This window comes from Bradyrhizobium sp. NBAIM01, assembly GCF_020194115.1.
Classification (GTDB): Bacteria; Pseudomonadota; Alphaproteobacteria; order Rhizobiales; family Xanthobacteraceae; genus Bradyrhizobium; species Bradyrhizobium yuanmingense.
The window spans coordinates 1-56,995 of record NZ_JADYVU010000015.1; the positions used below are offsets into that span (position 1 = coordinate 1).

Here is a 56,995-nt window from a genome sequence, read left to right on the forward strand (position 1 = left end):
GGAACCCGCTTGCCCCCGGCCCCGCCGCTCTGTATACGCGCGGTCGGTGTCCCCGAGGCACCCGTCCAGTGCGGGCCACCATACTGATCCTTATGAAGGAATGCACGCGTCGTCATGAGCCGCCTCGTGATGAAATTCGGCGGCACGTCCGTCGCCAACATCGAACGTATCCGCAACGTCGCACGCCATGTGAAGCGTGAGGTCGATGCCGGCCACGAAGTGGCCGTGGTCGTCTCGGCGATGGCCGGCAAGACCAACGAGTTGGTCGCCTGGTGCACCGAGGCCTCGCCGATGCACGACGCGCGCGAATATGACGCCGTGGTCGCCTCGGGCGAACAGGTGACGTCCGGCCTTCTTGCCATCGTGCTCCAGGGCATGGGCATCCAAGCCCGCTCGTGGCAGGGCTGGCAGATCCCGATCAAGACCAGCGACGCCCATGCCTCGGCCCGGATCGAGGACATCGACGGCAGCGAGATCATCAAGCGCTTCAAGGACCGAAAGGAGGTCGCGGTCATCGCCGGCTTCCAGGGCATCAACCCCGAGACGGGTCGCATCACCACGCTCGGCCGTGGCGGCTCCGACACCTCGGCCGTGGCGATCGCCGCCGCCGTCAAGGCCGACCGCTGCGACATCTACACCGACGTCGACGGCGTCTACACCACCGACCCGCGAATCGTGCCGAAGGCCAAGAGGCTCGACAAGATCGCATTCGAAGACATGCTGGAACTGGCCTCGCAGGGCGCCAAGGTGCTCCAGGTCCGCTCGGTGGAACTCGGCATGGTCCACAACATGCCGATCTTCGTCCGCTCGAGCTTCGATAAGCCCGAGGATATCGACCCGCATGCCAACCAGCCGCCCGGCACGCTGATCTGCAGCGAGGAGGAGATCATGGAAAGCCACGTCGTCACCGGTATCGCCTTCTCCAAGGACGAGGCTCAGATCTCGGTGCGCCAGATCGAGGACAAGCCCGGCGTTGCGGCCTCGATCTTCGGCCCGCTGGCTGATGCCAATATCAACGTCGACATGATCGTGCAGAATGTGTCCGAGGACGGCAAGACCACCGACCTCACCTTCACCGTGCCGGCCGCCGACTTCACCCGCGCCAAGGATACGATTACCGCAGCCAAGGCCAAGATCGGCTATGCGCGGCTCGATACCGCCACCGATGTCGCCAAGATCTCGGTGATCGGCAGCGGCATGCGCAGCCATGCCGGCGTCGCCGCCCAGGCGTTCTCGGCGCTCGCCGGGCGGAACATCAACATTCGGGCCATTACAACCTCCGAGATCAAATTTTCGGTCTTGATCGATACCGCCTATACCGAGCTTGCGGTGCGCACCTTGCATACGCTCTACGGTCTCGATCAGACCTGACGGTCTTTCCGGAAAACCGCTTCGCACTTTTCCGGACAGTGCCAAAAGGCTAATTTTCTCTTAGCAGTCGCAGCAAACGCGAAGGTGTACACACCTTCGCGTTTGGCAGGCGTTTTGCTTGGCAAAACAAGCCTCAATTCGCTATACGGCGGACAGGGTGGGCTGCCGCAGACTGTGTCCCAGTTCAGGCGGCGCTGATTCGGTACGAGCACTCAATCTCCCGTGGATTTGGGCTTGTGCCTGCGCCGGACAAACAATTTGATTGTTTTTCTGGAATTTTGGTCCAGCCGCCGGCCGATATCGCCGGGCCCGGCCGATGGAGGAGATTGACGGTTCATGCGGAGCGCGTCGGGAGGTCCCCGCGTCTTGTTGAGACGGCTCCGCGAGACCATGGCGGAGCAGGTCTCGGCCCAGGAGCGGCTGGACAAGATCGTGGTGCTGATCGCCGCCAACATGGTGGCCGAGGTGTGCTCGGTCTATGTGCTGCGCATCGACAATACGCTCGAGCTCTACGCCACCGAAGGTCTCAACCGCGAGGCGGTGCACCACACCGTGCTCAGCGCCCATGAGGGCCTGGTCGGCCTCGTCGCCAGCGAGGCGACGCCGCTCAATTTGAGCGACGCGCAGAGCCACCCGGCGTTCTCGTTCCGGCCCGAGACCGGCGAAGAAATCTACCATTCCTTCCTCGGCGTGCCGATCCTGCGCGCCGGCAACACGCTCGGCGTGCTGGTGGTGCAGAATCGCGCCAAGCGCAATTATGTCGAGGAGGAGCTCGAGGCGCTCCAGACCACCGCGATGGTGCTGGCCGAGCTGATCGCCTCCGGCGAACTCTCCGCCCTGGCGCAGCCGGGCCAGGAGCCGGCGGCGCGCCATTCGGCGCAGAAAGTCGGTGCCATCCTGTCGGAGGGCATCGCGCTCGGCCATGTCGTGCTGCACGAGCCGCGCGTCGTCATCAAGGACTACATCGCCGAAGACCTGCCGAAGGAGATCAAGCGGCTCGATACTGCGCTCGCCAAGCTGCGTGCCGATCTCGACCGCATGCTGGAGCGCGGCGACGTCGCCGAAGGCGGCGAGCACCGTGAGGTGCTTGAAGCCTATCGCATGTTCGCCAACGACCAGGGCTGGTCGCACAAGCTGCACGAGGCGGTCGCGACCGGCCTCACCGCGGAAGCCGCGGTCGAGCGCGTCCAGTCGGACACCCGCGCGCGCATGCTGCGCTCGACCGACCCCTATTTGCGCGACCGGCTGCACGATCTGGAAGACCTCGGCTACCGCCTGATGCGGCAGCTGGTCGGCCAGGATCATGCGCCCTCGCGCGAGCAGCTGCCCGACAACGCCATCGTCATCGCCCGCGCGATGGGCCCGGCGGCGCTGCTCGACTACGACCGCAAGCGCCTGCGCGGCATCGTGCTGGAGGAAGGCACCGCGAACTCGCACGTCTCGATCGTGGCGCGGGCGCTGGGCATCCCTGCGGTCGGCGAGGTGCCGAACGCGCCTGGAATCGCCGATCCCGGCGACGCCATCATCGTCGACGGCACCTCGGGCTCGATCTATGTGCGCCCGTCGCAGGAGATCGAGGCGGCCTTCGCCGAGCGCGTGCGCTTCCGCGCCCGCCGCCAGGCGCAGTACCTGGCGCTGCGCGACCGGCCCTGCGTCACCAGGGACGGCCAGAAGGTCGAGCTGATGATCAACGCAGGTCTTGCGATCGACCTGCCGCATATCGAGGACACCGGCAGTGCCGGCATCGGCCTGTTCCGCACCGAGCTGCAATTCATGGTCGGTCAGAGCCTGCCGCGCACCAGCGACCAGCTCGCGCTCTATCGCACCGTGCTCGATGCCGCCGGACCTAAGCCCGTCACCTTCCGCACGCTCGATATCGGCGGCGACAAGGCGCTGCCCTATATGGAAGCGGTGATCGAGGAAAACCCCGCGCTCGGCTGGCGCGCGATCCGGCTCGGGCTCGATCGTCCCGGCCTGTTGCGCGGCCAAATCCGCGCGCTGCTGCGCGCCGGCGGCGGCCGCGCGCTGCGCATCATGTTCCCGATGATCTCGGAGGTCGCCGAATTCGACTCGGCCAAGGCGCTGGTCGAGCGCGAGCTCACATACCTCCGCCAGCACGGCCACACGCTGCCTGAACGAATCGACATCGGCACCATGGTCGAGGTGCCCGCCCTGCTCTACCAGCTCGACGAGCTATTGAAGAAGGTCGATTTCATCTCGGTCGGCTCCAACGATCTGTTCCAGTTCCTGTTCGCGGTCGACCGCGGCAACGCCAAGGTCTCCGAGCGCTTCGACACCATGTCGGCGCCGATCATGCGCGCCTTGCGTGACATCGCGCGCAAGGCGCACGCGGCGCAGAAGTCGCTCTCGCTGTGCGGCGAGATGGCCTCCAAGCCGATCGGCGCACTGGCGCTGATTGCGCTGGGCTACCGCTCGCTCTCGCTCTCGGCGACCGCGCTCGGCCCGGTCAAGGCGATGGTGCTCGACCTCGACGCCAAGAAGGCCGAAGCGATGCTGGGCCCTCTGCTGGATGCGCCTGCGGGCAGCGTCTCGATCCGGCAGAAGCTGACGGAATTTGCCGAGGCCGAGGGCCTTGCGTTGTAGCGGGCCTGTCGCCAGCTTCCCGCCGCCCTCGCCTCCTTCCGCACTTTGAGACAGAACCGATGTCGTCACTTCCCGAAGCCAAACTGGACGTCCTGCTCGCGCATCACGCTTCGCTCGAGGCCGAATCGCTCGGACAGCTCGCCTCCGAGCGTTACGTGCAGATCACGCGCGAGCTCGCCGAGCTCACGCCCCTGATCGAGGCGGTGAAGTCCTATCGCGCCGCCGTCAAGGAGCTCGCCGACACCGACGCGTTGATCGCCGATGCCGCCACCGATGCCGAGATGCGCGGCATGGCGGAAGCCGAACGCGACGAGCTCGCGCCGAAAATCGAGGAACTGGTCCAGAAGATCCGCGTCGCGCTCCTGCCCAAGGACGCCATGGACGACCGCAACGTCATGCTGGAAATCCGCGCCGGCACCGGCGGCGACGAGGCTTCGCTGTTCGCCGGCGACCTGTTCCGGATGTACGAGCGCTTCGCCAGCTTGCAGGGCTGGAAGGTCGAGGTGATCTCCGCCAGTGAAGGCACCGTCGGCGGCTACAAGGAAATCATCGCCGAGATCCAGGGCCGCGGCGCATTCTCCAAGCTGAAATTCGAATCCGGCGTGCACCGCGTGCAGCGCGTGCCCGACACCGAGACGCAGGGGCGCATCCACACCTCCGCCGCGACGGTCGCCGTGCTGCCCGAGGTCGAGGACGTCGACGTGGACATCAAGAACGACGACCTGCGCATCGAAACCATGCGCGCAGGGGGCGCCGGTGGCCAGCACGTCAACAAGACGGAATCGGCGATCCGCATCACCCACATCCCGACCGGCATCGTGGTGATGATGCAGGACAGCCGCTCGCAGCACAAGAATCGCGCCTCCGCCATGAACATCCTGCGCTCGCGCATCTATGACGCCGAGCGGCAACGCGTCGAGGCGGCGCGCTCGGCCGAGCGCAAGGAGAAGGTCGGCTCCGGCGACCGCTCCGAGCGCATCCGCACCTACAATTTTCCGCAAGGACGCGTCACCGATCATCGCATCAACCTCACGCTCTACAAGCTGCCGCAGGTGATCGCGGGTGAAGCGCTCGGCGAACTGATCGACGCACTGACGACGGAGCACCAGGCCGCACAGCTCGCTGCGCAAGGCGCGGCGGCCTGAGGCGTGAGCAACCCCTTCACCGGACAATCCATCGAGAGCGCGCGGCGGGCGCTGGCTGCGCAACTGAGATCGGCACGGCTCGACGAAGCCGAGCTCGACGCGCGCATCCTGATCAGTGCGGCACTCGGCCTCGACCTCACCGGCCTGGTCACGCAGGCGGCCCGTCTCCTGACCGCGGCCGAAGCATCGCGGCTCACGCAACATGCACAGCGCCGCATCGCCGGCGAGCCGGTGTCGCGCATTCTCGGGACGCGCGAATTCTGGGGCTTGCCGTTCCGCCTGTCGGAAGCAACCCTGGTGCCGCGCCCCGATACCGAGACCGTGGTCGAGCTTGCGCTCGAGATTCTCCGGGAGCGGCAGGCATCTGACCCGCCGCGGATCGCCGACATCGGCACCGGATCGGGCGCGATCCTGCTCGCGCTGCTGCACGAAGTTCCGGATGCGTTCGGCGTCGGCACCGATCTCAGCCAGAACGCGCTCATGACCGCCAGGGACAATGCCGCGGCGCTGGGACTCGCCGACCGCGCCGCCTTCGTCGCCTGCTCCTACGCCGCGGCGCTCGGTGGCCCGTTCGACCTCATCGTGTCGAATCCGCCCTATATTCCCTCGGCTGAAATTCCGAAATTGAGCATCGAGGTGCGCGAGCACGACCCTCATCTGGCGCTCGACGGCGGCAATGACGGATACGACGCCTATCGCGCCCTGATCCCGCAAGCGAGCGAGCGGCTCGCCCCCGGCGGCGCCCTGGTCGTCGAGGCCGGACAGGGCCAGGCCCAAAATATTGAAACCTTGATGAGGGCCGCCGCGTTATCGCTGGACAGGTCACCCAAGGCCGACTTGGCGGGCATTCCGCGGGCCGTTTCGGCCCGAAAAATGCCCCCATAAAAGCCGGATTGGCCTGCAAAAACCACTTGGAATATCCCGTGGGAACGACTACGTTCCGGTCAACACATCGGTGCCGGCCCCGTAGACCTACGGGCGAAAGCCGGGCTCTCGGGCGAGAGCTTTACTGATTGAAGGTTCCAAGCCGCAGGTCCTGTTGAGCGCGATGGCCCGTGGAGCTGCGCTGCTCTCTCCGACCGCAAGTGAACGAAAGCCTGATATTGCGCTTGAACACTTACGCAAGAAAGCTGGGCTTGTTTCGGCAGGCGAAATGAATGGGTTCGCTGGCAATAGATGCTGGCGGGTGGGGAACGCGTCTTTGTTGAACGCGACGGTCGACGAACATCGGCAGGGTTGGATCCGCTTTTGCGCGGTGCGCGCAAGACATGTGAGCCACTGTCACCAGGTCACTCCTAGCAATCAGTAATGCGTGCAACCTTTAGGGCTGGAATTAAAGGCAGGACATGAGAAACGGTCAGAACAAGCAGCGGATGCGCAACCGCAACAACAATAACAACAACAACCGGCGCGGCCAGAACCCGATGACCCGGGTCTACGAATCCAACGGACCCGACATCAAGATTCGCGGCACTGCTTCGCACATCGCCGAAAAGTATCTCCAGCTTGCACGTGACGCGCGCTCCTCCGGCGATCCCGTTGCAGCCGAGAACTACTACCAGCACGCCGAGCATTATTTCCGCCTGATCGCGGCGGCTCAGGAGCAGTTCCGTCAGAACCAGCAGCCGCGCGGCGATGAGCCCATCGCCAGCAGCGACGAGGGCGAGGACGACGGTGAGAATTTCTCGGCCTTCGGCCAGGAGCCCGGCTTCGTCCCGCAGCCCCAGCCGCAGCCCTTCATGCGCGACCGCGACGGCCAACGCGATCATCACCAGCGTGATCACCAGCCGCGCGACAACCAGCCGCCCTATCAGCGCGACAATCAGCAGCCGCGCGAGCACCGCGAACGCGATCACCGTCCGCAGCCGCAATATCAGCCGCAACCCGCCAACCAGCCGCAGCCTGTCATCGCCGATGGCGGCGTCGACCGCCTACCCTCCTTCATCACCGGCGCGCAGCCGCAGGTGAACGGCAATCAGGGCGGCTTCGAGGGCGGCGGTGGCGGCGAGCGCTATCCGCGTCGGCGGCGCCGGCCGCATGGCCCGCGCCCGGAGCGTGAAGCCGCTCCGGTTGCTTCCAGCGACGAAGTCGCCCCCGGCGAGTAAGCTCTTCTGACTTTCCGACTCGAATCGTCCCGGCCTCGCCGGGACGATTTGCTTTTGACGCTGTGCGTTGGCCGGACACAGACCCACCTCTCCGGAAGGGAGAGGTGAAGCTAACTGCGCGTCACCGTCGTCGAGGATGGCACCAGCACGGGCTTGGCGAGCGAGGGAATCAGCCGCGCCCGCTCGCGCTTGGCGGGGATCGCGCGGTAGACCTGCTTGGTCGCCTCCACGATGTGGACGCCGGCAAAGGGCAGTGACAGCGCGGCACCGGCACGTTCCCACATCTGGGCCGATTTCAACACCCAGCCGCCGGCGTAAGGCGGCATGAACAGCGCCTCGCCCCAGGCGGTCGGCGTGAACCAGGTCTGGCGCAACAGCTCGGTGATCTGCGAGCGCGAATAGGGCCGGCCATGGCCGAACGGCGTGCTGTCGGTGCGGGTCCACACCCCACGCCGGTTCGGGATCACGGCGATGACGCGCCCGGAGGGCGACAGCACGCGCCACACCTCGCGCAGCAACGCGGCCGGATCGTCCGACATCTCCAGCGCGTGCACCAGGAGAATGCGGTCGACCGCGGCGTCGGGAAGCGGCAGCGAGAACTCATCCACCAGCGACGCCAGCGCGGGCCGTCCCGTCGGCCATTTCAGGACACCCTGCGCCGCCGGCATGAAGGCGAGGCAGCGCTCGGCGTCCTCGCGGAACAATCCCAGATAGGGTGTGGGATAGCCGACGCCGAGCACGCGCTGGCCCTCGGCGCTGGGCCAGCGCTCCCTGATGCCGCGATTGATCATTTGCCGCGCCACGATGCCGAGGCGGCGGGAGTAGAACTCGCGAAGGTCGACGACGTCGATGGTCATGACCGCAATGTAACATGCGCGAGGGCGCCGCTGCGCGCGGAATATTGCATTGCCTGCGCAACGTTAACGCCATATTTCTCTGGCGGGGCTGAGCGCGATGGAGATGACATGGCCGCCGAAATTCGTACTTTCAACTGTTTAAACGACAATTTCGGTTATCTGATCCACGATGTGGAAACCAAAGCGACGGCCTCGATCGACGCGCCGGAGGCCGGCCCGATCCTCAAGGCCCTGGAGCGCGAGGGCTGGCAGCTCACCGACATCCTGATCACCCATCATCATGGCGATCATGTCGGCGGGGTCGCCGAGCTCAAGCAGAAATACAATTGCCGCGTCGTCGCGCCGCACGACAAGACCACGAAAATCGCCAACGTCGACCAACGCGTCGCCAATGCCGACGTGGTCAAGATCGGCAATCTGCTGGCGCGTGTCGTGGAGACGCCCGGCCACACGCTCGACCACATCTCCTACGTGTTCGACAATGAGAAGACGGTGTTCGCCGCCGACACGCTGTTCTCGATCGGCTGCGGCCGCGTGTTCGAGGGCACCTATCCGATGATGTGGGATTCCCTGCTGAAGCTGCGCGCCCTGCCCGACGACTTCAAGCTCTATTGCGGCCACGAATACACCGCGTCCAACGTCAAGTTCGCGCTCACCATCGAGCCGGACAACGCGGCGCTGCAGGCGCGCGCCGCGGAGGTGACAAAGCTGCGCGCCGAGAACAAGCCGACCATTCCCTCGCTGCTCGGCGAGGAGAAGCGCGCCAACGTGTTCCTGCGCGCCGATGAGCCGGCGGTCGCGGCCAAGCTGCATATGAAGGGCGCGGATCCCGCTGCGGTGTTCGGCGAACTGCGCGAGCGCAAGAATAAATCCTGACGCAAAAGTCCTGAAGCACACATCCCGACGAGGATCGATGCCGACCGCAGCCGAGATCATCGCACGCCTCGAGCTCCGCCCGCATCCGGAAGGCGGACATTATCGCGAGACGTTTCGCGACCAGAGCACGGACGCCAACGGGCGTTCGCGCTCGACGCTGATCTACTTCCTGCTCGCGCGCGGCGAGCGTTCGCACTGGCATCGCGTCGATGCGGTGGAGACGTGGCACTATTACGCCGGCAGCCCCTTGACGCTGCGCATCGCCCATGACGGCTGCTCGCAGCACGAGGTGCGGCTCGGCGCCGACCTCGGCGGCGGTGAGCGGCCGCAGGCGATCGTGCCTGCGCTGGCCTGGCAGATGGCGGAAACCACCGGCGAGTGGACGCTGGTCGGCTGCACCGTGGCGCCCGCATTCGAGTTCGCAGGCTTCGAGCTCGCGCCGTCCGGCTGGGAGCCGTAGCTCCGCTCCAATCATCGCTTCCGCAGCACCATGTCCTTGGCCGCGATCAGGCCGCCCCCGGCAATGAGGATCGCAGCAAGGGCGATGTTGGCGCTGGCCTTGGCGAAACCGGCAGCGATGAGGAATCCCGTCGAGAGCAATGGCGTCGCGTAGGAGGCGGCGCCGAGCACACGGATGTCGCCGCGCTTCATGCCGATGTCCCAGGCGTAGAACGCGGCACCGACCGGGCCGATGCCGAGTGCGATGACCGAGAGCCATTGCACCGTGGTCTCCGGCCAGACCGTGGCTTCAAGCAGGCCATGCATCAGCGCGGCCAATATTGCCGTGGCAAGACAGAAGCCCGCGACCGCATCGGTCGGCACCGCTTTCAACCGGCGCGACAGCACCGAATAGGTCGCCCAGACGAACGCCGCGATGAAGGCCGCGATGAGACCCGGCACAGCTCCAGGCGCAAAACCGCTGGTGTTGCCGGCGAACAGCAGCACCGTGCCGACGAGGCCGAGCACGGCGCCGATGATGTGGTGCGCCGCCAGCCGCTCGCCTGGCAGGAAGGACGAGAACAGCACGATCAAGAGCGGCCACAGGTAATTCAGAAGGCCGGCTTCGGCCGGCGGGGCGAAGCGCAGCGCGAGGAAATACAGCGCGTGATAGCCAAACAGGCCGCCGACGCCGACGATCCAGACGGCGAGCGGTTGCCGCAAGCTTCTCGCCGCCTCGCTCCGCCCGATCCAGGTGAGCAGGCCGACGACACCGCCGATCGCGAAGGTCATCGCAGCGAGCTGAAACGCCGGGATCTTTCCGGTCGCCACCGTCATCACCGACAGCAGCGACCACATCAGGATCGCGGTCAGACCGATCAGCGTGGCAGTGCGGGGAGTCATTGGCCCAATGTTTCCGTCATGGCGGGGCTTGTCCCGGCCATCCACGTTCTTCCGTGGCGACGGCTGTTGTAAGGCCGTGGATGCCCGGGACAAGCCCGGGCATGACGATGTGGACAATATCAGCCTGCGTGATGCGATCGCATCACACCATGTACTGGCCGCCGTTGACCGACAGCGTCGAGCCGGTGATGGCGCCGGCCTCATCCGCGGCGAGGAACACGACGGCACGCGCGATCTCTTCGGGCTCGCCGAGACGGCCGATCGGAATCAGCGGCAGGATCGCCTTCTCCAGCACGTCCTTCGGCACTGCCTGCACCATCTCGGTATTGATGTAGCCGGGACAGATCGCATTCACGGTGATGCCGCCCTTGGCGTTCTCCAGCGCCAGGGCCTTGGTGAAACCGATCTCGCCGGCTTTCGCTGCGGAGTAGTTGACCTGTCCGAACTGCCCCTTCTGGCCGTTGATCGAGGAAATGTTGATGATGCGACCGAACTTGCGCCCGCGCATGCCTTCGATCACCTGGCGCGTCATGTTGAACAGCGAGCCCAGATTGGTGTTGATGACGGCGTTCCACTGCTCAAGCGTCATCTTGTGGAAGGCACCGTCCCTGGTGATGCCGGCATTGTTGACCAGCACGTCGACCGGACCGACCTCGGCCTCGACCTTCTTCACGCCCTCGGCGCAGGCCTCGAAACTGCTGACGTCCCACTTGTAGACGGCGATGCCGGTCTCGGCCTTGAATTTCTCCGCGGCAGCGTCGTTGCCGGCATAGCTCGCCGCAACCTTGTAGCCGGCGGCCTTCAGCGCCTTGCTGATCGCAGCACCGATGCCCCGCGTACCACCCGTCACCAATGCAACACGTGCCATGTCGTATTCCTTCCCTCTTCCTTGGACGCTTCGGACTTTTCTGACGTGATCGCTTTTTAGCTACGGATTATGCGGTTGGTTTGACGGACATCAAGAACAAAACGCCCGGCATCGAGCCGGGCGTTTTTCTTTAGTCGAGGCTTGTCGGGTTGCGAAGAATATTTGATTTGCAACCGCTGCCTTTTTAGTCGCGTGCAACGCACGCGCTGACGTGTGCGGCGCACCCGTCAGCTGCGCGTAAGATCAGTCGCGCGCCACACACATGGCGATGCCCATGCCGCCGCCGATGCACAGCGTGGCCAAGCCCTTCTTCGAATCGCGCTTCTGCATTTCGTGCAGCAGCGTCACCAGCACGCGTGCGCCGGACGCGCCGACCGGATGGCCGATCGCGATCGCACCGCCGTTGACGTTGACCTTGGAGGTATCCCAGCCGAGGTCCTTGTTGACCGCGCAGGCCTGTGCCGCGAAGGCTTCGTTGGCCTCGATCAAATCGAGATCGCCGACGCTCCAGCCGGCCTTCTTCAGCGCGGCGCGCGAGGCCGGGATCGGGCCCGAGCCCATGATCTTCGGATCGACGCCGGCCTGCGCCCAGGACACGATCCGCGCCAGCGGCTTCTTGCCTTCCTTGGCGGCCTGCTTGGCGGTCATCAGCACCACGGCGGCAGCGCCGTCGTTGATGCCCGAGGCCGAGCCCGCGGTCACCGTGCCATCCTTCTCGAAGGCGGGCTTGAGCTTGGCCATCGCGTCGAGCGTGGCGCCATGGCGCGGATATTCGTCGGCGCTGACGACGACGTCGCCCTTGCGGGTCTTGATGGTGACGGGGACGATCTCGTCGTTGAACTTGCCGGCCTTCTGCGCCGCCTCGGCCTTCTGCTGCGAGGCCACGGCGAACTCGTCCTGCTGGGCACGGGTGATCTGCCATTGCCGCGCGACGTTCTCGGCGGTGTTGCCCATGTGGTAGCCGTTGAAGGCATCCCACAGGCCGTCCTTGATCATGGTGTCGACCAGCTCCAGGCCGCCCATCTTCACGCCGCCGCGCAGATGCTGGGCGTGCGGGGCCATGCTCATCGATTCCTGCCCGCCGGCGACCACGATCTCGGAATCGCCGTTGAGCAGCGCCTGGTAGCCGAGCGCAACCGTGCGCAGGCCCGAGCCGCACAGCTGATTGACGCCCCAAGCCGGGCTCTCCACCGGAATGCCGGCGCCGATCGACGCCTGGCGGGCCGGGTTCTGGCCTTGGGCGGCGGTCAGGATCTGACCCATGATCACTTCGGAGACCCGGCCGGGCTCGATGCCGGCGCGCTCCAGCGCGGCCTTGATGGCGACGGCGCCAAGGTCATGGGCGGGTAGGGTCGCGAACGCTCCGTTGAAGCTTCCGACCGGGGTGCGGGCGGCGCTGACGATGACGACATCGTCTGACATGGGCATCTCCTGGGGCTTGAGTTCTTGTGAAGGGGGCAGGCGGGCTGGAAAGCGAACGCCAGTCTCGTCAGCCATCCTGTTAACGTCGTTGAGGCATGTCAATCGGCGGGGCACCGAATTCATACCGCAGCGCATTCAAAATAGCGTTCTTGGCGTTTTCGCAAGCAGGATTTTGCTCTGCAATTAACCGTGCCGCACAAAACGGTAGCGTGAGCCCTTTGAAAATGCTTATTTTGTTGCGTTGCGTACTCTTCCCGCCCTGCGGCATTGCCCGACAGGTTCCCGTTCTCCGCGTTTGCAAGTGAGAGCCCATGGCGAAATCAGACCAACCCACCACAATCAAGAAATACGCGAACCGCCGGCTCTATAACACCGGAACGAGCACCTATGTGACGCTCGAAGACCTCGCCGCGATGGTCAAGGACGGCGAAGACTTCCTGGTCTATGACGCCAAGACCGGCGACGACATCACCCGCTCCGTGCTCGCCCAGATCATCTTCGAGCAGGAGAACAAGGCCGGCCAGAACCTGTTGCCGACCACCTTCCTTCGCCAGCTGATCCGCTTCTATGGCGACAGCATGCAGATGGTGGTGCCGAAATATCTGGAGCAGTCGATCGCAACCCTGACCCAGGAGCAGGAGAAGTTCCGCAAGCAGATCGCCAATACGCTGTCCGGCACTCCTTTTGCTCCGTTGGAAGAGCAAGTCCGCCGCAACATGGAGCTCTTCCAGCAGACCTTCTCGATGTTCAAGCCGTTCGCTGCGCCCCGTCCGGCGGCAAGCCCTGAGCCGGAGCCCGATGCGAATGCCGAGGCGCCGAAGGACAGCAACATCGACGAGCTGCGCCAGCAGATGAAGGAAATGCAGGAGCGCCTCGAGCGGATGTCGAAGAAGGACGAATAGTCTTTCGTTCGCGCCGGCCCCTGTACGCGGGAGGGCGAGCCACGTCTGACCGAAGCAACCATTGGGACCATGTCTACGCCACCAAGGGCGAGGCCGAGGTCAGCTGGTATCAGGATAGCCCCGCGATCTCGCTCGCGATGATTCGCGCAGCCGGCTCCGATCGCGACACGACCATCATCGATGTCGGCGGCGGCGCATCGCGCCTGGTCGATGCGCTGTTGCAGGACGGCTATCGCGACATCGCCGTGCTGGATCTTTCTGCCAATGCGCTCGCGGCGGCGAAGAAGCGCATCGGTCCGGCCGCTTCGACGGTCGACTGGATCGTTGCCGATGCCACGATGTGGCGTCCGACCAGGACCTACGATGTCTGGCACGATCGCGCAGCGTTTCACTTCCTGACTGACCCGCGCGACAGGGTCGCTTACGTGGAGCGCCTGCGGTCGGCGGTCAGACCTGGCGGCCACGTCATCATTGCGACGTTTGCACCCGATGGTCCCGAGAAATGCAGCGGCCTGCCGGTGCAGCGCCACGACAGCGCGAGCCTTGCGGCGGAGCTCGGGCCGGAATTTAAACTGGTCGAGACGCGCAGCGAGACGCACCACACGCCGTGGCATTCGACGCAGGCGTTTCAGTTCAGCCGGTTTCGGCGGCAGAAATAGTTCTCGTTATGGCCGGGCTTGACCCGGCCATCCACGTCTTGACGCGCGACGCGAAGAACGTGGATCCCCGGGACAAGCCCGGGCATGACGACAGAGACTCCGGATCAAGCCGCCATCTTCACGGCATGCGCAAAGTCCCAGTAGAGCTTGCGCGCCTTGGCGTAGAACGGGCCCGGCTTCAGCTCGCGCTCGTCGATGCGGATCACGGGCGCGACCTTGGCGAAATTGCCGGTCGAAAAGATCTCGTCGGCGGTCAGGAAATCGGCGTAGCGCAGCGTCTTCTCGACCACGGTGACGCCGTCGGCGCGAAGCAGGCTGATGACGCGCTGGCGCGTGATGCCGTTGAGGAAGGTGCCGTTCGGCACCGGCGTGAACACCACGCCATCCCTGGCCATGAACACGTTGGAATTGCCGAACTCGGCGACGTTGCCGAGCATGTCGAGCATCAGCGCGTTCTGGAAGCCGCGCGACGCAGCTTCGGCGAGTGCGCGCGAATTGTTCGGGTAGAGGCAGGCGGCCTTGGCTTCGACCGGCGCGCATTCGGCCGTCGGCCTACGAAACGGCGACAAGGTGATCGCGTTGCCGACGGGCTTTGGCATCGGCGCTTCGTAGATGCACAGGCACCAATTGGTGGTCTCGGGGTCGAACAGCACGCCGCCGCCGCTTCCGTTCTGCGCCCAGTACATCGGACGGATATAGAGCTCGGCATTTCCGGCAAAGCGCGCGATGCCTTCGTTCGCGAGCGTCAGCCAGGTGTCGGTATCGACCACCGGCTTCAGGCCGAAACTGAGCGCGGATTGATTGGCGCGGGCCACGTGACGATCGAGATCCGGTGCGACGCCCTCGAAAGCGCGAGCGCCGTCGAACACGATCGAGCCGAGCCAGGCCGCATGCGTGCGCGGCCCCATGATCGGCACGTTGCCCTCGTGCCATTTGCCCTCGAAGAAGGTCCAGCTCGGCGAGTAGTCGATGGGCTTCTTGATCTCGGCCATGACCGGCCTCCTTTTCGAACGATCCGGCACTATTGTCCCAATTTCTAAACGATTTGCTGCGAGGAAATGGTGAGTTACCCTCTCCCCTTGTGGGAGAGGGTGGCTCGCCGCGTAGCGGCGAGACGGGTGAGGGGTATCCATCCGCGAACTCACCTGCGGAGAAAACCCCTCATCCGGCGCTGCGCGCCACCTTCTCCCACAAGGGGAGAAGGAAGAATCCATGCCGCTCGATCCGCTCGCAAAGCGTTTGTTGACCATGATGGCTGCGGCTGCGCCGCGGGCGCGGAGCCGCCCGAGTGTGGAGGTGCGGCGGCAATCGCTGGCAAAGCTGATGCAGTTCGCCCGGGCCGAGGCGCCGGATGTGACGACCTCCGACGGCAGGCTGCCCGGTCCCGGCGGCGAGCTGCCCTATCGCCTCTACACGCCGGCAGGCACTGAAGCGCCCGCACCGGGCTTCGTGTTCTTTCATGGCGGCGGGCTCGTCGCCGGCAGCATTGCCACGCACGAGCGCATCGCCGCGGCGCTGGCGCATGCCACCGGCTGCCGCCTCGTGTCGGTCGATTACCGGCTCGCGCCGGAGCACAGATTCCCTGCCGCGGTCGACGACGCGATCGCGGCCACCGAATGGGTGGCGCGCGAGGCGGCATCGCTCGGCATCGACGCTGACCGCCTGGTGATCGGCGGCGATTCCGCCGGCGCCACACTCGCGGCGATCGTGTGCCAGAATGCGGCGCAGACCGCCGGCCTCTCCATCGCCGCGCAGTGCCTGATCTGCCCGGTGCTGGATTTCGAGGAAACCTCGCCTTCGCGCGAGGCCTTTGCCGAGGGCCATCTGATCGATCGCGCCACGATCGAAGCCGATCTTTCCGATTATCTGCCCGATGGCATCGATCCTGCCGATCCCCGCGTCTCTCCGTTGCGCGCGACGCGCCTCACGGGCCTGCCGACCGCGATCATCCACACCGCCGAGTACGACCCGATGCGTGACGAGGGCAATGCCTATGCCCGCAAGCTGCTCGCCGCGGGGGTCGCGGTCGAGCATGTCTGCCACGATGGCATGGTTCACAATTTCCACGCCATGGGCGCAATCCTGCCGCAGGCACAGCTCGTGCTGTCGCAAATCGGCGAACAGGTGCGGCGCGCGGTGAAGACCTGACAGCGTCAATCATACGCGCGCGCCGATCACCGCGCGCGCCGCCGCGACATATTCCGGCCAGTGCGCTTCCGCATAATGCTCCGCCTGCCATGCGCAGGTGCTGTCGGGCGCATGCGCCGCCGCAATCGTGCGCGCGAAACGTTCCTCCGCAACCGTCGCCTTGCCGGGCTCGGCTGTGGGTGCAGCAGCCACCGCAGCACCGGGAGTAACGGCAAGCCCCGCCAGACCGGTGAGCAGGATGCGGCGTGACGTGTTCATGGCTGTCTCCTCCATTCTTCGGCCTGCACTGTGGCGGGCGAGTGTGTCAGTGCGATCACGCCAGGGTAACCGCGCACATCCGCGCCGTCCATCGCTTGCGGATAGCGCTTGACCAAGCGCGCGATCACGTTCCATCTAACAACGGTTCCACCCTCAAATCGACACGCGTCGGATCGTCACGTGCCTCTTCGCAGCCAATCCCGTCGTGCGTTGCGCGCTGCCGCGGCGGGACTGCTGTGTCTGGCGGTCCCGGCAGGCGGTGCCCTCGCCGCCGACGATGAGGAGGACGAGCCCGCAAAGCCGATCGTCCCGAACATCTATCTCGATCTCCGCACCATCTATGCGACGATCCCCGCAGGCACGCTCGCGCTCGGCTTCGGCAACACCTCGCTGTCAGCCGCATTCCAAGCCCTGGCGGCGCAACGAGGCACGTCGCTGCGGAATGGACTGCCGGCCGCGAAATCGATTGCGATCGACCTGCCGCTGACCGTCGACGTCAGCGACCGCGTTTCGCTCTACGGCGGCGTATCCGGCACGACGACGGATATCGGCGGCGGCTGGTCGTCCTTCGACATCACGAGCTGGAACATCGGCGTGCAGGCCGATCTCTACCAGCAGAATGGCGGGAAGATCCCGACCATCACGGTGCAATCGACCCTGACGCAGTCGGTGCCCAACGAGCAGGGCATGACGAATTCCTTCAACAACATCGTGGAATTCGACTACGCGGTCGACGAGGACGAGACACGGGGCTGGCTCGCCGGCCTGCAATACACCACCGTCACCATCGCCAGCCCGTTCGCCACGATCCGGCCGAACACGATCCTCTATGCCGGCGGCTACTATCAATGGCCGAGCAACTGGAAGTTCACCGGGCGCCTCGGCATGCAGTCGTTCGGCGGCGCGCAGCTCGCGGGCCGGACGCTCGCGGAATCCTTCACCCAGCCGGTCATGCGGCTCGACCTCGATCGCATGGACGACAACGACAACCGCCTGTTCGGCATCACCGCGCAGATCGCCTGGATGCCGAAGCCGTCCTATCAGGTCACGTTGCGCACACCGCTATACGCCGTGCGCAACTAGTCAGGCACCGGCACGTCGAAGGTGTTGAGCGTGACCGAGACCATGCAGTAGACGCCGACGAGATAGGACAGCTCGGCCGCGCCGTGCTCGCCGAATTCCTTCACCGCCGCACGCCAAGTCAGCTCCGGCAGCACGCCGCCGCTGACCAGTGCCGAAGCCATGTCGTAGGCGACGGCTTCCTGCTTGGTGAGGTCCACCGGCCGCTGGCCGGCAACGATGGTCGCGAGCTTCTCGTCGGAGAGGCCACGCTGCTCGGCCACCAGCACATGAGCGTAGAGCTCGTAACCGGAGCGGAAATGCGAGCCGGTGACGAGGATCGCGACCTCGCGTACGGCCGCGGGCAGCAGCGGGTTCGACGCAATCGCCTTGACCAGCTCCCACACCGGCTTGCCGAAGCGCGGCTCGCGGATCCAGGGATTCCAGGGCCCGAGCAGCGCGCCGTCCTCGCGCATGTTCACAAAACCCTTGAAGTGGTCCTTCATGCCGGCCCGCATGTCGTCATAGAGCGGCTTCTGTTCGTCGGTTAGCTCTTTCGGATCGAGAATGGGAAGGCGCACGGTAGGGTCTCCTCGTTGAGAAGACGCAACCGTCACCTGCATGCCTGCGCAAGGCAAGTGAAGTTGCCGTGACGACCGTGCGATTTCGCAAATGCCAGGCAGATCTCGCTATGACGCCGTGGGGTTTTGCAGGCTTTGAGGATTGACCACGTCGTCGACGTCCAGCGCCAGTGGCTCACCTGTGGCGAGGAACGACGACAGCGCCGCCTCGAACGGCGCCGGATCGAGGCCGCGCGCGGCGAGCCAAGCGGGCTCGTAATAGGTCTGCCGGTAGCGCTCGCCGGAATCGCAGATCAGCGTCACCAACGATCCCGTGACGCTCGCCTGGCGCATCTCCGAGGCGAGCCGGCACAGCGCCAGGAAGTTGGTGCCGGTGGAGCCGCCGACCGCACGGCGCAGCCGTCGCGACAGCACGTTCATCGCCGCGACCGTTGCCGCATCCGGGATCTTCATCATGCGATCGACCACGCCGGGCACGAAGGACGGCTCGCAGCGGGGGCGACCGACGCCCTCGATCAGCGACGGGCGGTCGCAAACACCGGAGCGGTCCAGCGTGCGGAAGCAATCGAAGAACGCGGAATGCTCGACATCGGCGACGCACAGCCGGGTCGGATATTGCCGATACCGCAGATAACGTCCGATGGTGGCCGACGTGCCGCCGGTGCCGGCGCCCATCACGATCCAGTCCGGAATCGGCCGCGGCTCGCCCTGCAACTGCGTGAAGATGGACTCGGCGATGTTGTTGTTGCCGCGCCAGTCGGTGGCCCGCTCGGCGAAGGTGAACTGATCCATGTAGTGGCCGTCCAGCCGGGCGGCGAGTGCCGCGGCTTCCGCATAGAGCGCGCGGCCGTCGTCGATCAAATGGCAATTGCCGCCATAATGCTCGATCGCGGCGATCTTCTCCGCCGAGGTCGTGCGCGGCATCACGGCGTAGAAGGGCACGCCGATCATCTCAGCGAAATAGGCCTCCGACACCGCGGTTGATCCCGACGAGGCCTCGACCACGGGCGTGCCTTCGCGGATGTGGCCGTTGCAGAGCGCATAGAGGAACAGCGAGCGCGCGAGGCGATGCTTCAGGCTGCCGGTCGGATGCGTGGACTCATCCTTCAGATAGATGTCGATGCCCGATAGCGCCGGCACGATCAGCCGGATCAGATGCGTGTCGGCGGTGCGGCACTGGTCGGCCTCGATGGCGGCCACGGCCTCGTCGACCCAGCCGCGCCGATAGGCCGGCCCGGCCGGATTGTGCTGGCGGAAGGGGAATGTCTGCATCGGGCGAATCTCTCATGATGCGGATAGCGCATCAATAGCTGCGCCTAAAATTCCAGCGGCGCGTTGTCGACGACTTCCTTCATCACGAAGAAGGTCCGGGTCTGGCGCACGCCGGGGAGCGCGATCAGCTGCTCGCCGTGGATGCGGTTGAAATCCTCCATGTCGCCGACGCGGATCTTGAGGAAGTAATCGAAATCGCCGGCGACGAGATGGCAGTCGAGCACGAATTTCAGCTTTGCAACGGCCTGCTCGAAGGTGGCAAAGCTTTCCGGCGTCGAGCGGTCGAGCACGACCCCGACCATCACCAGCGTGCCCTTTGCCACCTTCTTCGGCGCAACCATGGCGCGGAAATTGGCGATGAAGCCGTCCTCGAACAGGCGCTGGGTGCGACGATGGCAGGTGGCGGGGCTGATCGCGACCGTTTCGGCCAGCTCGGCGTTGCTGAGCCGACCGTTATTCTGAAGCAATCTCAAGATCTTGAGGTCGGTGCGGTCGAGCCGGGCAGCCATGAAAGAAACTTCCGAAAATAGGTGCTGTTCTGGAAGGAATGTTAGCAATTATCACGACTTTCGCAAGAAGCCGTGCAACATGGCCGCAATATTCGAGAGCACATTTTCCCGACGTGATGCTAGGGAGCCGCCAACACCAACGCCAATCGAGATGACCCATGAAGCTGGACAAATTTCCGCGCTATCCTTTGACCTTCGGCCCGACGCCCATCGAGAAGCTGGAGCGGCTCTCAAAACATCTCGGCGGCCATGTCGAGGTCTATGCCAAGCGCGAGGACTGCAATTCCGGCCTTGCCTATGGCGGCAACAAGCTGCGCAAGCTCGAATACATCATCCCCGATGCGATCGCCTCCAACGCTGATACGCTGGTCTCGATCGGCGGCGTGCAATCGAACCACACACGCATGATCGCGGCGGTCGCGGCCAAGCTCGGCATGAAATGCCGCCTGGTGCAGGAAGCCTGGGTGCCGCACGAGGACGCGGTGTATGACCGTGTCGGCAACATCATGCTCTCGCGCATCATGGGCGCCGACGTGCGCCTGGTCGACGACGGCTTCGATATCGGCATCCGCAAGAGCTGGGAGCAGGCGATCGAGGAAGTGAAGGCGGCGGGCGGCAAGCCTTACGCCATTCCCGCCGGTGCCTCCGTGCATAAGTTTGGCGGCCTCGGCTATGTCGGCTTTGCCGAGGAGGTGCGCAAGCAGGAAGCCGAGCTCGGCTTCAAGTTCGACTACATCGTCGTCTGCACCGTCACCGGCTCCACCCATGCCGGCATGCTGGTCGGGTTTGCGGCGGACGGCCGTGCGCGAAAAGTCATCGGTATTGATGCGTCGTTCACGCCGGCACAGACCAAGGCCCAGGTGCTCGAGATCGCGCAGAACACGGCAAAGCTCGTCGAGCTCGGCAAGGACCTCGTCACTGACGACGTCGTGCTGATCGAGGACTACGCCTATCCCGCCTATGGTGTGCCATCGGAGGAGACCAAGGAGGCGATCCGCCTCACCGCGCGCCTCGAAGGCATGATCACCGACCCCGTCTATGAGGGCAAGTCGATGCAGGGCCTGATCGATCTCGCCCAGAAGGGCTATTTCGAGAAGGGCGCGAAGATCCTCTACGCCCATCTCGGCGGCGCGCCGGCGCTGAACGGGTATGCGTATGCGTTCAGGAATGGGTGAGTGAGAGCGTAGCGCACTCGCACGTCATACACTGCTGTCGTCCCGGGGCGCGACGAAGTCGCGAGCCCGGGACCCATACGCCACAGCAATCGTTTTGCGAGGACTGGCAGTTGCCAGCCTGCCGTCATCACACCGGCCTGTGGTTATGGATCCCGGATCTGCGCTTCGCTTGTCCGGGATGACAGGGGAGTTTTTGGCTCGCCCTACCTCGTCCTCACGATCTGCAGCAGCTCGTCGCCGTAGTGCTCGAGCTTCTTGTCGCCGATCCCCGGCACGTTGCGCAGCTCGTCCAGCGTGGTCGGCCAGGCCCGGACGATGCCGTCGATGGTGGCATCGTGCAACACCACATAGGCCGGCACGCCGCGTTCGCGCGCGACCTCTGACCGCCAGGCGCGCAGGCGCGCGCGCAATTCGGGATCGACGTCGCCTTGCGGCGCGCTCGCCGCGGGCGCGAGGTCACCGCGGCGTGACGTGGCCCGGCTGGCGCGAACCCGCGTGCCGGGCGCCTCCTCGCGCAGCCAGACCTCGGTCTCGCCGCGCAGCACGCCGCGCGAAGACTCCGTCAGCTTGAGCGCGCCGTAGGCTTCGCTGTCGCTGCGCAAATGGCCCGTCGCCACCAATTGCCGCAGCACCGTGCGCCACTGCTTCTCGTTGAGCTCGCGGCCAATGCCGAACACCGACAGCTTGTCGTGACCGAACTGTGTGACCTTCTCGGTCAGGCGTCCGACCAGCACGTCGATCAAATGCATGGCGCCGAAACGCTGCCCGGTGCGATAGACGCAGGACAGCAGCTTCTGCGCCAGCACCTTGCCGTCGCGCATCTTCGGCGGCGTCAGGCAATTGTCGCAATTGCCGCAGCTCTCGCCCATCACGATCTCGCCGAAATAGGCGAGCAGGCGCCGGCGTCGGCAATGCGGCGTCTCGGCGAGGCCGACCAGCGCGTCGAGCTTGCCGATCGAGACCCGCTTGAAATCCTCCGATCCGGCCGATTCGTCGATCATGCGGCGCTGCTGCACGATGTCGGAGAGGCCGTAGGTCATCCACGCCGCCGACGGCTTGCCGTCACGACCGGCGCGTCCGGTCTCCTGGTAATAGGCCTCGATGCTCTTGGGCAGGTCGAGATGGGCGACGAAGCGCACGTCGGGCTTGTCGATGCCCATGCCGAAGGCGATGGTCGCGACGATGACGATGCCGTCCTCGTTGAGGAAGCGATCCTGGTTGCGCGAGCGCACCGCCCCGTCGAGCCCGGCGTGGTAGGGCAGCGCCGCAATGCCGGCCTCGGCAAGCGCTGCGGCGACCTCCTCGACGCGGTTGCGCGACAGGCAATAGACCACGCCGGCATCGCCCATGTGGCGCTCGCGGATGAATTCCTTCAGCTGCGACACCGCATTGCGCTTGTCGACGATCTCATAGCGGATGTTGGGCCGGTCGAAGCTGGAGACGAACTGCGGCGCGCCCGTCAGCTGCAGCCGCTCGACGATCTCCTTGCGCGTCAGCTCGTCGGCGGTCGCGGTCAGCGCGATGCGCGGCACGTCGGGAAAGCGCTCGGCGATGACGGAAAGGCCGACATATTCGGGCCGGAAATCGTGGCCCCATTGCGAGACGCAATGCGCCTCGTCGATCGCGAACAGCGCCACTTTCGCCTGCGCCAGCAGCGATAGGCAGCGCGGCGTGACCAGCCGTTCCGGCGCGACATAGAGCAGATCGAGATCGCCGGCGAGCAGGCGGCGTTCGATGTCGGAGGCCTCCTGCGGCGTCAGCGACGAGTTCAGCGCGGCGGCATTGACACCGGCCTCGATCAGGCCGGCGACCTGGTCGCGCATCAAGGCGATCAACGGCGAGACCACGATGCCGCAGCCTTCGCGCAGCAAGGATGGAAGCTGATAGCACAGCGACTTGCCGCCGCCGGTCGGCATCAAGACCAGGCAATTGCCGCCGTCCGTGACGTGGCGGACGATCTCGCCCTGCGCGCCGCGAAATCCCGGCAGGCCGAACACCGAATGCAGCACCGACAGCGCATCGCCGCCGTTGGCCGGCGCAGGCAGTGGGGCGTTGGAGGGAGCGGACATGGGCGGAGCAGATCAGGCCGTGGGATTCGTCACAAGGCCAGTCGCATGCTGGTGTGGCTGTGGCAAGACTGTTTGGAGGCGAGGCACGACTCTTCCCTCTCCCCTTGTGGGAGAGGGTGCCTCGCGAAGCGAGGTGGGTGAGGGGTTCTATCCGCGAACGCAGATATGAGCTTGTGGAGACATACCCCTCATCCGGCGCTTCGCGCCACCTTCTCCCACAAGGGGAGAAGGGAAGAAGAGGCTACGCCCCGATCCGTCGGAGCGCTTCTGCGACCGTCACGATCGGCATGTTGCGCTTGGCGGCGGCTTCAAGCGCATGACGCATCAGATGCGGCGTGCAGCCATAGGGGCTCGGCCTGTCGCTGACGTCGTGGCCGTAGAAGATCAGCCAGCCGCCGCTCGCGACCGCCTCGTCGAAATAGCGATCGACGCCCGCCTCGTCGATCTCGCAATCGACCAAGGGGGAGGCGCGCAGGAATTGGAGGTCGATGACGCCGCTGTTGACGCCGGGAAGAATGCCGCGCGCGGAACGGAAGGCCTTTGTCAGCTGCGGCTTGCGCCACACCGAGGCGATGCCATAGGGATAGGCGAAATTCTCCAGCGTGATCGAGCCATCGATGCCGCGGAGATGGCTGCGGTTTCGTTCGATCTCGCGCTCCATGGCGGCTTCGTCGAGCGTCGCCGAGCTCTGATGCGAGAAGGTGTGGCAGGCGATCTCGTGCCCGGCGCGGTGAAGCCGGACGATCGCATCATCCGAGAGGCCGTGCCAATGCTCCGACGGCCGACCGATCAGGCTGCCGGCGAGGTAATAGGTGCCGCGGCCGCCATGCCGCTCCAGTAGCTCGGCGCCCTCGCCCGCGGCGCTATCGGGGGCATCGTCGAACGTGAAGCTCACCATCGCCGCATGCGCGGCCAGCCGGTGCGGCGCGGCGCGGAAATGCCGGGCCAACCGATTGCTCACGCGTCCCTGGAGTGCCGACCACACGACTGCGTTTCCTGTGATGCCTTCTTGCTCTACTGAAACATTCGTGCGCAGGTCGAGGCAAGCCTAACGCCCGGGTAATCCTAACGCCGAACCAAGAGCGCTTCGGCTAGCGCACCGACATCGACGCGTCGGCGTCCGCGCCGAGATAACGCAGCCAATTGCGGAAGAGCACCGCCGCCGCGTCGCCAGCGCCGATATCGGCGCGCAGGTTCAGCGCGGGCAGCTCGTTGCTGAGCGCCGGATGGCGCTGGTGCGCCGCCTTCTTCTCGAACCGAGCCAGCTTCTCTTCAGTCGCTGCGTCAAAATAACTCACCGGCAGGCGCGGATAGGTCTCCCGCTCCCGCGCGAGATAGCGGCCGATGTCACGCAGATATTCGCGCTGCAGCGACAGCGCGTCATATTCGGGGTGACCCTGGAAGAACACGAAGCGGCTGGCATATTGGCGAACGAAGACGTCGACGCCAGCCTCCTGTGAGCGTGTCAGCACCTGATAACCGGCGTGCACGAGGTCGCTCTCGGCGATCTCGTTCAAACGTGAATGCGACACCTTGAGCGGTGCGGGCGCAGAGCGGGTCAGCAAATCGTCCGTCACGACGCCGCAATCGAAAATGCCGTGACATTTGGCCGGCAGCCGCCGCCGTTCAATATTGTCGAGATGCAGCACCGCGGCATGCGCGGCAAGGCACGACCAGATCGTCGAACGCGTGTTGGTCTTGGCCCAGTCGATCAGGTTCGTGAGGTCGCGCCAGTACGGCTCCCCGTCGAGCTCGGGCGCGATCGGCTCTGCGCCCGTCACGATCAGCCCATCGAACTTGCCGCGCTCGAGATCGGAAAGGTTGGAATACTCGCTCTCGACATGCCATTTCGCTTCCGGCGACCGCTTCACGCTGGGAAGCGAGAAGCAGTGGAAGCGGATACGGCGCGAGCTCGCCGCGGCCAGAAGCAGCTTCATGAACTGCCGCTCGGTCGCCTTCAACGCGGCATCCGGCATGTTGTTGACGAGGCCGATGGTGAGTTCGGCGCCGGCATCGCGCGCGAGATCGTGCGCGGCCGGCACCAGCGTCGGGCCCGCGATGACCTGATCCTTGTCGATCAAGATCGTCATGGCCGGCGCCGCCTACTCCGCAGCCTCGCGGCGCGCCGACGGGCAGGCCTTTTCCAGCGCCTGGTCGATGTCCTCGATGATATCAGAGACATGCTCGATGCCGATCGACAGACGGATCGTCTCCGGCAGCACGCCGGCGGCGCGCTGCTGCTCCGCCGACATCTGGCGATGGGTGGTCGATGCCGGATGGCAGGCGAGCGACTTGGCATCGCCGATATTGACGAGGCGCGTGATCAGCTTCAGCGCATCGTAAAACGCCTTGCCGGCCTCCATGCCGCCCTTGATGCCGAAGGTGAATAGCGAGGAGGCGTTGCCGTTCAGGTACTTCTGCACGAGGGGATAATAGGGGCTGGCCGGGAAGCCGGTGTAATTGACCCAGGCCACGCGCGGATCGCCGCGCAGGAATTCGGCGACCTTGCGGGCGTTCTCGACATGGCGCTCCATGCGCAGCGCCACGGTCTCGATGCCCTGAAGCAGCAGGAAGGCGTTGAACGGCGACAGCACCGAGCCCATGGTGCGCTGATAGACGCAGCGCGCGCGCTCGATATAGGCGGTCTTGCCGAAGCGCTCGGCATAGACCAGGCCGTGATAGGAGACGTCGGGCTTGTTGTAGGCCGGGAAGCGATCGGCGTGCTCGGCCCAGGGAAAGTTTCCGGAATCGACGATGGCGCCGCCGAGCGTGGTGCCGTGACCGCCCAAGAACTTGGTCAGCGAATGCACTGCGATATCGGCCCCATAGTCGAACGGCTTGAACAGGATCGGGGTGGCGACGGTGTTGTCGACGATCAGCGGCACGCCATGCGCGTGCGCGACCTTCGCCAGCGCCTCGATGTCGCAGACATTGCCGGCGGGATTGCCGATGGTCTCGGCGAACACGGCGCGGGTGTTCTCGTCGATCAGCTTCTCGACGGCCTCTGGCTTGTCGCTCTCGGCGAAACGGCCGATGATGCCCTGGCGCGGCAGGATGTGGGAGAGCAACGTATGCGTGGTGCCGTAGAGCTGCGGCACGGAGACGATGTTGCCGCCGTGATCGGCGACGTTGACGAAGGCGAAATGCAGCGCTGCCTGCCCGGTCGCGACCGCGAGCGCGCCGACGCCGCCTTCGAGCTGGGCGATGCGTTTCTCCAGCACTGCGCTGGTCGGATTGGCGATGCGGCTGTAACGAAAACCTTCGGTCTCCAGATTGAACAAGGCGGCGCCATGATCTGCGCTGTCGAAGGCGTAGGCCGCGGTCTGGTAGATCGGCACGGCCACTGCGTGCGTGGTGGCTTCAGGCTCGTAGCCGGCGTGAATAGCGATCGTCTCGTTGCGCATCGTGCCACCTCCGCGTGGAGCGGGCCGCACTTATTGGCCTAGAATGAGGCATGTGCGTTGTCCGCCGCTTCTCTGTTAGAGGCGGGTGGTAAAGCGGACAATAATTCGCTTAGAGATCGAGGAAGTAACCCTAATGCTTGCTCGCGGATTGGCTGAAATCCGGGTTAAGGCGGATTAACGAACGCGCTCTCGCCGTGGCGCTCCTTCTCCCCTTGTGGGAGAAGGTGGCGCGAAGCGCCGGATGTGGGGTGTCTATCCACACGCGAACTCGTGGAGGGATACCCCTCACCCGTCTCGCCGCTCTGCGGCGAGCCACCCTCTCCCACAAGGGGAGAGGGTGAAATTACCCGCCGCTACGCCATTCTTTCCCACAGCCGGTGCGCGAGCACGCCGACGCGTTTCTCGATGGCGGCTGCGGCATCGAGGGCGAGATCCTCGCGATAGCGGCCGGCAATCAGTTGCACGCCGATCGGCTTGCCGTCATGCAGCGCCACCGGCACCACCGCGCCGGGCAGGCCCAGCACGTTGATGGCGGAGATGAAGCGGATCTCGCCCCAGAAGATCTCGCGCACGCGCTCGGAGCTGATGGTGTCCTCGCGCGGGCCCGGCGTCGGCTTCACCGTGGTCGGCGCCAGCACCACCGGATACTCCTCGAAGAACAATTGCCAGGCGCGGATGTGGCCGTTGCGCGCGGCGGTCGCCTGCATCCAGCCCTTGAGATCGAGCACGTTGGCCTTGGCCTTCATGCCGCCCCAGGACTTGTGAAAATCCTCGGATGTGACCTTCAGCATGGCGGCCTCCTGCATCATCACAGTCTCGTTGGTGATGATGTCGCACCAGGTCTGCCAGACCCCGTTGATGTCGGGCACCTCGACCTCGCTGACACGGTAGCCGGACCGCTCGAGATGATCGGCAGCCTGCCGCAGCGCCGCGGCGACAGAGGGATCGACGTCCATGTCCTCGGGGATCTTTGCCCGTGCAACCTTGATCGGCCGCTTCGGCCGCTCGCCGATCAGCGGCGCGGGCACCCACCAGGGATCGCGCGGATCGCGCTGGCTCATCACCTCCAAAGCGAGGCGCACGTCGGCGACATGGCGCGCGAGCGGCCCCTGCGCCGACATCAGATGCGCCAGCATCGGCCGCTCCGACGTCGCACTTCCATTGAAGGCGGGGATGCGGCCCTGCGTCGGCTTGATAGTGGCAACACCGTTGCAATGCGCCGGCCAGCGCAGCGAGCCGCCGATGTCGTTGCCGTGGGCGATGGTGCCGATGCCCGCAGCGACCGCCGAGCCCGCGCCCCCGGAGGAGCCGCCGCAGGTGATTTCGGGATCCCAGGGGTTGAGCGTCAGCCCGTGCAGGGGATTGTCGGTGAAGCCGCGAAAGGAGAATTCGGGCGTGTTGGTGAGACCGATGACGATCGCGCCTGATTTCTTCAGGTTGCGCACCACGGGCGAGTCGGAGGGTGCAATGAGGTCCTTGTTGGCGGGCACGCCGTTGAAATTCGGCCGGCCCTCGTAGTCGACATTTTCCTTGATCGTAATCGGCACGCCGTGCAGGAGACCGAGCTCGCCGCCTTTGGCGCGCTGCTTGTCGGCCGCGTGCGCCGCTTTGAGTGCTTCCTCCGAGAGATCGACGACGACCGCATTCAGCTTCGGATTGACGGTGCGCATTCGTTCGAGATGCGCTTCCACCGCCTCCACCGCGGAGATGGCGCCGGAGCGGATCGCAGCCGCGGTCTCAACCGCCGACCATTGCCAGGCCGGGCCCTTCGGGCGCCGCGGCTTCGCCGATTTGCCGGCAGCGGCCTTTCCGGCCGGCTTGGCGACGGCGCTCTTGCGGCCGGAGCCCTTCTTCGAAGCCTTCGCCGTCGTCTTCAACACACTTTTCTTCTTGGTCGCCGTCTTCTTCGCCACGCCGCATCTCCTAAATTTGCGCGGCGGAGGTTAGGGACGACATGGGACCCTGTACAGGCGCGATTCTGCATGGCGCATTGTCGCGACGCTCTGTCGCAATCGCAGCCTTCCATGAGCAAGCTCCTACACCAACGGTGGATTGAGCCGCGCAAAGCCGTCCTGGACGCGATAGGGATAGTACGGATAAGGCGGCATCACCCCGCTGACCTCATCGAGCCGCTTGATCTGGTCCGCGCTCAGCGACCAGCCGACGGCACCGAGATTGTCGCGCAGCTGCGCTTCGTCGCGCGCCCCGATGATCACGGAAGAGACCGTGGGACGCGACAGCAGCCAGGCAATCGCGACCTGCGGCACGGTCCGAGCGGCCTCCACAGCAATCGCATCGAGCACGTCAACGACGGCGTAGAGGCGCGCATCGTCCACGGGCGGACCGAACTGTGCGGTGGCATGCAGGCGGCTTCCTTGCGGCAGCGGCTGGCCGCGCCGGATCTTTCCGGTGAGCCTGCCCCAGCCCAGTGGGCTCCAGACCAGAGCGCCGACGCCCTGATCGCGCGCGAGCGGCATCAGTTCCCATTCATAGTCGCGCCCCAGCAGGGAGTAATAGACCTGGTGCGCGACATAGCGCGGCCAGCCATGCCGGTCCGCGATCGCGAGCGACTTCATCAGCTGCCAGCCGGCGAAATTCGAGACGCCGACATAGCGCAGCTTACCGGCGCGCACGAGCATATCGAGCGTGGACAGCACCTCCCCGATCGGCGTGAACGCGTCGAAGGCGTGGAGCTGAAGCAGATCGATATGGTCAGTGCCGAGCCGTCCTAGCGCCGCATCGACCGAGGCAAGCAGCCGCTGCCGCGACGAGCCGGCATCGAGCGGACCGTCGCCCATCGGCAGGCTCATCTTGGTCGAGATCAGCACCTTGTCGCGGCGCCCCTTGATCGCGGCACCGAGGATCTCCTCGGAGGCGCCGTTCGAATAAACATCGGCGCTGTCGAACAGATTGACGCCGGCATCGAGGCAGATATCGACGAGCCTGCGGGCTTCATCGATGCCGCTGCGGCCCCAGGCGGAAAACAACGGACCCTGGCCGCCGAACGTGCCGGTGCCGAAGCTGAGGACGGGGACTTTGAGCCCGGAAGCGCCGAGATTGCGGTATTCCATGATCGCTCTCCTATTCCGCCGGGCACGCCGCGACGGTTGCCGGCGCGGGATCGAGCCGGAGACTCCACAGCGCCAGAACGAGGCCAATGGCGGTGATGCCGGCCGCGACCAGCGGCAGCGCCGAAAGGCCGAGCCCGCGGTCGATGGTGACGCCGCCTACCCAGGCGCCGAGCGCGTTGCCGAGATTGAACGCGGCGATGTTGAGGCTGGAGGCGAGCGTCCGGCCGCTGGGACCTGCAGCTTCCAGCACGCGAAGCTGAAGCGGCGCGACGGTCGCGAAGGCGGCGGTGCCGAGTAGCAGGATCAGCGCGACGGACAGGATCTTGATCGACAGCACGGCCGCCAGGCCGAGCAGCACGATCGCAAGCGCGGCAAGCGTGCCGGTCAAGGCCCGTGCGAGGCCGCGGTCCGCAAGCCTGCCGCCGGCGATATTGCCGATCCCAAGGCCGACGCCGAACACCAGCAGGATCGGCGAGACGGCAGCCTCCGAAAAGCCGGTGAAGCGCGTCAGGATCGGCTGGATATAGGTGAAGACGACGAACAGTCCGGCGAAGCCGAACACGGTCATGGCAAGACCGAGCAGCACCTGCGGACGGCCGAGCACGGCCACTTCCTCGGCAAGCGAGATCGGCTTGTCGCCATCGCCGACATGGCCGGGGACGAGCGCGGCGACGACCGCAAACGCGATCACGCCGATGACAGTCACCGCCCAGAACGCCGCGCGCCAGCCGAGCATCAGGCCGAGCCAGGCACCGAAGGGCACGCCCAGGAGCGTCGCGACCGTCAGGCCGATGAACATGGTGGCGATCGCAGACGCACGCTTGTCCTCGGCGACGAGGCTGGTGGCCACCACCGAGCCGACGCCGAAGAACGTGCCGTGGGCGAGGGAGGTCAGCACCCGCGCGGCCATCAGCAATTCGTAGGTGGGTGCGAGCGCGCAAGCCGCATTGCCGAGCGTGAAGATCGCCATCAACGCCAGCAGCACGGTTTTCCGCGGCATCCGCCGCGTCGCCAGCGTCAGCACCGGCGCGCCGACGAACACGCCGAGCGCATAGCCTGATATCAGCAGGCCCGCGACCGGCACCGAGACGTGCATGTCGGCGGCGACCTGCAGCAGCAAGCCCATGATGATGAATTCGGTGGTGCCGATGCCGAAGGCACCGGCGGTGAGAGCTAGAACGGCAGGAGGCATGCGTTGCTCCAAGGGATGAGACGAGCCACGCAGATAGCGGCGCTGCCGCCAAACCATTAGAATGTCCGCAATCCAATCATTTGTGACGTGAATTCAACATGGCCCGTTTCGATACCAACCGCTCGGCCGAGATGGAGGTCTTCGTCCGCGTCGTGGACCTCGGCGGCTTCACCCAGGCCGCGCGAAAGCTGCGTCTGACGCCATCGGGCGTCAGTAAGCTGATCTCGCGTCTGGAGGCGCGCCTCGGCGCGCGGCTCGTCAACCGCACCACGCGCAAGCTGACGCTGACAGCGGAAGGCCAGGCCTTCTACGAGCGATCGTTGCGCATCCTCGCCGAGATGGAGGAGGCCGAGCGCGAGGCGGCCTCGGGCGCGGCGCCGCGCGGCCGCCTCACGGTCAACTGCAACATCCCCTTCGGCATGCTGCATGTGATGCCTTTGATCCCGCGGTTTCTGGCGCAGCATCCCGACGTCACGCTCGATCTCGTGCTGACCGATACGGTGATCGACCTGATGCAGGAGCGCGCGGACGTCGCCATCCGCGTCGGTCCGCTGCGCGCCTCGCGGCTGGTCGCGCGAAAGCTCGGCACCAGCCGCATGGTCGTGGTCGGCGCGCCGGATTATCTCGCCCGTTGCGGCATGCCGAAGATTCCGGCCGATCTCGCCGACCACCGCGGCATCGGCTGGACCTTTCCACGCAGCATCCGCGGCTGGCCGTTCAGGCGTGGCGACCACGCCGAGGAGGCCCTGCCCCCGCCGGTCGCGCGCGCCAGCGACGGCGAAGCCGCCCGCCGCCTCTGCCTCGGCAGTGTCGGTCTCGCGCGCCTCGCGCTCTTCCACATCGGCCCCGACATCGAATCCGGCCGCCTCGTCCCGGTGCTGCAAGGATACAATCCCGGCGACCGCGAAGACATCCACGCCGTCTATGTCGGCCACACCGCCCCACTCCCGGCACGCGTGCGCGCGTTCATCGATTTCCTCGCCGAGCACGTGCGGGTGAGCGACCCCGCGTTGAAGCGGACCGGGGATGGGAAGTGGAAGCTGGTGGGGTGAAGCGGCGGCGAGCGCAGGAGAAGCTTGCCCCCCGGCAGGCTTGCCGAGTCCACCTTCGCCCTGCGGGCTCGGCGCGCCAGCCTTGCGCAAACGTCGTTTGCGAAGGCTGGCGAGGAGAGTGTCAGTCCAGGGATGCCGGGCGAGCCAACGCCGGCGAAATAAATTGCTTCTGCATTGCGGCCGCGCTTCCTAGGGTCGGCCTGTGCTTGGCCAATTCCAGCGACCGCACGAGCACGGTCAAGTGTGCGATTCCGAAAAAGAGGCGACCACGATCATGAGCAATGCCATCACTGCCACCGGAGAGAAGCCGCTGACTCCGGCCATGCTGCGCGAGTTGTCGGTGCGGTCCGACTGGCAGGGTCTGATCCGCGCGGCCAGCCACTACGGCGTCATCGTCGTTGTCGGCCTGCTGATCTGGCTGGTCTCATCGCAATACGGAATCGTCTGGGCGTTGCCGCTGGTGGTCGTCCAAGGCTACTTTGTCGCATTCCTGTTCATGGTGGTCCACGAGACCGCCCACAAGACAGCGTTTCGCAGCCGGGCGCTTAATCTCGCCTTCGGTCATCTCTCCTCGTTCGCGGTCGGCTTGCCTTACGAATATTACTGCTTATTCCACTGGGATCATCATCGGTACACGCAGGATCCAAAGAGGGATCCGGAACTGCTGTCGGTTCCGATCCCGACCTCGGACGCGCAATTGGTGATCGTCTACAGCGGCTTGCGGCAGGTTGCCTTCCGGGTGGGGCTGATGCTTCGCCATGCGTTGACCGGCAACGCCACGTCACCATGGATTCCTGAAAATAAACGCCACATCGTCGTGACAGAGGCGCGTCTCCATCTGGCAGGCTACGTCGCGCTGTTGCTGGCATCGATCGCGTTGCCCACCTTGATCCTGTTGTGGGTCTGGGTCGTCCCCGTGATCGTCGGTCAATTGTTTCTGCGTCCGTATCTGCTTGCCGAACACACCGGCTGCGATCGCACGCGCAGCGCCTTCCAGAACACCCGCACCACCTATACCGCCAGGTTCGTGCGCTGGTTCGCATGGAACATGCCCTATCATGTCGAACACCATGCCTATCCTTCGATTCCTTTCCATGCGCTGCCGAAACTGAACCGGATCGTCGCCGATCGGATCGTCTATCGGGGCCCGGGCTACATCGCAGTGACGCGTCAGACGTGGGCCTGGTTTCGCCGCGCACGCAACGGCATCGAAAGCCCGATCGGTTCTGATTGAACCGGGATCAGGGCTTGGCGAAAGCCAGCAGAGTGCTATTGCCGCAGGCTATGATGCGCCCAAGTCGTGAGCAGCTTGCTGTTTGCTTGCGCAAAAAGTGGATAGCGGACCTTGTCGATTAATTGCTTCATGGTTTCCCATCTTCAGACGATCCTGTCGTCAAGGTCGATCACCTCCGATCGCCGGCATCACAGGGGTTTGGCATGCGATCAACAACTGCTCTTCGCTTCGCCGTGTTCGTGCTATCTGCGTCCTTCCTGTTTGCGCCGTCCGAGCCCGCGACGGCCGAGGAATTGCTGAAGGCGCGGCTCGCCCAGAATCTTGGGCCGATCTCGGGACTGGCGATCGTTGCCAATGCGAAGGGCCTTTTCGCCAAGCACGGGCTCGACATCTCGGTCTCCAATTTCACCAGCGGGAAGCAGTGCCTCGATACGGTGCTTGGGGGAGGGGCGGATTTCGCGACAACAGCCGAGGCGCCGGTCACGGCGGCCGCGATGGCGCAGCAACCCATCGCCTTCGTGGCGGGGATGGAATATTCGGATCTGAAGACCATGACCGCAGCTTCTGCCGGGATCAAGACGAAGGCCGATCTGCGTGGAAAGCGAATCGCCTTCACGGCCGGAACCGGCAGCGAGGTCTACACCTCGGTTCTGTTGAAAGCGGCGGGCCTGACGTCGAAGGACGTGACGCTCGTCAACCTGCGACCGCAGGAGATGCTCCCTGCGATGGCGGCCGGCAGCATCGACGCATTCGACACCTGGGAGCCGCACGTCGCGAATGCGAAGAAGGCTCTCGGCGAAGGCGCGATCCCGCTTGATACCAAAGGTCTCTACTCGGAGACCTTCAATATCGTCGTGACGCAGTCTTACCTCGCCGCCAACCCGGCGATCGTCAGCAAGTTCCTGGCGTCCCTCATCGAAGCCGAGGGCTGGCTCAAGGCGAATCCGGGTGAAGCAATCGACGTCATCGCAGCGGCGACTGGGATGAAACGCGATGAATTGGCGTCGATCTGGACGGACTACGTCTACCATGTGCGCCTCGACGACAGGATTCTCACGACTCTGAAAACCCATGCCGCCTGGCGGCTCGAGACCGGCAATCATCCCCCTGGAGCGAGCATGCCCGATTTCACGAAAGTCCTGGTGACGGCGCCGCTGAAGGCGCTCGATTCAGCTCGCGTCACGCTGGGGGCACGCCCGTGAGCGTCGGCAGACGCAGCAGCGCGACCGAACGGCTGAGCGTACTGGTCGCCGTCCTCTCCGTGCCCGCCTTCACAGGCATGTGGGAACTGGTTGCGCGCTCCGGCATCGTGAACACCGTGCTGTTTCCGCCGCCATCGACCGTCGCCGTTGCCGTTCTCGAATGGATTCGCAGCGGACAATTCTTCGCCGACCTGATGGCGAGCCTCGCGCGCGTGGCCGCGGGATTTGCCATCGGGGCCGCGGGCGGAATCGTGCTCGGCATCCTGACCGGCCGGTTTCGGCTGGTGTCCAGCCTGCTTTCGCCCTTGTTTCACATCCTTCGCCCAATTCCTCCCATAGCCTTCGTGCCGATCGTCATCCTTTGGTTTGGCCTCTCGGAGACAGGCAAGCTTTTCCTGGTCGTTTGGGGCGTGTTCTTCACGGTATGGCTGGCGACCCACATCGGGGTGCAGAAAGTCGACCACGGACTTATCCGAGCCGCCCAGATGCTCGGCACGCCGCAACCGCAGATGCTGTGGGAGATCGTCCTTCTTGGCGCGCTGCCCTATATCACGGTCGGTCTTCGAACCGCGGTGAGCATCTCCTTCTACACGCTGGTCGCCGCCGAGTTGGCGGGAGCGTTCGCCGGTATCGTTTATCGTATCGAAATTGCGCAACAGAACATGCAAACGGGTCAGGTCATGGGCGGGCTGGCGGCTCTCGGGCTGCTTTCCTTCATCGCCGACCGTTCCTTCGCAATTCTTGCCGAACGTGCTGTGTGGTGGCGATGATCCCGAGCCTGCTTCGTCCAGACCAGCCGCTCAGGCTCGTGGATACGTACCCGCCGTCCGCCGCGGCGCGTCAGGCGATCATCCGGGTCGAGGATTTGAGCATCGTCTTCGATGCGCCGAGCGGGCAGGTCATCGCAGTCGACCGCGTATCCCTGGCAGTAGCCCAGGGGGAATTCGTCTCGATCGTCGGTCCATCCGGCTGCGGCAAGTCCACGCTGCTGAATGCAATGGCCGGCCTCGAGCGGCCGTTCGGAGGCCAGGTGCTCATGGCCGGCGAAGCAATGCGCAAGCCACGACCCGAGATCGGAATGGTCTTCCAGCAGCCACATCTGTTTCCGTGGAAATCGGTGCGCCGGAATATCGCGCACGGGCCCCGCGCTCTCGGCAAGCCGAAAGCGGAGGCGCTGCGGATTGCCGACGGCCTCATCGAGATGATCGGCCTGACCAGATTTGCGCCGGCATATCCGCACACGCTATCCGGGGGCATGCAGCAGCGGGTTGCGATTGCCCGTGCCCTCGCCAATCAGCCGCGTGTCCTGTTGATGGACGAGCCGTTCGGAGCGCTGGATGCGCAGACCCGGGCGGTCATGCAGGACAATCTGCTGGAGCTCCGCGAGCGGATCAATGCAACAATCGTCTTCGTCACACACGACATCGATGAAGCGATCCTTCTCTCTGACCGTGTGCTGATCATGAGCGCCGGACCTGGCCGCATCCTCAGGGATCTTCAGGTGGGCCTGCCGCGGCCGCGCTCCAGCGCCATCGTCGCGGAGGCCGCCTATCTCGCCCTCAAGCGGGATTGCCTTGACCTGATCCGCTCGGAAGGCCGCAGGGCCTTCGAGCAGATGGAAATCAAGACGTAGGCGCCTGACGATATGTTCTGGCATGGCTCTTGAATAGCTTTCCCCTGCGGCGGCAGGGGAGCGAGCAGATGTCAGCGGCAAGTCTCAGGAATGCGACCGGCATCATGCTGGCGGGATCGGATGCTCTGGTCGGATCGCTGCCGAGCTTGTTGGATCCGTTGTGTGAGGCTGACCGGCGTCGTGTCCTCGCCATCGGCCGCGAGGAGGTTCTACAGGCAGGCAAGCATGTCTGGCGTCAGGGCGATCTGCAGAACGGCATTTATCTGATCGAAGAGGGGCGTATTCGCAGCTACTACGCTGCGCCTTCCGGACGCGAGGTGACGCTGGCCTACTGGTTCGCCGGCAATTTCGTCGGCGGCCCCGATCTGTTCGGTACTGGTGCCCACGTATGGTCTTCGGTTGCAGTAGAACGCAGCCGAGTGACGTTCTTGCCCGGCCCAGCCCTGCGCGCGCTGGCGCTTCAATCGGCAAGTATCGCAGTCGCGCTGCTGGATGCGCTCGCCTTCAAGGCACGGTGCTACTCGGCCATGGCGCAAATGCTGGGGACCCGCTCGGTGACCGAGCGGCTGCATCGTCTGTTGGTCTTCCTCTCGAAGATCTACGGTTCGCAGCAGGGCCGCGAGATCGTGATCGGGATCCCGTTCACGCATGGTGATCTCGCCAATCTGATCGGCTCAACCCGCCAATGGGTGACAGTGCAGCTTTCCCGCATGCAGGCAAGAGGCGTCATCCGTTATCACCGGGGCCTGATTGTGATCCTCAATCTGCGCGCTCTCGATCTCGAAGTGGTCTAGGAGGCGGCCTTCGGATATTCCTTTAGATCGAACAGTCTGGCCTTCGCATCGGGCAGCCATCGTTCGGCAAGGTCGAGAACAACATGGTCGCGCCATGCAGGTGCCAGCAAAGTGATACCCATCGGCATGCCGTTGCCGAGCGTTGCATTGGGAACCGACACCGCGCACAAGTCCACGAGATTGGCAAAATAGGAGTAGTAACCGAGGCGGTTGTTGAGCGTGATGGGATCTTCCATCATCTCCGCAATCGTGAAGGGGCGTGGCGCGGTCGGTACCACCAGAACATCGATCTCCTCGAAAAGCGTTTGGATCTGGCGTCGCAGCTTCCAAAGTCGATGTTGCGCGGCGAATGCATCTGTTGCGGAAAACCGGGCAGCTCCGCTCAGCACGTTGCGGATGACGTCAAGCAGGTCTCCATGATCGATGTTCATGAGCTTGCTGATCGCCGCATGACGTTCGGCAATCCAAGGCCCTGAAAAGAGCATTTCACCGGCTTCGGCGAAAGGCGCGAAGTCAATGTTCCTGGCTTGACCTCCCAATCCCGAAAGCCTCGTGCAGGCCTGCCTGTAGAGGTCATCGCATTCCGGCATGCCGAATGAATTGAGATGACCGACAGGGACCTGGCCGAACCGGAATTTGCGAGGAGATGGGAAGGACGAGGCAATCCGTTGGCGGCTAAAGGGATCACTGTCGTCGAATCCTTCGATCAACCCGAGCAGAATTCGACCTTCGGCAATGGAATTGCAGAAGATCGAGGGACAATCGAGCGTCGGACAGTTCGGCACAAGTCCCCGGGACGAGACGAGGCCGACGGTTGGCTTGATCCCGATGATTCCGTTGAAACCCGCGGGAATCCGGCCTGAGCCGCCGGTATCTGTGCCGAGAGCGAAGGCAACATGGCCGGATGCTACGGCAGCAGCCGAGCCGGAGCTCGAACCACCGGAGACATACAGATCGTCCGCCGCACTGGAACAGGCGCCGTAAGGGGAGCGGGCGCCGGACAGTCCGGTTGCGAACTGATCCAGGTTGGTTTTGCCAAGACAGATCGCACCCGCGGCCGCCAATTTCTCGACGCATCTAGCCGATTGCGCAGCCCTATATTCGAATGACGGGCAGGCTGCTGTCGTTGGCATGGCCTCAACGTCAATATTGTCCTTGACGCCGAATGGCACGCCAAGGAGCGGCAGGACTTCACCCTCTTCCGCTCGTTGCACAAGTGCATCAACCTCAGCCAGCGCTTCTTCCATGGGCCGCACATAGATCCAGCAATTGCGGTGCCGGTCCCGCTCGATGCGCTCATAGGCGCTTATGATGATGGAGGCTAACTCGGCACGAGAACGGAGGGGTCGGCTCTGCGCGGATAGGATCGCTTGCGGCACGGAATAAGCTCCTGAGGGCATGACCCCACGAATATGAAGCCGCTGCCCAGCAATGAAAGCAACTAAGCGCCTCAACCGCACCGGCGGGACTCGAGCCTGCAACCAAACCGTTATGAGCGGCAGCAAATGGCGGAGAGAGTGTCAGTCAATCCTGATTGACGTATAAGCTGTTTTCATTCCGAAGGGCGGCAATCAACGGTCCTGGCTACTGGGCGCTTAGACACGCCTCGTAACATGACGAGGTAATGAAGATGGCGACGAAACGGCTCTTTGACGACTTCGACTTCGAAGGCTTCTGGAATGACTGTCCGTATTCCCTGGAGAACTATGTCGAGCCTCCGCCGACCGACGAGCTGATCGCCTCCATTGAGCATGAAATCGGAGGGTATCGGCTGCCGGCGGCCTATGTCGACCTCGCACGGCGCCACAATGGCGGAATGGTCAAGCGCAACTGCCATCCAATGAAGGAGCGTACAGGCTGGGCGGAGGACCACGTGGCTATCGAGGGGCTCTTCGCTCTTGGCCGTACGTCCACCTATTCACTCGCCGGGAAGTTTGGCGCCAAGTTCATGATCGAGGAATGGGGCTACCCGCCGATTGGCGTCGGAATCGCCGACACGCCGGCCGGCGGCCACGAACTGATCATGCTGGACTACCGGAGCTGCGGAAAGCGGGGCGAGCCGCAGGTCGTGTACGTCGACCAGGAGGATGACTGCCGTATCGTCGTCGTCGCGCCGGACTTCGAGACCTTCATTCGCGGCTTGGTCGAGGAGTCCGAGTACGACACTGCTGAGGAGGATCGGGCCGCTGCGATCGCGACCGTCGAGCGGGGAACGTTATCGCCAATCGTGGTGCGAGCCTCGGCCGCCGTCGGCGACCGTCTGCCGCACGGCGAGCGAATGTTGCGCACCTTGGCCCGGCAGATCGTGGACGAGAAAGGCTTCTTTGCCCTGCACGACGACGAGCGCTCACATCTGATGTATGGACTGATGTTCTGGCTTTATTCGAGCCTCCGTACGGCCAGATCCTTCGAAGCTTTCGTAGGCCGTCCCGAGACCGGCGCCTCCTACGACTCGCCTTGTTACGAGCTGATGATCGCTTTCGACCTTGTCACCGAACCTTACGGCTTCAACACGCGCGGGTACGCCGAGGGCTTTGTGAGGGACTGGTGGGACGCGTGCGTCGCCCGCGGCGACATGGCCGAGATGGCGGAAGGCTACCGTCTGACTTCCAGGGCCGAGGCGGCCCTGCTCGGACGCTTGGCGACGATTGCTGGCCCCGAAGGCAAATAAGCCGGCGCCATTGATTTGAGCGGGTGGCGGAGAGAGTGGGATTCGAACCCACGGTACGGTTTCCCGCACACACGCTTTCCAAGCGTGCGCCTTAAGCCACTCGGCCATCTCTCCGGAGCGCCCTCTCTTGAAGGGGCGCCGACGATTTTGCAAGGGATCGCGGAGATATCGGGCGATTTTTCCGCAACTTATTGTATTTGCAGCATAATATCCGGCTCCACAGGTACCTGGAGCGGCCGCGGGGCTGAACCGCGGGCGGCCCTGGCGCGACGATTCACGGCAAGCCGCCACACACGACCGGGGACGCCATGACCATCCGCAAGACCATCGCCGCCTTGAGCCTGATTTCGACCCTCGGCTCCGCCCTTGCCGCGCCGGCGCTGGCCCAGGTCTGCACCCGGCAGGGGGGCGACGTCAGCTGCGACGACGGACGGCGCGGGGTGCTTTCAGGCGATGCCATCCTCTGGCCGGACGGCACGCGCTCCAGCTCGGCGCCGCATCAGAGCGTGATCATCGGCAACAAGAGCTCGGTGCATGTCGGGCCCGGCGTGTTCGTCGGCCAGGGCAAGGGCGTGGTGCCGCTGGATAATCCGAACGCGCCGAACAAGCGGCAATGCGCGATCCTGGACGGCGTGTCGTATTGCTATTGAGGGGCGCTCTTGCCTTCTCCCCTTGCGGGAGAAGGTGGCGCGAAGCGCCGGATGAGGGGTTGCACCCACGAATCTTGCTGCGAGACGTTCACGCGTGGAGAGACACCCCTCACCCGTCTCGCCGCTGTCGCCATAGCCGATGCAAAGCATCGGCGTTCTTAAGAACGGCGGCCAGAGGCCCCCTATGCCACCCTCTCCCACAACAAGGGGAGAGGGTGAGATCGAGCCAAGCTGAGATTAGATCAACCGCACGCCTGAGATCGCCGACTTCAACCAGCGCAGCGCCTGCGGCGGCTGGGCCGCGAGCGGCGCCACGGCGGCCTTCTCGGTGCGGCACTTCTCGAGCTCGGCGACGAAATCGGCGGACCATTGCTGGATGGTGTGGCCGCGCAGCTTCTTCATCATCGCATCCCAGCGCATCTTGCGCTCGGTGAGCGGCATGGATGCCGCGACCGCGACCGCGCGGGCCATGCCGTCGATATCGTGCGGATTGACCAGCAGCGCAGCGTCGAGCTCGTTGGCGGCGCCGGCGAACTTCGACAGCACCAGCACGCCGGGATCGGCGGGATTTTGCGCGGCGACGTATTCCTTGGCGACGAGGTTCATGCCGTCGTGCAGCGGCGTCACCACGCCGACCTGCGCGGTGCGGTAGAGACCGGCGAGCACGGCCTGGCTGAAGCCTTTGTTCAAATAGCGGATCGGCGTCCAGTCGACCTCGCCGTGGCGGCCGTTGACGTCGGTGACGAGGCGCGCGACCTCGTTCTGGAGATTGCCATAGGCCTCGATGCCGCCGCGCGAGGGATTGGCGATCTGGAGCAGCGAGATGCTGCGCGCAAACTGCGGCTGCTCGGTCCAGAGCCGGTCGAATGCGCTGATTCGGTTGACGAGACCCTTGGAATAGTCGAGCCGGTCGACGCCGATCGCGAGGCGCTCGCCGTTGAGGCTGCGGCGCAGGCGCGACACATCCGGATGCGCGGCCGACTTCGCGGCATAGGCGGCGAACTTCTCCGCATCGATGCCGATCGGGAAAACTTCACAGCGCGTGCGCCCATGCTGCGAGACCACGACCCCGTCCTCGATGGTGAGGCCGAGCTCGGCGCCGACATAGCCGAGGAAGTTCTGCCGATCTTCCTCGGTCTGGAAGCCGAGCAGATCATAGGCCAGCATCGCGGTGATCAGCTCGCGATGGTTGGGTACGCCCTGCATCACAGCAGTGACGGGCCACGGCGTATGCAGGAAGAAGCCGATGGGATCATCGACGCCGAGCTCGCGCAGCTCGGCACCAAGCGCGAGGAAGTGATAGTCCTGAACCCAGAACGCAGTCCGGGCTTTGCGGAAACGCATCAAGGCGCGCGCCATGAAGGCGTTGACCTCGCGATAGCTGACATAGTCCTCGCGCGAGACGCGGATCAGGTCGCTGCGCGAATGCAGCGCCGGCCACAGCGCCGAATTGGCAAAGCCTTCGTAGTATCCGCCGTAATGGGCCGCCGGCAGATCCAACGTCGCAATCGCGCCTGTCCCGAGCGCCTCGATCTCGGCGAACGGCTCCTTCTGGTGGCCATCACGCACCCGGCCGGAGGAACCGACCCAGATCGCACCAGAATGTTCCACAACGGGAAGCAATGCCGCCGCAAGGCCGCCCGTCATGGGCTCGTTGGGTTTGCCGCGGGCGACGCGATTTGAAACGACGATCAAGTTCACAGGTCGTCCCCTCCTGTTCATTCCGCCCCATTTAACTGCCGTTCATCAATATGGTTCCTGATCATCGTTTCAACCAATTGAAACCAAAATCGGGCGTGCGCGTTGGAACTGGTTTCGCTCGTGGAACCCAGTCATTTCGCTGCAAAGACAGCGTTTCCGGTCCTGTTGCGCAGCATGCATCGCACCGCGCAATGGCGCTGCGATGCAAGCCTTTGTGTCTGCGAGATGACGCTGCCTTGGTTTCACCTGGGATCGAGCAGGTGCGCAAGGAACGCACGCACATCCGCCGGCGCATCGAAGTGGCCATTCACGCCCATGGCGCGGCGGCCGACCGAGAACGCCAGCCCGTCCATGTCGGGCATGATCGCGAACACGGTCTCATCGGTGACGTCGTCACCGATGAACAGCGGACGACGTCCTTTGAACGGCGCGCGCTTCATCAACTCGCGCACGCCGCTCGCCTTGGTGAATCCGGAATGCTTGATCTCGCAGACGAACTTGCCCGGCAGCACCTCGATCGGCGCATTGGGCAGATCGGCGCGGATCAGTGAGACGGATTCGTAGATCGCCTTCTCCGCATGCGGCGCCAGGCGGTAATGCAGCGCGAGCGAATAGCCCTTGTCCTCGAGCAGGATTCCAGGGCTGAGCTTGGCGATGGCGGCGAGGCGCCGCTTCAGCTCCTTGTCGAGCGGCGGCGCGTGCAGGGCATCCGCTTCACTGTCCACCGCCAGCCGCATCTCCGCGCCATGACCGGCGACGGCGCGGAACACGTCGGGCGCGAAGATCAGGTCGATGTCGTTGAGCGAGCGGCCGCTGACTAGCGCCAGCGCCCCCGAGGTGCGCTCGGTCAAAGCTTTCAGCGTTTCCGACAGGCCCGGCGGCACCCACACCTCGCGCGGCGTCGGCATCAGCTCAAGCAGCGTGCCATCGATGTCGAGCAGAATGGCGATTTCATCGAGATGCGGCACCAACGCATGCGGCACCGGCACCGTTTCCGGCGTCTCGTCGTCATCAGGTATGGTGAGCTTCTGGTCCAACGCCATTTCCGCAAGTTCCGATTTCATCAGTCTACTCCATAAAGGCGAGCGGCCGCGCGATGTGTTCGAGCGATTTGCGCTCGGCGGCGACGGCATAGCGCCACGCCACGATCGCAGCCGCGATCATCAGGACGGCCCCCAGCAGATAGCCGGCGAATACGCTGGTGCGCGATCCCGTGTCGATCAGCGCGCCGAACAACGCCGGCCCGATCACGCCGCCGATGCCGGTGCCGACCGCATAGAACACCGCGATCGCCAGCGCGCGAACCTCGAGGGGAAAGGTCTCGCTGACGGTGAGATAGGCCGCGCTCGCGGCGGGCGAGGCGAAGAAGAAGATCACCATCCAGGCGATGGTCTGCCCCTGCGCGCTCAGGACACCGATCGAGAACAGATAGCCTGATAGCGCCAGCAACAGGCCCGATGCGCCATAGGTGAACGTGATCATGGTGCGGCGTCCCAGCGTATCGAACAAGCGGCCGAGCAGCAGCGGCCCGAGGAAATTGCCGGCCGCGAACGGCAGCAAGTACCAGCCGACGTGGTCGGCCTTGATGCCGTAGAAATCGGTCAGCACCAGCGCGAAGGTGAAGAAGATGGCGTTGTAGAAGAATGCCTGCGCGCTCATCAGAACGAGGCCGACCAATGCGCGCCGGCGATAGACCGAAAACAAGGTGTGGACCACCTCGGGGATCGGCGTGTGATCGCGCATCTTCAGGCGGATCTTGGTGAAGCGTCCGTCGCTCGTATCCTGGTCGTGCCCGATCACCGACCGCTCGATCCCGTCGACGATGGCATGGGCCTCGTCGGGACGACCATGAATCATCAGCCAGCGCGGACTTTCCGGGATCCACATCCGCATCAAGAGCACGACGAGGCCGAGGGCGGCGCCGATCAGATAGGCCAGGCGCCAGCCGAGATCGGGAGCGAATACTGCGGGATCGAGCAGCACGATGGCCGCCACTGCGCCCATCGCAGCCCCGATCCAGAAGCTGCCGTTGATCACAAGATCGGTCCAGCCGCGATAGCGTGCGGGCACCAACTCCTGGATCGTCGAGTTGATCGCTGTGTACTCGCCGCCGATGCCGGCGCCGGTGAGAAAGCGGAACAGCGCATAGCTCGCGACATCCCATGACAGCGCGGTTGCGGCCGTTGCCGAGAGGTAGAGCGCCAGCGTGATGAAGAACAGCTTCTTGCGGCCGATACGGTCGGTCAGCCAGCCGAAGCCGAGCGCACCGAGCACGGCGCCCGCGAGATAGGCGGAGTTGGCGATGCCGAGATCGAGATTGGAGAACTGCATCGATGGGCTTTGCTTCAGCGCACCGGAGAGCGCACCCGCAAGCGTCACCTCGAGGCCGTCGAGAATCCAGGTGATGCCCAGCGCGAGCACGACGCGGGTGTGAAAACCGCTCCACGGCAGCGCATCGAGCCGCGAGGGAATGCTGGTCTCGACGATGCGGTCGGTCACGGCCGCCGCCGAGACTACGGGTGCATAGTTCAGCGCTGGGCTCTGCTGCAGTTCCATCGGATTGTTGCGTCTGATCAATGGAAGCGGCCCCGGCTCACATGACGTGGACGGGGTCGATCCGATCATCGGGGTGCGGCATTCTGCCTGCCACCTGCGACAACGTTTGCGAGGGGGCCGGGTTCCCGCGGGAACGCCAGCGAGCACCGCTCGTTTCCGCTGGACCCGCAAGGAGTTGGCGCATGGCTCAGGTCAGAAAGACGACACATTCTCGAAACAGCAGCCCGCGCAAGACGGCACGCAAGGCAAACACCCGGCGGAGCGGGACCGCGCGCAAGAGCACCAAACGCGCCGCAAGGCGCTGGTCGCAGCGCGTGACGGAGGAGAGCGATGCGCTCGACCTCAAGCAAGGGGTGTTCAAGCTGACCAGCGCGAAGAGGATTGCGGCCTCGCTGAAGCGTTCGGCCGAGCACAGCTCGCGACGCAAGACCGGCGCCTATCGGTCGGCGCTGTCGATGCTGACCTTCTACATCAACCGCGCCGGCAAGACGCTGCCCAAGACGCAGCGCACGCGACTGGAGCGCGCGAAGGTCGAGCTGAAGCGGGCGTTCGGAAGGGAATGAACTCACTCCGCTGTCGTTCCGGACAGCGGAGTGTAAGGCGATAGCGCGGCCCTTCGGGACCGCGAGCTACAGGAGCAGCGAACCTACGCCGCCCTGATGTTCGCCATGAAGCGGTCGAGCTCGGCGCGAAGGCGGGTGCTTTCGCTCGATAGTGTCTTGGCCGAGTTCAGCACCTCTTCGGAGGCCGAGCCGGTCTCGGCGGCGCCGCGGTTGACCTCGCCGATATCGGTGGCCGCGGTCTGGGTGCCCTGCGCGACGGTCTGGACGCTGCGGGCGATCTCCTGCGTGGCCGCGCCCTGCTGCTCCACCGCGCTCGCGATCGAGGTCGAGATCGACGAGATCTGGCCGATCGTCGCGCCGATCTCCTTGATCGCGGCAACCGATTCGGCGGTGGCGCCCTGCATGCCCGTGATGTGCGAGGAGATCTCGTCGGTCGCCTTCGCGGTCTGGCTTGCCAGCGACTTCACCTCGCTCGCCACGACGGCGAAGCCGCGGCCGGCTTCACCGGCGCGGGCGGCCTCGATGGTGGCGTTCAGCGCGAGCAGATTGGTCTGCTCGGCGATCGCGGTGATCAGCTTGACCACCTCGCCGATCTGCTGGGCGGCATGCGAGAGCTTGCCGATGCGGCCGTCGGTCTCCTTGGCCTGCATCACGGCAGCCTCTGCGATGCGGCTGGAATCGCGCACCTGGCGGCCGATCTCCTCGACCGAGGCCGACAGCTCTTCGGTCGCGGTCGCGACCGACTGCATGTTGGAGGAGGCCTGCTCGGAGACGCCGGCGACCTGGCTCGACAGGCTCTGCGTGGTCTCGGCGGTGCGGGTCAGCGTCGAGGCGGCCGATTCCAGCTGCACGGCGGAGGCCGAGACGTTGGAGACGATGGCGCCGACCGCGCTCTCGAAATCGTCGGCAAAGCGGATCAGCTCGGCGCGGCGGCTTGCGGCCTGCTCGCGGTTCTGCACTTCGCTGGCGGCGGCATCGCGCTCGGCCTTAGCGACGGCCTGGATCTTGAACTCCTCGACCGCGCCGGCCATCTCGCCGATCTCGTCCTTGCGCCCCAGGCCCGGCAACACGACATCGAAATTGCCCGAGGCGAGCTCCCGCATCGCCTTGCACATCGCGATCATCGGCCGCGAGATGCCGTTGCCGAGCCACAAGGCCAGCACGATGCCGATGGCCAGCCCGCCGAGCGCCATCATCAACATCAGCTGCTGGGTCTCTACGATCGTCGCATTGGCGCTCGCCTCGATGCGTTGCTGGTCCGCGGTGAGATCCGAACGCAGCTCGGCCGAGAGCTTGAGGATGGTCGCCGCCGTCTTGGTCATCTCGCCGTTCAGCTTGACGATGACCTTCACGTTCTCGGTCAGCTTTGCGAACGAGGTGCGGTACTGCTTCAAGAGATCGCCGATCTCCTTGACGCGATCGGTGATCTTCTGGTCGTTCGCGTAGACGGAGACCAGCAGCGTCTCGAGGAACTTGATGCGGGCGATCACGCCGTCGGCGGTCTTCGGCTCCGGCTTGGCGACGAAAGCGCTGACCGAGGTCGAGACCGCCAGATATTGCGAGGTGATGTCCTTGGCCGTGGTCTGCACCGAGGAGAGACCCGCCAGCGCCGCGGTGTCGGCGAGATCGTCGAATTTGAAGCGGATCTTGTTGCCGACACTGTTGAGCTCGTCGGCCGCGATCTTGTTGTTCTCGCGCGTCAGCGTGATGATCTCGCTGAAGACTTTCGTAAAGCTCTGGAACTCGGCCTCGAGCTTGCCGACCTGCTCGCGGCGAGCCGCGCCCGTGGTGGCGGCCATCGATTTGGCGATCGCGCTCTTCAGATTTCCTTCAGCGGCCTTGGCCGCGGTCTCGTCATCAGCTGCGCCGGTCAGGGTATAGGCCCGTGCCAGCCCCTGATAGGCGATCAGTTCGCGATCGACCGTCCGCGCCAGATCGGCTTCCGCTACGCTGGTGCGGTAGGAGGCCACAGCGCCTGCGATCCGCTCGAAGCCGAAATAGGCGAACGCCATGCTGACGGCGAGGATGGCGAGCACCGCCACGAAGCCGAGGATGATTTTTGCGCGAAAACGCAGCGTTGGCAGCTTCGATTGGCGCGACTTCGATTGGCTCGATTTGGACGTGACCGACATTCCCCCACCCCATTCCATTCGCGGAAAACCAGGCGCAGCCGGGAAGCAGCCCGCTTCCGACTCGTGTGCACGGTAACCGGCAAAGGATAAGCTGCGGTAAACTTGTGGCGCCGCAACTGGCGGTTAGGTGACGTAGGGATTTGTTAAGGTGCGCTTTACTACGCCGCCCTGATGTTCGCCATGAAGCGGTCGAGCTCGGTGCGAAGGCGGGTGCTTTCGCTCGATAGTGTCTTGGCCGAGTTCAGCACCTCTTCGGAGGCCGAGCCGGTCTCGGCGGCGCCGCGGTTGACCTCGCCGATATCGGTGGCCGCGGTCTGGGTGCCCTGCGCGACGGTCTGGACGCTGCGGGCGATCTCCTGCGTGGCCGCGCCCTGCTGCTCCACCGCGCTCGCGATCGAGGTCGAGATCGACGAGATCTGGCCGATCGTCGCGCCGATCTCCTTGATCGCGGCAACCGATTCGGCGGTGGCGCCCTGCATGCCCGTGATGTGCGAGGAGATCTCGTCGGTCGCCTTCGCGGTCTGGCTTGCCAGCGACTTCACCTCGCTCGCCACGACGGCGAAGCCGCGGCCGGCTTCACCGGCGCGGGCGGCCTCGATGGTGGCGTTGAGCGCGAGCAGATTGGTCTGCTCGGCGATCGCGGTGATCAGCTTGACCACCTCGCCGATCTGCTGTGCCGCGTGCGACAGCTTGCCGATGCGGCCGTCGGTCTCCTTGGCCTGCATGACGGCAGCCTCTGCGATGCGGCTGGAATCGCGCACCTGGCGGCCGATCTCCTCGACCGAGGCCGACAACTCTTCGGTCGCGGTCGCGACCGACTGCATGTTGGAGGAGGCCTGCTCGGAGACGCCAGCGACCTGGCTCGACAGGCTCTGCGTGGTCTCGGCGGTGCGGGTCAGCGTGGAGGCGGCCGATTCCAGCTGCACGGCCGAGGCCGAGACGTTGGAGACGATGGCGCCGACCGCGCTCTCGAAATCGTCGGCAAAGCGGATCAGTTCGGCGCGGCGGCTTGCGGCCTGCTCGCGGTTCTGCACTTCGCTGGCGGCGGCGTCGCGCTCGGCCTTTGCAACGGCCTGGATCTTGAACTCCTCGACCGCGCCGGCCATCTCGCCGATCTCGTCCTTGCGCCCCAGGCCCGGCAACACGACATCGAAATTGCCCGAGGCCAGCTCGCGCATCGCCTTGCACATCGCAATCATCGGCCGCGAGATGCCGGTGCCGAGCAGGAAGGCGAGGACCGCGCCTAACAGCGTGCCGCCGACGGCCAGCATCAGCACCAGCTGCTCGGTCTGCCCGATGGTCGCCGCCGACTCCGAATCCAGCCGCTGCTGCTCGGCGACGAGGTCCGCCTTCATGGCGGTGGCGCCTTGCTGGATCGCGCCGGCCGAGCCGCTCATCTCCGTGACGAGGCCATCGACCAGCTTGGCGTTGGCGATCAACTTCTCCAGCGCCTCGCGATAGGCGCCGAGGATGGACTTGGCCTCCTTGAGGCCAGCGACAATCTTGTCGTCCATGGAATAGACCGCGCCCAGCGAGTTCTCGACGAACTTCAGCCGCGCCAAGGCGCTGTTCGCGATCGCCTGATCGGACGTCAGCACGAACTGGGTGGCTGCAGCGCTTGCGGTCTGGAATTGGGCGTTGACCTGCTTGGTGCCAAACTCGATCGCCTGCGCTTCGGCGTCGGAGGCGTTGTTGCCGATGTCGTCGAGCTTGTACTTCAGGAGATTGGCTTGGCGCTGGAGCTGGTTCTGCACCAGCAGCGCGCTGTCTCGCTTGGCCTGGAGCACCTTGGCGAAGGTGGCGGAGAAGTTGGAGAACTCCTTGGCGAGCTTGCCGAGGCTTTCCTGCCGCGGCGGCTGCTTGGCGCTCTTGACGGCCTGGTCGATGGCATTCTTCAGGCTGGCCTCGGCATCGAGCGCCGCCTTGGCGTCGTCTTCCTTGCCGGTGACGACGAAATATCTGACGGCCGAACGATAGGCGAGCAGCTCGCGATCGATGTTGCGCGCGAGATCGGCCTCCGACACGCTGCTGCGGTAGGATCCGACCCCGGCGGCGACCCGCTCGAAGCCGAAATAGGAAAACGCCATGCTGCCGGCGGAGATCACCAGCACGGCGGCGAAGCCGAGTATGATCTTTGCGCGGAACTTGGGAGTCGGAAATAGTGCACGCTTCGACGGCGACGCGGTACGCCCGGACATTCCCAACCCCCAGCTCATGTGATTCTGCGGCCCGGAAGCAGCCCTTTCCGAACGTTGCGGAAAATTAGGGCAGAATCCTCAAGGGGTGGTAAATCCGACCGGGCTTGCGGGGAGCGGCTGCCGTGTTGCGGCTCACCGGAAAACGCCCTACTCTCGATAATTATCAGGCACTTGGCATCAGACCGAGCCTTAAGGGAGAAACGGAGTGGGGCAAACCGATTTTCGGTTTGGCGGTGCGTCTGGCGTTGCCGTGGCCAAGTCGAAGGCCGCGAGCGTCGATGACGCCGTGGCCGAGCTGGCGGCCCAGCTCCCGTCCGACGGGCTGGCGCTGATCCTGGTGTTCGTCTCCCCCAGCTACGACCCCGATCGCTTCATCGCGGAGATCAGCCGCCAATTCGACGACACACAAGTCTGCGGCTGTACCACCGCGGGCGAGCTTGCTCCTGACGGCTGGGACGAGAACAGCGTCGTGGCGCTGGCGTTCAGCCGCGCGGACTTTTCCGCGGTGGTGCGGCCGATCTTCAATCTCGACAGCTTCCGCGTCGAGGACGGCCGCAGGATCGGCGGCGAGCTCCGGCACGAGCTGTTGCGGGCCACGCCGCAGGTCGAGCGCGGCAGTCCCTTCGGCCTAGTCCTGATCGACGGCCTGTGCCGCCGCGAAGAAGCGGTGATGTCCGCGATCTATGCATCGCTGGACGACATTCCGGTCGTCGGCGGGTCGGCAGGCGACGGGCTGCGCTTCGAGAAGACGTTCGTGTTTTTCGACGGCAAGGCACACAGCAATGCTGCCCTGTTGATCCTGCTGAACACCTCGTTGCCGTTCCGCGTCTTCAAGTGCGACAATTTCGAGCCGCAGGCGCAGAAGATGGTGGTGACCGAGGCCGACATCGAAAACCGCATGGTCCGGGAGTTGAACGCAGAGCCTGCCGCGCAAGAATATTCGCGCGTGGTCGGCATCATGGATGCCAAGCTCGATCCGTTCTCCTTCGCCTCGCATCCGGTCCTCGTGCGCGTCGGCGGCGCCTATTACGCACGCTCGATCCAGCGCGTCGAGCCGGACGGCTCCTTGCATTTCTTCTGCGCCATCGACGAGGGCATGGTGCTGACCGCCGCGACCTCGCGAAGCCTGGTCGGCGCGGCCCGCGAGACGTTCGCCGACATCCGCGACCAGATCGGAGACGTCTCGCTCTATATCGGCTTCGAATGCCTGCTCCGCCGGCTCGATGCCGAGCAGCATCAGCTCGCCCGCGACATGTCAGAACTGTACCGGCAGAACCGTGTGGTCGGCTTTCACACTTACGGCGAGCAGTTCGGCTCCATGCATGTGAACCAGACCTTCACGGGAGTTGCGATCGGAAGGCGCCCGTCGTGACGGACATGTGGCAGGGCCCCGATGCGGTCGACCAGCTCAGGCGCGAGGCCGCCAAGTTGAGGAAGATCAATGCCGCGCTGATGTCGCGCGTCGAGCGCTCGATGGACCAGCAGCTCAACGCCTTTTCATTGTTCGAAACCGCCATCGCGCTCGACAACAAGGTTCGCGACCGGACGCACCAATTGCGCGAGGCGCTGCATTCGGTCGAGCGTGCCAATGAGGGGCTCTACCGCGCCAAGCAGCAGGCAGAGGCGGCAAGCTCGCTGAAATCCTCCGTGCTGATCTCGGTCACCCACGATCTGTTGCAGCCGCTCAACGCGGCGCGCCTGACCCTGTCCGCACTGACGGAGATGATGGAGTCGCAGGAAGCGGGCGTGCTGATCGACCAGGCGAGCCGCTCGCTGGTGATGCTGGAGGACCTGCTGCGCTCGCTGCTGGAGATCGCCAAGCTCGATTCCGGCGCGCTCAAGCCCGACGTGCGCGCGATCGCGCTGGCCCCCCTGTTCGAGCAGCTCCGCAACGAGTTCGAGCCGATCGCCGCGCGGCAAGGCCTGTCCTTGCGCATCCGCCCCTCTCAGCTCGCGGTGATGTCGGACGCGATGATGCTGCGGCGGATCCTGCAGAACCTGCTCGCCAATGCCATTCGCTATACCCGCAGCGGCGGCGTCGTGATCGGATGCCGGCCGCGCAGCGGGCAGATCTGCGTCCAGGTCTCCGACACCGGACCCGGGATCGCGCAGGCGCAGCAGGAGGCGATCTTCCGCGAATTCCAGCGCGGCGATGCCAACGCGGCCGACCAAGCCGGCTTCGGGCTCGGCCTCTCCATCGTCCGCCGCTTCGCCAGCGAGCTCGGGCACGAGGTGCGGCTGTCGTCACAGCTCGGCAAGGGATCGACCTTCACCCTGGAGCTGGAGCCGGCCGACCTCGCCGAGGTCGCCGACGAGGTGCAGGAGGTCGCGCCCGCCGCGCGGCACTACGATTACAGCGGGCTCGAAGGCGCCAAGATCCTGCTGATCGAGAACGATCCGAACGGCTCGGAGGCGATGGCCGCGCTGCTGGAGGGATGGGGCTGCGACGTCGCGACCACGCGATCGGGTGCGGACGCGCTCGTGCGCCTCAGCGAGCTCGGCGGCGCGCCCGATGTCGTGATCGCCGACCTCCATCTCGACCACGGCGAAAGCGGCCTGTCGGCCATCACCGACGTGCGGGAGCATTTGAAGCTCGACACGCCCGCCATGATCATCACCGCCGACTATTCCGAACAGGCGGCGAAGCAGGCGAGCCTGCAGGGCCTCGAAGTGCTGAAGAAGCCGATCAAGCCGGCCGAGATGCGGGCGCTGCTGTCGTTCCTGCTGAGCTGAAGCGCGGATGATCTTCGCCTCGCCTTCCTTGCGGCGGGGCTATCGGACGTAGCCAAGACAAGAATGTCGAAAACAACCCCATGCAAAGTAGACAGGGGCCTGTCACTCCTCCTCCATCGCCTTGATTAGATTGTCGCGGAGCTTGACGACGCTTTTCTGCAGCCGCGCGAACTCATCGGGCTTTAGTCCGCTCGACTTCACGAGATTCATGTGCATGCCTTTCTCGCGGAGGCGTCGGCCGGCGTCGGTGAGACTGACGCGCACCTGCCGCTCGTCGGCGGGATCGCGCTGGCGGCGCAAATAGCCTGCCGCCTCGAGCTTTTTGAGGATCGGCGTCAGGGTGTTGGATTCCAGGAACATCTTGTCGCCGAGTTCGCTGACGGTTTGGTCGTCCTGCTCCCACAGCGCCACGATCGCGATCCACTGGGGGTAGGTTAGGCCGAGCTCATCGAGGCCCGGCTTGTAGGCTCGTCCGTAGGCGAGGTTGGCCGAATAGATCGCGAAGCACAGGAAATCGTCGAGGCGCCGGTCGCCCTCGGCCGGTTTCGGCTGATTGGTCGTTGAATCATCTCTGGAATCGTCTCTGAATTCGGCTCTGGGACCGTTCTTCAGGCTCATGGGGGTGCCCTTTCCAACACGGACATGTGAAACTCCGCGTGCATATATATCGTGTCCGATTAAATCGGAAGGTTGACATTGAGGCTCCAAGGTATTTTATATCTCGTACACGATTATATCGTAACCGCTTATAATCAGGAGAGAAGCAATGCCTGCCCCCGATGCAAATGAGACCACCCAAGCGCCAACGATCGACATGAAGCTCGAAGTCGTCGTCATCCCTGTTTCGGACATCGATCGCGCCAAGAAGTTCTATGCGAACCTCGGATGGCGGCTCGATGCCGATTTCGCCGGGCCTGACGACTACCGCGTCATCCAGTTCACACCTCCCGGCTCCCCCTCCTCGGTCATTTTCGGCAAGAACGTGACCGCGGCGGCGCCCGGCTCCGCCCAGGGTCTGTACCTGATCGTCTCCGACATTGAAGCCGCGCGAGACGATCTGCGCGGTCGCGGCGTCGAGGTCAGCGAAGTCTTCCACGCTGAAGGCGACGTGCACACCGGACCCGACGAGCCTTATCTGTTCGGGCGCCGTCGGATTGCTGGTCTGGATCCCGCACGCGCCAGCTATCGCTCGTACGTCTCATTCAACGATCCCGATGGCAACGGCTGGCTGTTCCAGGAGATCACCACGCGATTGCCGGGACGCGTAGAGCCAGCAGGAACAACATTCACCTCCTCGTCCGAGCTCGCGAGCGCGCTCCGACGTGCGGCTAAGGCACACGGTGAGCACGAGAAGCGGAACGGCGGTCAGTACGATGCGAACTGGCCGGACTGGTACGCCGACTACATCGCTCGCGAGCAAGCCGGCCAGCCGCTACCGGCTTGAACCGCGGCTCGCCTCGTTCCGACGAATGACACCGGATTATCCTGAGGGCGGATCGGCCTGCGAACGCTCCCCCTTCAGGCCGGCGCCTTCGCCGGCCAGGGTCGCGAAATCGATCCGGGACATTTCGACGATGGCCTTGGTGCGGCTGAGCACGTTGAGCTTGCGCAGGATGTCGGAGACGTGGACCTTCACCGTGGTCTCGGAGATGTTCAGCTCGAAGGCGATCTGCTTGTTCTGCAGGCCGCGTTTGAGCATTTCGAGCACGCGCAATTGCTGCGGCGTCAGCTCGTGCAGGCGTTTCAGCAGATCCTGCGCCGGGCCGGCGGCGCGTTGCGGGCGGACGAGCCCGCGATAGGCGGCTGGGACACAGACCGCACCGCGCAGCACCTCGCCGATCGACTGCGCCAGCTCCTGCTTGGAGGACGATTTGAGGATGTAGCCGGAGACGCCGAGCGACAAGGCGCCGGCTATGATCTGCGGATCCTGATGCCCTGATACGATGACGACGGGAATCCTGGGAAAGGCCTTGCGGATGCGGATGATGCCGGAAAGGCCCGTGGTGCCCGGCATCGACAGATCGAGCAGGATGAGGTCGAGCTCGGCAGCCGCCGCGGCCTGCTCGAGCGCACCGTCGATCGACGTCGCCTGAAGGATCTCGGCCGCCGGCGCCGCCATCTGGAGCGCGCCCTCCAAGGCTTCTCGAAACAACGGATGGTCTTCGACGATCAGAAATCGCATCACGCGTGAGCCATTCCCGGTTGATTGGCCAGATGATCGAAGGGTTCGACGCCGAAACGAGAATGTCGCAGCCGGACCAGACCGGTTTGATCCAGATCAAGCAGGATATTGCGCGTCATTGCGGCCGCCCGCGGTCGGCCCGCGCATAAGGCCGGGCCTTGGGATCCGGCAGGTCCACCTTGCCGATCTCGATGATCGCCTTGTTGCGGCTGAACAGGCCGAGTTTGCGCAGAATTTCGGTGATATGCGCCTTCACCGTGGACTCGGCGAGCTGAAGCTCCTGGCCGATCTGCCGGTTCGGATAGCCGCGCCGCAGCAGATCGAGCACGCGAAGCTGCTGCGGCGTGAGCTCGCGCAGCTTGACCTCGAGCGCCTTGCTGGCCTCGGCCCGACGCCGCTGCGACGTTACCACGAAATCCTTCGGCACCGACACCGATCCGTTCAGCACGCCCTCGATCGACTGCGCCAGCTCGCGCTTCGACAGCGACTTCGGCAGAAAACCCGCGGCCCCAAGCTCCAGCGCCTCGCGAACGACGCGCTGGTCCTCCTCGCTCGACACGATGGCGACGGGCAGGCGTGGATGGGCCTCGCGCAAGCGCAGAAAGCCGGAGAAGCCGGTCGCATCGGGCAGCAGGAGGTCGAGCAGTGCGAGGTCGATGCCCTCGCCCTGCTCGGCCGTCAGGATGTGAAGGGCGTCCTCGATCGACATCGCCTCGACAATCCGCGCCTCCGGCAGAGCCAGCCGCACCGCATTACCGAGGGCCTCGCGAAACAGCGGATGATCGTCGATGATCAGGAAGCTGGTCATGGCGCCTTCACAGGACTGCACCGCCGAATGCTGCACCGTACGGGCATCCGCCGCCGCAGCGGAAGAGGCGGAACCATCCGGCATCAATCCGGCACCGGGATGGCGCCGGATGAACGCTACCACATCCTCCCGATCGGGTTCGGTCAAGACCGTTCAATCGTTCGATTCGACCTGGACCGTCAGCAGGAAGGAATAGATGCTGTTGACCTGGTCCTCGGTATAGACCTCCTTCCAGGCCGGCATGCCCTTGTTCGGCCGTCCCTCCTGCACGGTGGTCAAATATTTCTCGCGCATCTCGTCGCCGTAGCGGTGACGCAGCAGCCGCAGATCGATCTTGCGCTCGCTCTGGATCGCATCGGGACCGTGGCAGTGGGCGCAGGTTCCGTTGAAGATCTCCTTGCCCGCGCCGACGGCCTCAAGGCCCGGCGTGACCGCATCGCCCTTGGTCTCAGTCGCCACGACATTGGCGACCTGGACGACGCCGGCTCCGCTTCCCGTGCCCGTCGTCAGCGGCGCTGGCGTCGGCGCTGCGCCGAAGCGAACCGGCGCGCCGCCCGGCAAACCGTATTTCACGGCGAGCTCGCCGATCTTGCCCTGAAGCTGCGGCAGCACGGCATTGACGCGGTCGCGCAACTCGGTCGAGGCCTTGGCAAAGCCGATGGCGGCGTCCCATGACAGGCCCTCGCCCTCGGTGAGCTCGATCTGGTAGCGGCCGCCGTAGCTGGTCTTGTTCAGCCAGCCGGCGACCGGGCCCCAGATGAAGGCGACGTCGGCCCGGCCCTGGTCGAGCGCCTGCATGCCCTCCTCAGGCGACAGCACCGTCACTTTCTGGATGTCGTCGCGGCTCGCGAGCAGGTTTTGCGGCGTGCTGGCGAACTGCACGGCGACGCGCTTGCCCTTGAGGCCCTCGATGCCGCCGATCGCCGCGCCCTTCGCAGATTCCTTGGTGGCGACGAGGGCATAGCCCTCTTTGGCGATGGCGTCGGAGAAGATCACGGCCGGGCCCATGAAATCTGCGGACCGCGGCAGCCCGATCATGGCGTCGCATTGCTTGCCGAGCAGCGTGACCCGCACCGTGCGCTTGCCGAAATAGGATTTGTACCAGTCATAGGCGATCGGCCGGCCGAGCGCCTGCGCCAAGGCCTGCCCGATCTCGACATAGAAGCCCGGCTTCGACGAACTGTCGCTGGAGAATGGAAGGTTGGTCGGATCGGCGCAGAGACGGAACGGTTGCGCCTCGTTGGCCTGCAGCGGCGAGGCCGGAACGATCAGCGCCGCGGCGGCACATGCGAGCAGGCCTGCGATGGCGCGATGTCGGCTCGCACCGGTGGCGGAATGATTCGGACGCATCCTCGTCTCCCTTGGTGTTGGCTTTGTTGCGCCGGAGCTCGTTGAGCCGGGCGCAGCGGCACCAGGCATCGGCCGATGCCGCAGCTAAAATCCGGAGAAAGCGCGCGCGTATCCCGTCACCTCGAGGATACGCGCGCGAGTTGTCACTGGACGGAGAACACGAAGAGCGAGCCGCCCTCGGGGGCTGCGGCCGTCATCTTCTTTCCTACCTCGCCCAGGAACGCAGGCAGCGCAGCGGTGCGGCCGACGACGATGGCGACATATTGCTTGCCGTCGACCTGATAGGTCACCGGACCTGCGCCGATGCCGGAGCCGAGATTCTTGCTCCACAGCACCTTGCCGGACTTCGCATCGATGGCACGGAAGTCGCCATGGATGTTGCCGGCAAACACGAGGCCGCCGCCGGTGGTCAGCGTGCCGCCGTTGAAGGGCAGGTCTTCCTTGATCGACCAGACCTTCTTCTGCGCGACCGGATCCCAGGCGACGAGCTCGCCGAGGAAGCCGCCGGGGCCTTCCTTGGTCGGGAATTCGGCGCCGAGATAGAACACGCCGCGCTTGTAAGTGACGTCGCTGACCGACCAGTCCATGCAGACGTTGTTGGACGGGATGTAGACGAGGCCGGTCTGCGGATTGAACGACATCGGTTGC

51 protein-coding genes and 1 tRNA gene (1 of these 52 cut by a window edge) are annotated in these 56,995 nt (G+C 64.8%); 24 read left to right on the forward strand and 28 right to left on the reverse strand.

Annotated elements, in window-relative coordinates:
• Positions 1–114: 114 nt before the first annotated feature.
• The 5 genes from I6F31_RS30775 to I6F31_RS30795 all read left to right on the forward strand — a co-directional run bounded on the left by I6F31_RS30775 (position 115) and on the right by I6F31_RS30795 (position 7,225).
• Positions 115–1,371 (forward strand): aspartate kinase, encoded by a 1,257-nt coding sequence (locus tag I6F31_RS30775; protein ID WP_036014718.1) that lies wholly within the window; start codon positions 115–117, stop codon positions 1,369–1,371.
• Positions 1,372–1,707: 336 nt separating this feature from the next.
• A complete protein-coding gene (ptsP, locus tag I6F31_RS30780) occupies positions 1,708–3,975 on the forward strand; it encodes a phosphoenolpyruvate--protein phosphotransferase (RefSeq protein WP_036014720.1) in 2,268 nt (755 codons plus the stop codon).
• 59 nt (positions 3,976–4,034) lie between these two features.
• On the forward strand, positions 4,035–5,120 hold the full coding sequence (prfA, locus tag I6F31_RS30785; protein ID WP_225113766.1) for a peptide chain release factor 1: 1,086 nt from the start codon (positions 4,035–4,037) through the stop codon (positions 5,118–5,120).
• A gap of 3 nt (positions 5,121–5,123) precedes the next feature.
• The gene (prmC, locus tag I6F31_RS30790) at positions 5,124–6,005 is read left to right on the forward strand and encodes a peptide chain release factor N(5)-glutamine methyltransferase (RefSeq protein WP_225172729.1); all 882 of its coding nucleotides are present in this window, start codon (positions 5,124–5,126) and stop codon (positions 6,003–6,005) included.
• Positions 6,006–6,466: 461 nt separating this feature from the next.
• Positions 6,467–7,225, forward strand: coding sequence for a DUF4167 domain-containing protein (locus I6F31_RS30795; protein ID WP_036042629.1), 759 nt, complete (start codon positions 6,467–6,469; stop codon positions 7,223–7,225).
• A gap of 110 nt (positions 7,226–7,335) precedes the next feature.
• Here the strand turns inward: I6F31_RS30795 and I6F31_RS30800 are convergent, their stop codons facing one another.
• A complete protein-coding gene (locus I6F31_RS30800; RefSeq protein ID WP_036014737.1) occupies positions 7,336–8,082 on the reverse strand; it encodes a methyltransferase domain-containing protein in 747 nt (248 codons plus the stop codon).
• A 108-nt stretch (positions 8,083–8,190) separates the two neighbouring features.
• Between I6F31_RS30800 and gloB the strand changes: the two genes are divergently transcribed.
• Together gloB and I6F31_RS30810 are read left to right on the forward strand one after the other, a co-directional pair.
• Positions 8,191–8,958, forward strand: coding sequence for a hydroxyacylglutathione hydrolase (gene gloB / locus I6F31_RS30805; protein WP_036042630.1), 768 nt, complete (start codon positions 8,191–8,193; stop codon positions 8,956–8,958).
• Positions 8,959–8,995: 37 nt separating this feature from the next.
• On the forward strand, positions 8,996–9,418 hold the full coding sequence (locus tag I6F31_RS30810; protein WP_057030161.1) for a cupin domain-containing protein: 423 nt from the start codon (positions 8,996–8,998) through the stop codon (positions 9,416–9,418).
• A gap of 11 nt (positions 9,419–9,429) precedes the next feature.
• Here the strand turns inward: I6F31_RS30810 and I6F31_RS30815 are convergent, their stop codons facing one another.
• The 3 genes from I6F31_RS30815 to I6F31_RS30825 form a co-directional block, all read right to left on the reverse strand.
• Complete coding sequence (locus tag I6F31_RS30815) at positions 9,430–10,299, reverse strand: EamA family transporter (RefSeq protein WP_057030162.1); 870 nt, start codon at positions 10,297–10,299, stop codon at positions 9,430–9,432.
• A gap of 142 nt (positions 10,300–10,441) precedes the next feature.
• Positions 10,442–11,167, reverse strand: coding sequence for an acetoacetyl-CoA reductase (gene phbB, locus I6F31_RS30820; protein ID WP_225145419.1), 726 nt, complete (start codon positions 11,165–11,167; stop codon positions 10,442–10,444).
• 243 nt (positions 11,168–11,410) lie between these two features.
• Complete coding sequence (locus I6F31_RS30825; RefSeq protein ID WP_036026194.1) at positions 11,411–12,589, reverse strand: acetyl-CoA C-acetyltransferase; 1,179 nt, start codon at positions 12,587–12,589, stop codon at positions 11,411–11,413.
• 311 nt (positions 12,590–12,900) lie between these two features.
• On the opposite strand from I6F31_RS30825, the gene phaR reads away from it, so the two are divergent.
• Together phaR and I6F31_RS30835 are read left to right on the forward strand one after the other, a co-directional pair.
• Complete coding sequence (gene phaR / locus I6F31_RS30830; RefSeq protein WP_036014750.1) at positions 12,901–13,491, forward strand: polyhydroxyalkanoate synthesis repressor PhaR; 591 nt, start codon at positions 12,901–12,903, stop codon at positions 13,489–13,491.
• Positions 13,492–13,628: 137 nt separating this feature from the next.
• Complete coding sequence (locus I6F31_RS30835; RefSeq protein WP_225145421.1) at positions 13,629–14,150, forward strand: class I SAM-dependent methyltransferase; 522 nt, start codon at positions 13,629–13,631, stop codon at positions 14,148–14,150.
• A gap of 104 nt (positions 14,151–14,254) precedes the next feature.
• Here I6F31_RS30835 and I6F31_RS30840 read toward each other — a convergent pair whose 3' ends face one another.
• A complete protein-coding gene (locus tag I6F31_RS30840) occupies positions 14,255–15,142 on the reverse strand; it encodes a branched-chain amino acid aminotransferase (RefSeq protein WP_225186598.1) in 888 nt (295 codons plus the stop codon).
• A gap of 220 nt (positions 15,143–15,362) precedes the next feature.
• Here I6F31_RS30840 and I6F31_RS30845 point away from each other — a divergent pair, with 220 nt between their 5' ends.
• Complete coding sequence (locus I6F31_RS30845) at positions 15,363–16,298, forward strand: alpha/beta hydrolase (RefSeq protein ID WP_225129840.1); 936 nt, start codon at positions 15,363–15,365, stop codon at positions 16,296–16,298.
• A gap of 9 nt (positions 16,299–16,307) precedes the next feature.
• On the opposite strand, the gene I6F31_RS30850 is transcribed toward I6F31_RS30845, so the two are convergent.
• Positions 16,308–16,556 carry a hypothetical protein gene (locus I6F31_RS30850; protein ID WP_036026186.1) on the reverse strand — a complete coding sequence of 83 codons (249 nt, stop codon included), beginning with the start codon at positions 16,554–16,556 and terminating at the stop codon, positions 16,308–16,310.
• A gap of 210 nt (positions 16,557–16,766) precedes the next feature.
• Here I6F31_RS30850 and I6F31_RS30855 point away from each other — a divergent pair, with 210 nt between their 5' ends.
• Complete coding sequence (locus I6F31_RS30855; protein ID WP_225186630.1) at positions 16,767–17,639, forward strand: hypothetical protein; 873 nt, start codon at positions 16,767–16,769, stop codon at positions 17,637–17,639.
• Here I6F31_RS30855 and I6F31_RS30860 read toward each other — a convergent pair.
• The 3 genes from I6F31_RS30860 to I6F31_RS30870 all read right to left on the reverse strand — a co-directional run bounded on the left by I6F31_RS30860 (position 17,636) and on the right by I6F31_RS30870 (position 19,977).
• The gene (locus I6F31_RS30860; RefSeq protein ID WP_036014759.1) at positions 17,636–18,196 is read right to left on the reverse strand and encodes a carboxymuconolactone decarboxylase family protein; all 561 of its coding nucleotides are present in this window, start codon (positions 18,194–18,196) and stop codon (positions 17,636–17,638) included. The two genes, I6F31_RS30855 and I6F31_RS30860, sit on opposite strands and share 4 nt — an antisense overlap.
• 108 nt (positions 18,197–18,304) lie before the next feature.
• The gene (locus I6F31_RS30865; RefSeq protein WP_225186599.1) at positions 18,305–19,468 is read right to left on the reverse strand and encodes a PLP-dependent cysteine synthase family protein; all 1,164 of its coding nucleotides are present in this window, start codon (positions 19,466–19,468) and stop codon (positions 18,305–18,307) included.
• Between the two features lie 44 nt (positions 19,469–19,512).
• The gene (locus I6F31_RS30870; RefSeq protein ID WP_225186600.1) at positions 19,513–19,977 is read right to left on the reverse strand and encodes an Lrp/AsnC family transcriptional regulator; all 465 of its coding nucleotides are present in this window, start codon (positions 19,975–19,977) and stop codon (positions 19,513–19,515) included.
• A 158-nt stretch (positions 19,978–20,135) separates the two neighbouring features.
• On the opposite strand from I6F31_RS30870, the gene I6F31_RS30875 reads away from it, so the two are divergent.
• Complete coding sequence (locus I6F31_RS30875) at positions 20,136–21,152, forward strand: 1-aminocyclopropane-1-carboxylate deaminase (protein ID WP_225148657.1); 1,017 nt, start codon at positions 20,136–20,138, stop codon at positions 21,150–21,152.
• A 203-nt stretch (positions 21,153–21,355) separates the two neighbouring features.
• Here I6F31_RS30875 and recQ read toward each other — a convergent pair whose 3' ends face one another.
• The 7 genes from recQ to I6F31_RS30910 all read right to left on the reverse strand — a co-directional run bounded on the left by recQ (position 21,356) and on the right by I6F31_RS30910 (position 30,888).
• The gene (gene recQ / locus I6F31_RS30880; protein ID WP_225148656.1) at positions 21,356–23,221 is read right to left on the reverse strand and encodes a DNA helicase RecQ; all 1,866 of its coding nucleotides are present in this window, start codon (positions 23,219–23,221) and stop codon (positions 21,356–21,358) included.
• 241 nt (positions 23,222–23,462) lie between these two features.
• Positions 23,463–24,206, reverse strand: a complete 744-nt coding sequence (locus I6F31_RS30885; RefSeq protein ID WP_345944129.1) for a polysaccharide deacetylase family protein — start codon at positions 24,204–24,206, stop codon at positions 23,463–23,465.
• 106 nt (positions 24,207–24,312) lie between these two features.
• Entirely contained in the window at positions 24,313–25,311 is a 999-nt protein-coding gene (locus I6F31_RS30890; protein ID WP_225148654.1) for a homoserine O-succinyltransferase, read from the reverse strand.
• Positions 25,312–25,323: 12 nt separating this feature from the next.
• Positions 25,324–26,625, reverse strand: coding sequence for an O-acetylhomoserine aminocarboxypropyltransferase/cysteine synthase family protein (locus I6F31_RS30895; protein ID WP_225186601.1), 1,302 nt, complete (start codon positions 26,623–26,625; stop codon positions 25,324–25,326).
• Between the two features lie 353 nt (positions 26,626–26,978).
• Positions 26,979–28,538, reverse strand: coding sequence for an amidase family protein (locus I6F31_RS30900; RefSeq protein ID WP_225186602.1), 1,560 nt, complete (start codon positions 28,536–28,538; stop codon positions 26,979–26,981).
• A gap of 123 nt (positions 28,539–28,661) precedes the next feature.
• Positions 28,662–29,696: an aldo/keto reductase gene (locus I6F31_RS30905; protein ID WP_225186603.1), complete on the reverse strand. Its 1,035-nt coding sequence runs from the start codon at positions 29,694–29,696 to the stop codon at positions 28,662–28,664.
• Positions 29,697–29,706: 10 nt separating this feature from the next.
• Complete coding sequence (locus I6F31_RS30910; protein WP_225186604.1) at positions 29,707–30,888, reverse strand: MFS transporter; 1,182 nt, start codon at positions 30,886–30,888, stop codon at positions 29,707–29,709.
• A gap of 98 nt (positions 30,889–30,986) precedes the next feature.
• On the opposite strand from I6F31_RS30910, the gene I6F31_RS30915 reads away from it, so the two are divergent.
• From I6F31_RS30915 to I6F31_RS30940, 6 genes are all read left to right on the forward strand, one after another.
• The gene (locus tag I6F31_RS30915; RefSeq protein WP_109141763.1) at positions 30,987–31,940 is read left to right on the forward strand and encodes a LysR family transcriptional regulator; all 954 of its coding nucleotides are present in this window, start codon (positions 30,987–30,989) and stop codon (positions 31,938–31,940) included.
• Between the two features lie 274 nt (positions 31,941–32,214).
• Entirely contained in the window at positions 32,215–33,174 is a 960-nt protein-coding gene (locus tag I6F31_RS30920; protein ID WP_225186605.1) for a fatty acid desaturase, read from the forward strand.
• A gap of 203 nt (positions 33,175–33,377) precedes the next feature.
• Complete coding sequence (locus I6F31_RS30925) at positions 33,378–34,376, forward strand: NrtA/SsuA/CpmA family ABC transporter substrate-binding protein (protein WP_225186606.1); 999 nt, start codon at positions 33,378–33,380, stop codon at positions 34,374–34,376.
• On the forward strand, positions 34,373–35,146 hold the full coding sequence (locus tag I6F31_RS30930; protein ID WP_225172740.1) for an ABC transporter permease: 774 nt from the start codon (positions 34,373–34,375) through the stop codon (positions 35,144–35,146). The genes I6F31_RS30925 and I6F31_RS30930 overlap by 4 nt, the downstream gene beginning before the upstream one ends.
• The gene (locus I6F31_RS30935; RefSeq protein WP_225186607.1) at positions 35,134–36,009 is read left to right on the forward strand and encodes an ABC transporter ATP-binding protein; all 876 of its coding nucleotides are present in this window, start codon (positions 35,134–35,136) and stop codon (positions 36,007–36,009) included. Before I6F31_RS30930 ends, I6F31_RS30935 begins: the two co-directional genes overlap by 13 nt.
• Before the next feature lie 68 nt (positions 36,010–36,077).
• Positions 36,078–36,803 (forward strand): Crp/Fnr family transcriptional regulator, encoded by a 726-nt coding sequence (locus I6F31_RS30940; RefSeq protein WP_057030179.1) that lies wholly within the window; start codon positions 36,078–36,080, stop codon positions 36,801–36,803.
• On the opposite strand, the gene atzF is transcribed toward I6F31_RS30940, so the two are convergent.
• A complete protein-coding gene (gene atzF, locus I6F31_RS30945) occupies positions 36,800–38,182 on the reverse strand; it encodes an allophanate hydrolase (protein WP_225137202.1) in 1,383 nt (460 codons plus the stop codon). The genes I6F31_RS30940 and atzF overlap by 4 nt on opposite strands.
• 245 nt (positions 38,183–38,427) lie before the next feature.
• Here atzF and I6F31_RS30950 point away from each other — a divergent pair, with 245 nt between their 5' ends.
• Positions 38,428–39,474 (forward strand): SMI1/KNR4 family protein, encoded by a 1,047-nt coding sequence (locus tag I6F31_RS30950; protein ID WP_225186608.1) that lies wholly within the window; start codon positions 38,428–38,430, stop codon positions 39,472–39,474.
• 24 nt (positions 39,475–39,498) lie between these two features.
• Here I6F31_RS30950 and I6F31_RS30955 read toward each other — a convergent pair.
• Positions 39,499–39,588: transfer RNA gene (locus I6F31_RS30955), tRNA-Ser, on the reverse strand.
• A gap of 194 nt (positions 39,589–39,782) precedes the next feature.
• Between I6F31_RS30955 and I6F31_RS30960 the strand changes: the two genes are divergently transcribed.
• Entirely contained in the window at positions 39,783–40,124 is a 342-nt protein-coding gene (locus tag I6F31_RS30960) for a hypothetical protein (RefSeq protein ID WP_225145437.1), read from the forward strand.
• Positions 40,125–40,361: 237 nt separating this feature from the next.
• Here the strand turns inward: I6F31_RS30960 and I6F31_RS30965 are convergent, their stop codons facing one another.
• The 3 genes from I6F31_RS30965 to I6F31_RS30975 form a co-directional block, all read right to left on the reverse strand.
• Entirely contained in the window at positions 40,362–41,825 is a 1,464-nt protein-coding gene (locus tag I6F31_RS30965) for a trehalose-6-phosphate synthase (RefSeq protein ID WP_036016051.1), read from the reverse strand.
• Between the two features lie 242 nt (positions 41,826–42,067).
• Entirely contained in the window at positions 42,068–42,889 is an 822-nt protein-coding gene (gene otsB / locus I6F31_RS30970) for a trehalose-phosphatase (RefSeq protein WP_036016048.1), read from the reverse strand.
• A 4-nt stretch (positions 42,890–42,893) separates the two neighbouring features.
• On the reverse strand, positions 42,894–44,381 hold the full coding sequence (locus I6F31_RS30975; protein WP_036026149.1) for an MFS transporter: 1,488 nt from the start codon (positions 44,379–44,381) through the stop codon (positions 42,894–42,896).
• 182 nt (positions 44,382–44,563) lie between these two features.
• Between I6F31_RS30975 and I6F31_RS30980 the strand changes: the two genes are divergently transcribed.
• Entirely contained in the window at positions 44,564–44,944 is a 381-nt protein-coding gene (locus tag I6F31_RS30980; protein ID WP_225148641.1) for a DUF3175 domain-containing protein, read from the forward strand.
• Positions 44,945–45,027: 83 nt separating this feature from the next.
• Here the strand turns inward: I6F31_RS30980 and I6F31_RS30985 are convergent, their stop codons facing one another.
• Both I6F31_RS30985 and I6F31_RS30990 read right to left on the reverse strand, forming a co-directional pair.
• On the reverse strand, positions 45,028–47,076 hold the full coding sequence (locus tag I6F31_RS30985; RefSeq protein WP_225148640.1) for a HAMP domain-containing methyl-accepting chemotaxis protein: 2,049 nt from the start codon (positions 47,074–47,076) through the stop codon (positions 45,028–45,030).
• Positions 47,077–47,234: 158 nt separating this feature from the next.
• Positions 47,235–49,274, reverse strand: a complete 2,040-nt coding sequence (locus tag I6F31_RS30990; RefSeq protein WP_225148639.1) for a HAMP domain-containing methyl-accepting chemotaxis protein — start codon at positions 49,272–49,274, stop codon at positions 47,235–47,237.
• Positions 49,275–49,479: 205 nt separating this feature from the next.
• On the opposite strand from I6F31_RS30990, the gene I6F31_RS30995 reads away from it, so the two are divergent.
• Together I6F31_RS30995 and I6F31_RS31000 are read left to right on the forward strand one after the other, a co-directional pair.
• Positions 49,480–50,646 (forward strand): FIST N-terminal domain-containing protein, encoded by a 1,167-nt coding sequence (locus tag I6F31_RS30995; protein WP_057030254.1) that lies wholly within the window; start codon positions 49,480–49,482, stop codon positions 50,644–50,646.
• Positions 50,647–50,651: 5 nt separating this feature from the next.
• Positions 50,652–52,007, forward strand: coding sequence for a hybrid sensor histidine kinase/response regulator (locus tag I6F31_RS31000; protein ID WP_225148663.1), 1,356 nt, complete (start codon positions 50,652–50,654; stop codon positions 52,005–52,007).
• A 102-nt stretch (positions 52,008–52,109) separates the two neighbouring features.
• Here I6F31_RS31000 and I6F31_RS31005 read toward each other — a convergent pair whose 3' ends face one another.
• Entirely contained in the window at positions 52,110–52,625 is a 516-nt protein-coding gene (locus I6F31_RS31005) for a MarR family transcriptional regulator (RefSeq protein WP_036016140.1), read from the reverse strand.
• Between the two features lie 148 nt (positions 52,626–52,773).
• Between I6F31_RS31005 and I6F31_RS31010 the strand changes: the two genes are divergently transcribed.
• Positions 52,774–53,451 carry a VOC family protein gene (locus I6F31_RS31010; RefSeq protein ID WP_225143300.1) on the forward strand — a complete coding sequence of 226 codons (678 nt, stop codon included), beginning with the start codon at positions 52,774–52,776 and terminating at the stop codon, positions 53,449–53,451.
• A 36-nt stretch (positions 53,452–53,487) separates the two neighbouring features.
• Here I6F31_RS31010 and I6F31_RS31015 read toward each other — a convergent pair whose 3' ends face one another.
• The 4 genes from I6F31_RS31015 to I6F31_RS31030 form a co-directional block, all read right to left on the reverse strand.
• Positions 53,488–54,189 carry a response regulator transcription factor gene (locus I6F31_RS31015; RefSeq protein ID WP_050996263.1) on the reverse strand — a complete coding sequence of 234 codons (702 nt, stop codon included), beginning with the start codon at positions 54,187–54,189 and terminating at the stop codon, positions 53,488–53,490.
• 115 nt (positions 54,190–54,304) lie between these two features.
• Positions 54,305–54,997, reverse strand: coding sequence for a response regulator transcription factor (locus tag I6F31_RS31020; RefSeq protein WP_225143332.1), 693 nt, complete (start codon positions 54,995–54,997; stop codon positions 54,305–54,307).
• 153 nt (positions 54,998–55,150) lie between these two features.
• Complete coding sequence (locus I6F31_RS31025) at positions 55,151–56,347, reverse strand: transporter substrate-binding domain-containing protein (RefSeq protein WP_225143298.1); 1,197 nt, start codon at positions 56,345–56,347, stop codon at positions 55,151–55,153.
• 143 nt (positions 56,348–56,490) lie between these two features.
• On the reverse strand, positions 56,491–56,995 hold the 3' portion of the coding sequence (locus I6F31_RS31030) for a PQQ-dependent methanol/ethanol family dehydrogenase (protein WP_063824126.1). 1,211 nt of this gene lie beyond the right edge of the window; the window shows 505 of its 1,716 coding nt (coding positions 1,212–1,716); the start codon falls outside the window, past its right edge; it ends in the stop codon at positions 56,491–56,493.

What these genes read in the sequence shown, in the direction of transcription:
- I6F31_RS30950 (WP_225186608.1), top strand. Translation starts at nt 38,428, where the DNA reads ATGAAGATGGCGACGAAACGGCTCTTTGACGACTTCGACTTCGAAGGC.
- I6F31_RS30960 (WP_225145437.1), top strand. Translation starts at nt 39,783, where the DNA reads ATGACCATCCGCAAGACCATCGCCGCCTTGAGCCTGATTTCGACCCTC.
- prfA (WP_225113766.1), top strand. Translation starts at nt 4,035, where the DNA reads ATGTCGTCACTTCCCGAAGCCAAACTGGACGTCCTGCTCGCGCATCAC.
- I6F31_RS30875 (WP_225148657.1), top strand. Translation starts at nt 20,136, where the DNA reads ATGAAGCTGGACAAATTTCCGCGCTATCCTTTGACCTTCGGCCCGACG.
- I6F31_RS30990 (WP_225148639.1), bottom strand. Translation starts at nt 49,274, where the DNA reads ATGTCCGGGCGTACCGCGTCGCCGTCGAAGCGTGCACTATTTCCGACT.
- I6F31_RS30920 (WP_225186605.1), top strand. Translation starts at nt 32,215, where the DNA reads ATGAGCAATGCCATCACTGCCACCGGAGAGAAGCCGCTGACTCCGGCC.
- otsB (WP_036016048.1), bottom strand. Translation starts at nt 42,889, where the DNA reads ATGAAATCGGAACTTGCGGAAATGGCGTTGGACCAGAAGCTCACCATA.
- ptsP (WP_036014720.1), top strand. Translation starts at nt 1,708, where the DNA reads ATGCGGAGCGCGTCGGGAGGTCCCCGCGTCTTGTTGAGACGGCTCCGC.
- phbB (WP_225145419.1), bottom strand. Translation starts at nt 11,167, where the DNA reads ATGGCACGTGTTGCATTGGTGACGGGTGGTACGCGGGGCATCGGTGCT.
- I6F31_RS30980 (WP_225148641.1), top strand. Translation starts at nt 44,564, where the DNA reads ATGGCTCAGGTCAGAAAGACGACACATTCTCGAAACAGCAGCCCGCGC.
- I6F31_RS31000 (WP_225148663.1), top strand. Translation starts at nt 50,652, where the DNA reads ATGTGGCAGGGCCCCGATGCGGTCGACCAGCTCAGGCGCGAGGCCGCC.
- gloB (WP_036042630.1), top strand. Translation starts at nt 8,191, where the DNA reads ATGGCCGCCGAAATTCGTACTTTCAACTGTTTAAACGACAATTTCGGT.
- recQ (WP_225148656.1), bottom strand. Translation starts at nt 23,221, where the DNA reads ATGTCCGCTCCCTCCAACGCCCCACTGCCTGCGCCGGCCAACGGCGGC.
- I6F31_RS30850 (WP_036026186.1), bottom strand. Translation starts at nt 16,556, where the DNA reads ATGAACACGTCACGCCGCATCCTGCTCACCGGTCTGGCGGGGCTTGCC.
- I6F31_RS31005 (WP_036016140.1), bottom strand. Translation starts at nt 52,625, where the DNA reads ATGAGCCTGAAGAACGGTCCCAGAGCCGAATTCAGAGACGATTCCAGA.
- I6F31_RS30985 (WP_225148640.1), bottom strand. Translation starts at nt 47,076, where the DNA reads ATGTCGGTCACGTCCAAATCGAGCCAATCGAAGTCGCGCCAATCGAAG.
- I6F31_RS30795 (WP_036042629.1), top strand. Translation starts at nt 6,467, where the DNA reads ATGAGAAACGGTCAGAACAAGCAGCGGATGCGCAACCGCAACAACAAT.
- I6F31_RS30825 (WP_036026194.1), bottom strand. Translation starts at nt 12,589, where the DNA reads ATGTCAGACGATGTCGTCATCGTCAGCGCCGCCCGCACCCCGGTCGGA.
- I6F31_RS30775 (WP_036014718.1), top strand. Translation starts at nt 115, where the DNA reads ATGAGCCGCCTCGTGATGAAATTCGGCGGCACGTCCGTCGCCAACATC.
- I6F31_RS31010 (WP_225143300.1), top strand. Translation starts at nt 52,774, where the DNA reads ATGCCTGCCCCCGATGCAAATGAGACCACCCAAGCGCCAACGATCGAC.
- I6F31_RS30835 (WP_225145421.1), top strand. Translation starts at nt 13,629, where the DNA reads ATGATTCGCGCAGCCGGCTCCGATCGCGACACGACCATCATCGATGTC.
- I6F31_RS30845 (WP_225129840.1), top strand. Translation starts at nt 15,363, where the DNA reads ATGCCGCTCGATCCGCTCGCAAAGCGTTTGTTGACCATGATGGCTGCG.
- I6F31_RS31020 (WP_225143332.1), bottom strand. Translation starts at nt 54,997, where the DNA reads ATGACCAGCTTCCTGATCATCGACGATCATCCGCTGTTTCGCGAGGCC.
- I6F31_RS30895 (WP_225186601.1), bottom strand. Translation starts at nt 26,625, where the DNA reads ATGCGCAACGAGACGATCGCTATTCACGCCGGCTACGAGCCTGAAGCC.
- I6F31_RS30840 (WP_225186598.1), bottom strand. Translation starts at nt 15,142, where the DNA reads ATGGCCGAGATCAAGAAGCCCATCGACTACTCGCCGAGCTGGACCTTC.
- I6F31_RS30800 (WP_036014737.1), bottom strand. Translation starts at nt 8,082, where the DNA reads ATGACCATCGACGTCGTCGACCTTCGCGAGTTCTACTCCCGCCGCCTC.
- I6F31_RS30975 (WP_036026149.1), bottom strand. Translation starts at nt 44,381, where the DNA reads ATGGAACTGCAGCAGAGCCCAGCGCTGAACTATGCACCCGTAGTCTCG.
- I6F31_RS30810 (WP_057030161.1), top strand. Translation starts at nt 8,996, where the DNA reads ATGCCGACCGCAGCCGAGATCATCGCACGCCTCGAGCTCCGCCCGCAT.
- phaR (WP_036014750.1), top strand. Translation starts at nt 12,901, where the DNA reads ATGGCGAAATCAGACCAACCCACCACAATCAAGAAATACGCGAACCGC.
- I6F31_RS30865 (WP_225186599.1), bottom strand. Translation starts at nt 19,468, where the DNA reads ATGCAGACATTCCCCTTCCGCCAGCACAATCCGGCCGGGCCGGCCTAT.
- I6F31_RS31015 (WP_050996263.1), bottom strand. Translation starts at nt 54,189, where the DNA reads ATGCGATTTCTGATCGTCGAAGACCATCCGTTGTTTCGAGAAGCCTTG.
- I6F31_RS30815 (WP_057030162.1), bottom strand. Translation starts at nt 10,299, where the DNA reads ATGACTCCCCGCACTGCCACGCTGATCGGTCTGACCGCGATCCTGATG.
- I6F31_RS30940 (WP_057030179.1), top strand. Translation starts at nt 36,078, where the DNA reads ATGTCAGCGGCAAGTCTCAGGAATGCGACCGGCATCATGCTGGCGGGA.
- I6F31_RS30925 (WP_225186606.1), top strand. Translation starts at nt 33,378, where the DNA reads ATGCGATCAACAACTGCTCTTCGCTTCGCCGTGTTCGTGCTATCTGCG.
- I6F31_RS31025 (WP_225143298.1), bottom strand. Translation starts at nt 56,347, where the DNA reads ATGCGTCCGAATCATTCCGCCACCGGTGCGAGCCGACATCGCGCCATC.
- I6F31_RS30910 (WP_225186604.1), bottom strand. Translation starts at nt 30,888, where the DNA reads ATGCCTCCTGCCGTTCTAGCTCTCACCGCCGGTGCCTTCGGCATCGGC.
- I6F31_RS30890 (WP_225148654.1), bottom strand. Translation starts at nt 25,311, where the DNA reads ATGACGATCTTGATCGACAAGGATCAGGTCATCGCGGGCCCGACGCTG.
- I6F31_RS30870 (WP_225186600.1), bottom strand. Translation starts at nt 19,977, where the DNA reads ATGGCTGCCCGGCTCGACCGCACCGACCTCAAGATCTTGAGATTGCTT.
- I6F31_RS30905 (WP_225186603.1), bottom strand. Translation starts at nt 29,696, where the DNA reads ATGGAATACCGCAATCTCGGCGCTTCCGGGCTCAAAGTCCCCGTCCTC.
- I6F31_RS30915 (WP_109141763.1), top strand. Translation starts at nt 30,987, where the DNA reads ATGGCCCGTTTCGATACCAACCGCTCGGCCGAGATGGAGGTCTTCGTC.